Here is a 57,152-nt window from a genome sequence, read left to right as displayed (position 1 = left end):
TGGTGTCCGTATCGTCACCGGTGGCCGCTCCGGAGGCGCCGTAGGAGACGAGAGAGGTCAGCTTCAGGTGGTCGGTGCCACCGTTGCTGTCGCCGTTGTGCGGGCTGCCCAGCGGGACACCGATGCGCAGCTGCACGGCGCGGGACTGGCCCACGGCGAGCGGGAACTTCTCCGGTATCTCGCCGGAGAACTCTCCGTCCGCGTACCTCAGCGGCACCTTCTTCCACGCGGTGCCACCCAGCCGGTACTCCAGACTGACGGCATTCGAGGGCAGGCCCATCCCGCCGTCGATCCGGTAGATCAGCCGCGCCGAAGACGTGTCGTAGTGGCCGACGTTGGAGACCGTGGTGGTGAAGGCGACCGGCAGACCGGCCGCCCCGACCTCCGCGGGCGCGGCGGTGGCCACCGCCAGCGTCGGCGGGTTCTCATCGGCCGCCACGGCAGCCGGCGCGAGGGCTAAGCCCGCGGCGGCCAGCAGCAGAGCGGTCCCCGAGACCGCGACCGAACAACGAGCCTTGTGCGTAAGCGAGTTCAACGTACTTCCCCCATACTCTCCACGGTGCACGGCATCTGCCGCGTCCGGTCACGGCGGCCCCTGTGCCGCTGTTCCGTAAAGTTGGACCCGCTGGTGTGGCGGTCCGTTGTACTCGGTTGCGTAAGGGACCTGTCACGTATGTGGCAGGAGTGTCACGGCGTCCCGAACCCAGTCGGCCGGTCGGGCAGCACAGCGGTCCTGCCGGCAGGAGCCGTTTGGGGTACGCCACGCCGTGCCCTGTGGCAGAGCTCTTACCAGCACCCGCTTTCCTGCCGCTCCGGGGAGCAGTGGCGGATGGGATCGGACAGGATGGTCCCCATGAAGACCATCGCCTTCCCCCGCACGGAACTGCGCGCCTCCAACGTCGTCCTGGGGCTGATGCGCATCGCGGAGCTCGCGGACGAGGATATTCGCACCCTGTACGGGAGCGCGCGGGATGCCGGAGTCAACACCTTCGATCACGCCGACATCTATGGGCCCGCACGCCACGCCTGCGAAGACCGCTTCGGACAGGCCATCAGCCTGTCCGCCGCCGAACGCGAGTCGATCGTGATCCAGAGCAAGGTCGGCATCCGCCCAGGCTTCTTCGACTTCTCCAAGGAACACATCGTGCGCACCGTCGAGGAGTCACTCGCGGCCCTGCGCACCGACTACCTCGACGTGCTGCTGCTCCACCGCCCCGACACCCTCGTCGAACCGGAGGAGGTGGCTGCGGCCTTCGACGAGTTGCACGCGGCGGGGAAGGTCGTGAACTTCGGCGTCTCCAACCACACGCCCGGCCAGATCGAACTTCTCAAAGCTGCGGTACAGCAGCCCCTGGTGGCCAATCAGGTACAACTGAGCATCACGCACTGCCCGTTGATCGCCTCCGGGATCGCCGCCAACATGGGCGGACTCGACCAGTCCTTGGACCGCGACAACGGCCTGCTCGACTACGCGCGGCTGCACGGCATCACCCTGCAGGCCTGGTCACCCTTCCAGAAGGGCTTCTTCGACGGGGTCTTCATCGGCGACGTCGAGAACTACCCGGAACTGAACGCGGTCCTCGACGAACTGGCCGCCAAGTATGGAGTGACCCCGACAGGCATCGCGGTCGCGTGGATCACCCGTCATCCGGCGAACATGCAGGTCGTACTGGGCACCACGAATCCGGGCCGGGTCGCGGAGTCCGCGGCGGGCTCGGAACTCCCGCTGACCCGCGAAGAGTGGTACCGCCTCTTCAGCGCCGCGGGACACGTCATTCCCTGATACGGCAATACGGCGATACGGCATTACGGCAAGAGAGCCCGCTGCGGACGGTGCTGCCCGACGCAGCGGGCCGCTTCCGTCCGCGGCACCGGGCGTGGATCTGGCTGCACGTCGCTGTCAGCTCACATGGTGGGGCGTTTCCCGCTGGTGAGACGGGGGGCTCATTCGGCGGCACATCACGACCGCTCGCCCTGAACTTCGGCCACGGTGGGGGCAGAATTGCCGGGGTGGAAGCGTATCAGTCACCCGAGAGGACTGCCGACGGGCACTTTGTCGTGATCGGGGGAAGAAAATGGCGGGCTACCGATCCGTTGATCCCGCAGGACATCTCTGCTCGTCTTCGGCATCACCTCATGTCGGCTCGTCGCGCCGTGCGTTCCGCGAAGGCGTCCGGTAGTGCGTCGGACGAGCGGGCAGCGCGTGCTCGTGTGCATCAGGCGAAGGTCGCGCTGGGCGAACGGGGGACCAAGTGGTGGGAACAGACTGAGGACGAGCGCCGACGACGCTGGGAACAGGGCCTGGCAGACCTTGACGCGCAGGAACCCAGCTGAGAGCCCCTGCCTTGCGTGCATGAAGCACGCCGGTCGGCGAGCCCGCGACTACGGACGCCTTGTGGATTGCTGTATCCCCGTATCAGACAGTTTCGCAGCTCGCAGCTCGCAGCTCGCAGCTCGCGGTGTTGGGGCACGGAGCCTGGTCCTGGGCTGGAAGGGCTCTGATGAGGGGCAAACCTGGTGCCCTCCGTGCCGAGACCTGTCAGGATCCCCGCATGGAGATCCGCCGCATCACTCAGGTCGAGGCCGTCATGGATGCCGGGCATCTGTTCGACTCGCCTCCTCGGCCGGAGGCAACCGAGCGGTTCCTCGCAGACGAGCGCCACCACCTCCTGATCGCCTACGTGGACGACGTCCCGGCGGGTATGGTCACCGGTGTCGAAATGACACACCCGGACAAGGGCACCGAGATGTTCCTGTACGAGCTGGGCGTGGACGAGCCGTTTCGTGGGAGCGGCGTCGGCCGGGCGCTGGCCTCGGCGCTTGCGGACCTGGCACGCGAACGCGACTGCTACGGCATGTGGGTGATCACGGACGAGGACAACGCGGCGGCGCTGGCGACGTACAGCCGCGCCGGGGGTGCACGGGAAGACAAGCAAGTGGTGCTCGTCTGGACTTTCGACCAGACATAGATCCACAGGGCGCAGCCGCGCGCCGGATCAGGCAGTTGTGCCGCACGCCGCCCGGGTCCGCCCATGAGGCCGGCCGCACCCAGCGCCTGAGCCCCCTGCGCGGACACGAGTGCCATGACCTACCCGGTCACAGGCAGGCTCCCGGGCACGGATCTGACCTGCCGGAGGGTGTAGCCGACTGTCGTCAGCCGATCCAGTCATGGAACCGGGCATGCGAGGGTCCGCATGCCCCATCGGCCAGGGCCTTTTCATACGCCTTCCGCGCTGCGGCGTCTGCTTCCGCCGCCGATGCGGTGGCGGGCACGTAAGCCCCTGAGTAGACCGTGCATGCGGAATCGACCGGCTGGGCGGCGTACCAGCCCGTAGCGGCGATGGCGGCTATGGCGGCGGCCAGGATGGTCAGAGTGACAGGCCGACGCCGGGGTATGCGGAAGGGTTGCCTGGTCACCGGTGGATCATATAGAACGCGTCAACTCCGCCCAGGTGTTGGGCTTCCTTGCGATCGAACCCCGTCGCGTGCAGTGTGCGGCAGTGGCGCCGGGGCTAGCGAACAGCGGTCGACCATCTCGTCCGGGTGGGTGGGACAGGGCCACCCTGCCGACGGGGCCGGCCTCTACGGTGACAGGCATGGACAAGAACCGTCGGCTGAGCGAGTTCCTGCGGGCCCGGCGCGCGCTGGTGCGCCCCGAGGACCACGGGATGCCCGCCGGGACACGCCGCACCCCTGGACTGCGCCGCGAGGAGGTCGCCGTCCTCGCCGGAGTGACCACCGACTACTACGTGCGGTTGGAACAGGGACGCGAACGCAACCCCTCGCCCCAGGTCCAGCGGGCACTGGCGGCCGCGCTCCTGCTGGAGGACGAGGAAGCCGCCCACCTGCGCGCCCTCATCGATCCGCCACCGCACGGGCGGACCCTGGCCGCCGCCCGGGAACATGCTGGCCCCCACCTGGTGTCCTTGCTGGACACCTGGGCGGACACGCCGGCTCTGGTCTACGGCCGCTACCTCGACCTACTGGCCGTCAACGCCCTCGGCGAGGCGCTGTTCTCCAGGCTGGGCAATGAGACGAGCCTGATCACAGCAATGTTCCGCAACTCCGCCGCACAGGACTTCTACCGCGACTGGGCCGTTGTGGCGCAGGGCTGCGTGGCCGCACTACGGGCCGCCAACCCCGACCCGGACGACCAGCGGCTCCAGGACCTGGTGGGTGAACTCTCCGTGCACGAACCCGACTTCGCACGCATGTGGGCGCGCCACGAGGTGCGGGCCAAAACGGCCTCGGCCAAACGCTTTCGGCACCCATTGGTCGGCGACCTGACGCTGGACTTCGAGACCTTCTCCGTCAACAGCGCGCCCGGTCAGCATCTGGTGGTCTACCGGGCTCAGCCCGGCAGCGCTTCCGAACAGTCGCTGGCTCTTCTGGGCAGCCTCGCCCTCACCGACATCCCGGATACTCAAGACGAAAGGCACCACCCGCATGACCGCCACTGATTCCCCCGTCTGGTTCATCACCGGCTGCTCCTCCGGCCTGGGCCGGGAGCTGGCCCGTACCGTGCTGGAACACGGATGGCGGGCGGTGGTCACGGCCCGCGATCCCGGCAAGGCAGCCGAGGTGATCGCCGGGCACGAGGAACGCGCCATCGCCCTGGACGTCACCGACACCGAACAGGTCATGCACGCGGTCGCCCAGGCGCACGCTGCCTTCGGGCAGATCGACGTACTGGTCAACAACGCGGGATACGGCTACCTCGCCGCCGTGGAGGAGGGCGAGGGCGACGAGGTTCGCGCCTTGTTCGACACCAACGTCTTCGGCCTGGTGGACGCCACCAAGGCCGTCCTGCCCGGTATGCGGGCCCGCCGCACCGGCCACATCGTGAACGTGTCCTCCCTCGGCGGCCTGATCGGCTTCGGTGCCACCGGCTACTACCACGCCACCAAATTCGCCGTGGAAGGTCTCTCCGAGTCCCTCGCCGCCGAGGTCGCCCCACTCGGCATCAAGGTCACGATCGTCGAACCCGCCGCGTTCCGCACCAACTGGTCCGGGCCCTCCATGCGCCAGTCCGCCACCACCATCGCCGACTACGCCGCGACCGCGGGCACACGACGCGCGAGCACATTGGCCACCCACGGCCACCAGCCCGGGGACCCGGCACGCGCCGCCCAGGCCGTCATCGACGCCGTCACCGCCCAAGAACCCCCGCTGCGGCTGCTGTTGGGCAAGGCCGCATACGACATCGCCACCGCCAAGCTCGACTCCCTCAGGACCACCTTCGACGGCTGGCGGGAGGTGACTCTCAGCACCGACTTCCCCCCGGGGGATGGATGGTCTCCCCGCCCGCCGGCCGTCCGTGGAACCCCCCGAGCCTGGCTTGAGTAGACCGCGCCCCGGTGCAGTGAGATCCCTCCCTGATCCAGTCGCGTACCTCGGGAGAGTCGGACATCGGCCGGACATCGGCCTCACTGGCTCTCTGGCCGAGGTGGTGGCTCTCGCGATCGTGCCGTCGTTTCGGCCTGGTCACGACACCGGAGTGAGTGGGTGGTGTGCCTGCGGTACCTCAGTCGAGGGGCGCGCCCGTAGGTCGCAGGATCCAGCGGCGTGACGGGTGCGTGTCGCAGGTGAACTGGACGAGCCTGACGTTGTTTTCGGTCGAGACGCCCCCGGCGACGGTCATGCACTTGCGGGTCTGCGCGTTCACGAGCTGGTACGAGCTGCCGTTCCAATTGGTGACGAACCAGCGGCGGGAGGGGTGTGTGTCGCAGTTGTACTGGACGAGTTCGACGTTGTTCTCGGTGGAGACGCCACCTGCGACTGTCGCGCACTTGCGGGTCTCCCCATTGACGAACTGCCTGCCATTGCCGTTGTTGCGGCCGATGGACCAGCGGCGGGAGGGATGTGTGTCGCAGTTGTACTGGACCAGCCTGACGTTGTTCTCGGTGGAGACGCCGCCCGCGACCGTCGCGCACTTGCCGGTTTGCGCGTTGACGAGTTGGTAATCTCCCGAGATCCCTGCCACGGTGTCGGGAGAGACCGGGCGTGCGGCCGCGGCGTCGGGCCAGAGCATGATGCCCCCGGCGACAAGAGCTGTCGAGGCCGTCAGAAGACGGCGGGTCCGATTGTGCTTGCGCATGGTGGCGCTCCTCTCGTGACCTGCGAGGGAGGTGAGGAAGAGAATCGGCTCGTCGAGCAGGCCTGCTCCAGGCTCTGCGACGGTGGCGGCGGACTCCAGCTGACGGACTCCAGCCGACGGGCCCACCGATAGCGGTGCGGCAGTCCCTACCAGGGAAGCACGGCTGATCCGGATCAGCATCTGGTGCCGGACGGCGGTCGCGGCGATACCCTGCGCGCGCACAGGGTGGTGCGCCCCCGCCCCCGCTCCGCCCCGTTTGTGGGGGGACTGATCGTCGGGACATCGTCCCGGCTCTTGCGGTGTTCGTGCTGGCCGCTGAATACGCTGGACGGGCCGGACTGCACGAGGGGACGTGAAAACGTGGATGTGTATGAGGCCGTGGGCAGTCGCCGGGCCGTGCGGGCGTTCAGTGATGAGCCGGTGCCCCGGAAGGTGCTCGAACGCGTGCTGACTGCGGCGACGCGGGCTCCGTCCAGTGGGAACCTCCAACCGTGGCGTGTGTACGTCGTGACCGGTGAACCCTTGGCCGAGCTGAAGCAACACGCGACGTCCAGGGCACTGGCGGGCGAGGTGGGGGATGAGCGGGAGTATCCGATGTACCCGGACGAACTGACGTCGCCGTATCTGGACCGCTTCTCCGCTGCGGCGGCTCAGCGGTACGCAGCCCTGGGGATAGAGCGCGACGACCCCGACCGGCCCCGGAAGATCGCTGCCTTGAATTCGCAGGCGTTCGGGGCGCCGGTCGTCCTGTTCTGTTACCTCGACCGGGCGATGGGGCCCGGACAGTGGGGTGACGCGGGGATGTACTTGCAGACGGTCATGCTGTTGCTGAGGGCGGAAGGGCTGCACAGCTGCCCCCAGGTGATGTGGACCATGTTCCGCAAGACCGTCAGTCGGACAGTGGGCGCCGAGGATGAGCTCGTGCTGTTCTGCGGCATTTCCGTGGGATGTGAAAAGGAAGGCGTTCCACGGCTACGTACCGCGCGGGCGGACATGAGGGAAACGGTGAGCTTCGTCGGAGGGTGACCGCTGGTAGTCGAGATCGACAGGACACTGCCGAGTGGGTGACCGCGAACCGGAGCACCGGGGACCGTAGTTGGCCTGTGGACGCCGTACCCGTCGGCTACGTCCGGCAAGGCGTCGACAAGACCACTCGCCGCCGCCGCGCGTTCCGTCACGTCAGCGGGTGGCCGAGCCTGGACTGACCCGGTCCTCCGTCACGGGCAGGCACTCGGAGAGCAGGTCGACGACGTCGCGCCAGGCTCGCCGCGCGTGCTGCGGGTGGTAGCCGACGCCGGGGACCGTGGGGTGGTCGACCGGTGGGTGGTGGAAGGCGTGCAATGCGCCGCCATAGACCGTGAGGCGCCAGTCGACGCCTGCCGCCTGCATCTCGGCGGTGAACGCGTTCCGTTGCGCGGGCGCCATGATCGGGTCTTCCGACCCGACGCCGGCCCACACTGGGCAGCGGATGTGCGCCGCCTCGCCCGGTCGGCCCGTGGTAGTTGCGTTGACTGTCCCGATCGCGCGCAAGTTGACGCCGTCGCGCCCGAGTTCGAGCGCGATGGCGCCCCCGGTGCCGTAGCCGACGGCGGCGATCCGGTCGGGGTCGGTCCGCGGTTCGGTGCGCAACACGTCGAGCGCCGCGTGGCCGATGCCTCGCATTCGGTCGGGGTCGGCGAGCAGCGGCATGCAACGGGCAAGCATCTCCTCGGGCTCGCCCAAGTAGCGCCCGCCGTGGAGGTCGAAGGCCAGCGCTACGTATCCCATCTCGGCGAGAGCATCGGCCCGGCGGCGCTCGACGTCACTGAGTCCCATGCCTTCTGGCCCGAGCAGAGCCGCGGGCCGGCGGTCGACGCCTGCCGGAAGTGCGAGGTGCCCGATCATCGTCAGACCGTCGGCCGGGTACTCGACCGGGCGTGTAGTGATCGTCGTCATGGAACTGGACTGTAGTGATCGTCGAGCCCGGTCGGGCTGAGGTTCACCGCCGGCAGAACAGCGCGGATGTCCCACTGAAAGCCGGCGATGGCTCAAAAGGGCCGCAAACTTCCGTTCCCACGGCAGCGCTATCGGACCTCCTGTCCAGGCCAGGGCGGTGGAGGGCAGATCCCAGCGCCAGGATTGTGGCGTATACCGGCCCCGGCCTACTGAGAGGCGTCACCAACACCAGCCAGGAGCCTTACGGTTCAGGCGGCCGGCTCGAGGCCGACGGTGGTCCGGACCTGCTGCGCGAAGCGGGGGGGTGAAGTCGACGTCGCGCTTCGGGTCGTACGCCCGGGTGAGCAGGGCGAGCACGCGCCGCGCGTCGGCAGAATGCGGTCGGTTCGGTCCGTCGGGCGGGCGCTGATGCCATTCATGGTGCTGCCGCGTGGGGGCCGGGGCGGACCGTTGGTGTCAGCCCCGGCGGTCACGGGGGAGGGTCAGCAGGTGAGGGTCAGTTCGTGGGAGACCGGTCGCGCCGTCCAGGGGTAGCTGGCGACACCGAAGGTGGCGCGGATGGTGGAGCCGCAGGCCACGTTGGCGCTCAGGCCGGGGACGTCCAGATTGGTGTTGTTGAAGAGGGCGTACTTGGTGACCTTCGGCAGCGGGGCACCGTCGACTGTGGCGGTGAAGGTGGTGGTGAGTTCCTTCGGCGCCGGGGCGGGGCTGCCAGGGGAGGGCGGGCCGGCGAGGCCGACCTTGCCGACGAACGTGACGGTGTTGCCGGAGACCTCGGCGCAGAGACGGGTCGAAAGGCTGGACTGCAGGCCGGAGTTGCCGCAGGAGACCACGGTCTCGGTGGCGCTGGCGGGGGTAGGGGCGGCGGCAGCGATTGCCGGGGTCAGGGCGGTGAGGCTCAGGCTTGCGACTGCGGCAGTGAGGAACGACGAACGCTTCATGGTTGAACTCCCTGTAAGGAGGGGCCGTCGGGCGGATCCGAACGACTCACGTGACATGTGATATTGCACATGTCACGTGAAGATCAAGTGATCCTCACGTGAATGACTTGAAACCGTGCGGCAGCGGGCCGACAACGCCCCATTCAGGACACCGAGTTGACGGATCAGGCGGCGACAGGCGGGTGCGCCGCCCGGGGGGCCGCGGACGGCATCGGGCAGCAGGTGCAGGCGCAGGCTGTTGAGGCCCACGGTGACTGTCGAGTCCTCGTGGCGGTCGTGGCGGAGGATGCCCAGTGCCAGCACCGGCATGGTGTCCGCTGCACGCTTGATGGTTCAGCCGGAAACGTGGGGCAGGCCGAAGCCGACTACTCCGCCGATCCTGGCGACGATGCCGGAGTCGGTGTGTCTCGCGCTGGCGGAAATCGATGACGGTCTCCCCAGCGTGTCCCCCTGGTGGACTTCGATGTCACCGTTGCCGGATGTCTGTAGAAGGTGGGCCGCGAGACAGCCGACACTGTTGGCGTTCGCGATGTCCTCGGTGACGCCGATCGCCGGGGCGAACATGCGGGCTGCGGCCGTCTCTGCGGCCGTTTCCGCGGTCGGCGAGAGTGCGTAGGTGAAGCAGCCGAGATACCCGAGTCGGCGGCACTCGCTTGCCAGCCGATCGAAGTCGGGCTGCATGGATAGCAGCGTCAAGTGATCCCGGACAGGGACGAGAAGGCGTGGCGTGCCGGGCGAAGCGACCCGTACGCCGGTGGCGATGTCCGCTTGTTGCAGGCCGAGGGCCGCGATGATGCCGCCGCCGGTGGCGTCGGTAGGGTCCGCCAGGGTGATGATGCCTTGCTCGAACCAGACTTCGACGCCTTCGCGACGGCGGATGGCGGTCGTCGCGAAGGTGCGGCCTGCGGTGCGCTGGCGACCGTGGTGCTCGGTGGCCCCGCTGCGGTGCAGCAGGACGGCTTGCGCGGCGATGGTGCCATGGCCGCAGTTCGTGAGTTCTCCGGCGCGTGTGAAGAAGCGCACCATGGGGGTGTCCGCTGTGCTGGTGTCGACGAACGCGGTGTGGGAGGTGCCGGTCCTGCGGGCGGTGGCGTGCCGGTCCTCGTCGGTGAGGGTCGCGTCGTCGATCACGACTGCGGTGGGACTGCCGCCCTGCCCATCGCGGGTGCAGGCGTTGACCACTGCTACCGGCGGGCCGGTCATCAGGCAGCGGTGATGTCGGCGAAGCGGGGAGCGCCGGGCTCGAGGTCGACGCGAGCGGTACGCGCGGCGAAGCAGATCGCGTGGTACCACCCGCACAGCAGCAGCACGTCGAGCAGTTGCCGCTCGTCGAGCAACTCCCGCGCCGAGCGCCATAGTTCGTCGTCGACGTCGCACGAGTCGTGCAGGGCGTCCACCAACCGGATGAGCATGGCTTCGCGGTCGGCCGTCCAGCAGGGGTCGTCAGAGGAGCCGCAGGTGAGTGAGGTGACCTCGGCCGGTGAGAGTTCGGCACGCTGAGCGAAGACCATCACGTGGACGCCCCACTCGTACTCACAGCCGCAGCGCGCGCAGGTACGCAGGATGACGACCTCCCGCTCGCGGAGTGTCATGGACAGGTCGCGGCCGAGTTCATACCTGCCCCAGTGGCTCATCGCGACGGTCATCGGCATGTTCTTGGCGAACGTCCGGAACAGGCCGATAGGGGGCATTCCGGCGGGCATCATCGTGGCGAGTTGTGCCCCCACGTCCGGTGTGAACGGCGGTTCGAGCGCTGGGATACGAGCCATGGCTCCTCCAGGTGATTCGGATTCAGAAGCACGGTAGTGATTCTGTTTCCGAAGCGCCAGAGGTGGTGCCGAGGTGGTGCTTCACGGGACCGGTTTTTCGCCGTCCTCGTCCAGGGCCGTGGCCCACGCATCGGACCAACGGGCGAGCGGGCGTAGTGCTTGGCAGGCACTGATGCCCAGATCGGTGAGCGTGTAGCTCGTGTCCGGCTGCTGGGCGACGACATGGGCCTCAAGTAGCTCGGTCAGCCGTTGCCGCAGGACGCTGGAGGACATGTTGTCGCAGCGCTGCTGCAGCGCGCGGAACCCGACGGGCCCGTGCTGCAGCTCCCAGACGATGCGCAGGTTCCAGCGGCGGCCGAACAGGTCGAGGGCGGCCATGAGGGGACGCCCGGTACTCGATCCGCGTACCGGCCGACCCGGCCTGGGCATTGTCATCGCGCTGCGCCACCCCTCTTGATGCTTCGATATTCGATACACTACCGTCCCGTGTAGTGATTCTATTTCCGAAGCAACAGGGAGGGCGTCGTGAGGCGCTTACGCACTGCGCTGTACGCCAAAACGGGTATGGATCTGTCGATCGGGGACGGCACCAACCGGACGTCGTGCGCCGACGGCCGGCGCTCGGAGTGTGTTCGGCGCTGGAGTGCGCCTGCCCTGTCCGCGATGTCTACGACGTCTACGGCACCCGAGTCCGCCGCGCGCTGACCAAGCGCGAACCCACCCTTGAACCGCTGGACATCCCTGACGAAGAAGTCGTCGGCGCACACCACCGCGCCGACTCCCTCAGTGACGCCCATACCCTCATCACCGACTGGCGGGAAGGGGCGCACCGATGACGGCCCCGCCAGAGGCGTCTCCGGAATGTCTTGCTCGCCCCCTGCTCAACGGAGGTCTCTCATGCACAAGCTGTTGGTCCTGTATCCCGAGCCCGCCGATTGTGATCACTTCGGCGACTACTACGTGACCACTCACCTCCCGCTGGTGAAGCGCCTGCCGGGCCTGCTCGCGTGGCGTTACAGCTTCGACGTGTCAGCGACGCAGGGACAGGCGCCGTACTTCGCGGTCTTCGAAGCCGAGTTCGCTGACGCTGCCGCAATGACCGCGGCAAGATCGTCGCCGCAGGGCCTCAAGGTGGCCGCCGATGTCGCCAACTACGCCACCGGCGGCGCGGTCGTCATCGACTTTCCGGTGCAACACGGCGCCGGCTGAGCCCGCTGGGCGAAGGCTTCCGGGCGGCCCGCCGCCTGGCCCGTTCCGTTCTGCACGCATGTAGTTGTCGAACAACAATGACTCCGGTCCAGCAATGGGCCTGTTTTCCGAAGCCAGTCGTACGGAGACGGGCCCCTCGACGCGCCACATGCAACCGTGCCATGAGCTCCCTAGCACCTCTTCAGTGAGCTGATGTCGTTCGCGTGACCATACTGTGAGCTGTTGCCCTTCCAGTTGCCCACGGGCCAATTGGGGCCGCCCCACTCCTTGTCGACATACAGACACCATCGATCGCCGGTGCGGTTCCAGACGGAGCGGACCTTGTCGTTGAAGACGAAGCCATCGACCGGGTTCGCCAAGTTCTCCGAGCCGTAGTAGAAGCGCGCCCAATGCCCCCCGACCGCACCCCTGTTGGCGTTCCCGTACTCCCAAATGCAGAAGTAATACTCGGGGCACTGGTCGTAGGAGCTGATGCTCGTGTCTGTTGCCTGGGCCGTGGTGGGTGCCGTGACCGCAATTGCGGCGGCGAGCCCCAGGGTGATGTTCATGCCTTTCAACCAACGCATGCTGTTTGCTGCCTTCCGTCGATTCATCCGCATCGCTCGTCCCGACTTCCTCCGACCCTCTGTCGGCAGAGAGGTGCGAACTACCGTGTACCGTGGATAAGTGGTCCAGGCCCGACGGGGGAGTGGCTTGGCGAATTCGCGGTGCTATATGGCCGAAAGCCATAGCGCTGCTGAACTTGCTGTGTGCCGCAAATGCACACAAGGGACGCATGATGCGCACGATGTTCTGACGTGCCCAGGGGACGGCCCACGCCGCCACCCTCCCCACGCCAGAACCCTGACCAGCACAAATGAAGAAATGCTGAACACTGTGTTGTCGGAGCCGAGCGCGTCACTCACCTTCGCGCCAGTTGGCAAAACGGTTCGCCGGGGACCATGCCGATCGCTTCGCCGCGAATCGCGCGTCTCGGAGGCATGTTCGCACATCGCGATGTCGTACGACCATCCGTGCGATCTTGGCACCGGGACGTCTCTGCTTGAACAGCTCGGCCATGTATGTGCCCGATCTCGACCAACTGCGGTCGGATCAACGGTGAAATGGAGAGTTGAGACACAACGGAGGCAAGCTCCGAAGGCCCGCTGACGTCCTCACCCTCTCGACGCCGCTGCACCTACGGAACTAGCGAAATCCTTAGTGAGGACCGTCCCGTTAGTATGGTGTGGTGTTCATTGAGCATCCCCTTCTTGCTCAGGAGGCCCGGCTCTGCTTGCTCAGTTCCCCGCCGCCTTGAGGAGTGGATCAATGGGCGCCATGATGGAAGGGGGGTGTCGAAAAACAGGTGGAGCGCAGTGAGTCTGGGAACAGTGGCGGTAACAGGAGCGGCGGGCACCATCGGTTCCGTGGTGCGTGAGGCGCTACGACACGAGGCGGCACGCTTGGTCCTGCTCGACCGCGAACCGCTTCGCGCGGAGGCCGAGAACGAAGAGGTGCACACCGTGGACCTGCGGGACGCCGCCGCAGTGGAGTCGGCCCTCGCGGGAGCCGACCGCGTGCTCCACTTGGGCGGCGTACCCGACGAGGCTCCGCTCCCGGACCTGCTCGAAGCCAATGTGTTGGGCACGCACCACGTGCTGGAGGCGGCGCGGCGCACGGGAATCGAGCGGGTGGTACTGGCGAGCAGCAACCGCGTGACCGGCTTCTATCCCGCCGGACATCTCACCGGCCCCGAGGAGCCGGCACGCCCCGACGGCCTCTACGGGGTGAGCAAGGTGGCCGTGGAGGCCCTGGGGCAGTTGTACGCCGACAAGTTCGGTCTGTCGGTGATCTGCCTGCGCATCGGCAGCTTCGAGTCACTGCCTACCGAGCCCAGGCACCTGGCGACCTGGCTGAGCCCGCGCGATGCCGTCGGCTACATCCGGGCCGCCCTGACTGCACCGTCCTCCACCCGCTTCGTCACGGCGTACGCCGTCTCTGCCAACAGCCGCCGCTTCTGGAGACTCCCCGACGTGACGGAACTGGCTTACGTCCCCGTCGACAACGCCGAAGTGCACGCTGCGGACATTCCCGGAGATCTTTCAGCCGATCCGAGCGCAGCCCAGGCCGGCCTCTATGCCGAGCCCGAGTTCACCCTCAAACACCTTCGGCCCTGACGTATAGGGCCCTCGGAGGTGGGAGGGCCAACGGGACCGGGTCGGCGTCGGGAACTGAGATGATCTCTGGGGGGCTGTGATCACGGCGTCGGAGTCGTCCTTGAGAGGCCCGTTCACCGGTCTGAGCGTCGGCAGTTCGGCAGGCTCGCCGTCCCACTCTCGCCCCCACGCCGCCCGTCGGCGTGACCGCTAGGGTGTCCCAATGATTCTTCATCGGGGGAGGGTGCGCCTCGCGGCGCTCGTGGGAGTCACCGTACTGATGTTTTCGATGCCGGCCTGCGGCACGCAGGCGGCCGGCTCGCCGCCGGGAGTGGGTAGTACCGGAGCCGAGAAGCTGGGGTTCGAGCGCTACGCCGACAGTGTGCAATGGCCCGGAACCAAGGACGAGGACTACGTCGCGCCGGGCGAGGGACTGCAGCTCCTCGCTCGACAGGGGAACTGCGTTCTGGGTTTCGGCACGTATGCGAACGGCTACGGGTACGTTCCCGTCAACTGGTCGGGCAACGCGGGCTGTACCAAGCTCACCCTGCACCCTGACCCCGCCGATTCCCCCAAGGACGAATCCGGCGTGCCGAACTCGATGCGGCACGGAAATCCTGGCGGTGGAGTGCCGGCCCAGGCGGTAGTCGACTGGGGGGACGGTTCGCAGTTCTTCGTATCCAGCGTGATCCGTGCCCGCGAACGCGACGGACAGGTGCGGCAGTTGGCCGATCTCGAATTGCCCTGGGCCCTCAAAGAGTCGGACACCTCGGACCGCGGGACGGTCAGCTCGGCGGTTCGCAGCGGGAGCCGGCTCCTCATCGGAGGCAGCGAGACCGTCTCGGGCACCACAGGACCCTTCCTGTACGCCTCCGACGACCGCGGTGCGACCGTGCACCGGGTAACACTGCCGGCGGAGACGGACAGTGGGAGCCGGACACCGGTCGGTCCGATGGCGGCTGATGGCCGGGAGGTGATCGCTATCGGCAGCTACTCCTCGAACGCCTTCACCAAGGAAGCCACCGGCGCTCTGGTGGTCTGGCACTCGGCCGACAGCGGAGCGCACTGGACCCGAGCGATCGTGAACGGACTGCCGACGGGCACGCGCATGCACGGCGCGTTTCGGGTGGCCGGACGTTGGTTCGCCGTGGGGGACATCTCGGGAGCCCCCACGAAGCCCAACGTGCCCGTGCTTCTCACCAGTACCGATGGTGCCACCTGGACGAAGACCGACACCACAGCCATGGGTGTCGGTGGCGTCGTCGCGGCGACGATCGACGCCCAGGGACACCCGATCATGGTGGGCAGCCTGCGCGTGCCGGGAAAGTCCCCGCAGACCCCGGCGACGTACTGCGGCGCGGTCTGGACAGGGGACGGAACCCCGGCAGGATGGCGGCGCGGCGAACTGGGCTGCCACTCCCAGCCGCCGGCAGCCGTGACGACCTTGGCGAACGGAACGACCGTCATCGCCGGTAACAGCGACTTGTGGCTGCGGCACTGAAGGGGCTGCTGCGGCACTGACAGGGGCTGACGGCCTGGGGCACGCGGTCCGCCGGCATGGCCGGCGGCCTGAACAGGGCGAGCTGGCCAGCTGGTGATGGCCTCGCGTCACGCGGGACCTGGGCACATTCATCAGGGGACTGGCCCGCATGAGCCGTGGTGCTCCGGTCGTGCCGCGCAGGAGGGATGCCAGGGCGCGCCACACTTAAATTAGATCGCCTGTTCGGTTCGGGTCTCGCGAGGGGACTCGCCTGTACGGCCCTCGTGAACCGCGTGCCCGCCTTGCGGGCGAGCGCTCGGGTTGGCGCACGTGAGCGTCCCGGTCGGCGGCTCCGCGCACGCTCTGGTGTGCGAGGGGCCCTGCGGATGTTGTACTGTTTTTGAGTTCCTGTGCCGAGTTTTCGGTGACAGTGACCAGACTTCCTGTTCCTTCAGTGTCGATTTTGGGGTGACGTCTTATTAACCAGGCCATGTAGTCGTCCGTGTTCCCCGCGTGCTGTGTTGTCGCACGTGTCCGGGGGCGGACGTCGCGCTGGCCTGAGTTGCGTCACCCATCCCCGTAGTTTTTCTTCCCGGGTGCAGCTCTGCCGTCTGCCCCGGGTTTCGCGTTTTCCGGCCCCGGCGCGGCTGTCGGCAGGGCTCCCCGATTCCTTTGGATCAGGAGTTTTCCGTCGTGTCTTCCTCCGCGCTCGGCAACGAGCCGGCGCACACCACCGTCCAGACCCCGACCCACCCGTCATCTGGACCGTCGAAGATGGCCATGGGGGCCTGGATCGCCCTCCTGGTGCTGCTGACGGCCGAGCTGATGAACATGCTCGACCAGTCGGTCGTCCTGACAGCCCTGCCCGCGATCCAGGAGTTGACCGGCGCCGGGCCGGTCGCGGTGCAGTGGCTGACCACCGCCTACTCCCTGCCCGTCGCCGTTGGGCTGATCACCGGCGGACGGCTCGGCGATATCTTCGGCCGCCGCAGGATTCTGCTCATCGGCACCATCGTGTTCACCGCCGCCTCGCTGCTGTGCGGTCTGGCCACCGGTCCGGGCGTACTGATCGGCGCCCGCCTGCTCCAGGGCGTCGGCGTGGCCGTGATGATCCCGCAGGTCCTGGCGACCATGCACGTCACCTTCGAGGGCCAGAACCGCAGCAAGGCATTCGGCCTGTACGGGGCCGTCCTGGCCATCGCCAACGTCCTGGGCCCGGTCCTGGGCGGCGTGCTCACCCAGGCCGACCTGTTCGGGCTGTCCTGGCGGCCGATCTTCCTGGTCAACGTGCCCGTCGGCCTTGCCGTGCTCCTCTTCGGACGCACCTTCATCCCCGAATCGACCGTCCGCACAGCCGGCAGGCTCGACGTGGCAGGCATGCTGCTGTCCGGCCTGGCCATCGTCCTGGTCCTCTTCCCGCTCACCGAGGGCCACGCCCACGGGTGGCCGCTGTGGTGTTTCGTGATGCTTGCCGCCGGCGTTGTGGTCCTCGGTGTCTTCCTGCGCCGCCAGAGGCGCAGGCAGGACGAGGCTCCGCTGGTGACCCTGTCCCTCTTCCGGGTCAGGCAGTTCTCCGGGGGCATGGCCGCGGACCTGTTGCACGGCCTGCTGTGCGGCCTGTTCTTCATGACCTGGACGCTGTACCTGCAGCGCGGACTGGGGTTGAGCCCGCTTGAGGCGGCCGTGGCCTTCGTGTTGCTGTCCGTGGGAGAACTGGGCGGCGCGACGGTCGCGGCGAAGACCGCCGGGCGTTTCGCTCGCCGTCTGCCGCAGACCGGAACCCTTATCGCGGCCGCTGCGATGGTCACCTACGGGCTTCAGGTCGACAGCCGCCAGGCCGACCTGACCCTGTTGGCGATGACGGCTCCGGTGGTGCTGATCGGTTTCGGCCTGGGTATGGTCTCCGGCCCGCTCACCGATTTGTCGCTGGCCCGGGTTCCGCACGAGGACGCCGGCTCGGCGTCGGGCTTGTTCAACACGGCCATTCACCTGGGCATCGCGCTGGGCACGGCGCTGACCGCCGTGGTGTTCTTCGCCGTCACCGGTGGCTCGCGCGATGGCGCGGTCAACCGCGACGCGTTCGTCACCGTGCTGTGGTGGGCCAGCGGCCTCCTGGTCCTGATGTGGGCGCTGATGTTCTGTCTGCCCAAGCACGCGAACAGCCACGACGACTGAGCCACTTCCCACGGGCGGCGGTTCCTGCACCCGGGGCGCCGCCGCCCCTGGCCTCCATTGATTCCCGCGGCAGGCTTTCGTCGTGCCCCGTGCAGCACCGACCCAGCGCCACGGGTTCTTCCCCGGACCGCCACGCGGCACGGAACACCGAGGGCGGGGCCCGGCCGTCTACCGGCCGGGCCCCGCCCTCAGTGCTGTGGTGGTGCCGGGCGGCCGAGTCGTCACGCTCTCGGCCGCCCGGCACGGTGGGGAGGTGTCAGGGGCGCGTCCACTGCGCGTTGGTGCCGTTGCCGCACTGCCACAGGCCGACGATGGAGGCGTTGGCGGTGGCTTCGCCGAAGACGTTCACGCACTGGTCGGGCTTGATGGCGCTGCTGATCGTGGCGTTGTCGGTGTTGACGTTCCACTTCTGCTCGCCGCGGCCGTCGCAGTCGACGACCTTGAGGTGCGAGCCCTGGTTGGCGCCGGGCTCGGCGGTGAGGCACTTGCCGCCCGAACGCAGCTCCTTGGCGGCCGTGGTCACCCACTGCTGGTTGGCGCCGCCCCAGCAGTCCCAGATGACGGCGTCGTTGCCGTTGTAGCTGTCGAGGCAGCGGCCGGACTGCTGGCCGCGGAACGAGCTGCTGGCCCAGCGCTCGCCACCGGAGTCCCAGCGCACGACGAGCGAGCCGCTGGTCTCCAGGGAGGCGTACGAACCGGCGCCGCTCCAGGTCTGCGTGGACCACAGGACGCCGTCCCTGCCCTGGCCGCCGTCCTTCTTGTACAGGACCAGGTTGCCGTCGTCCTGCATGTGCAGGTACGCGTACCAGTCCCAGGTGGTCTTGTTCCACAGCTCACGGCCGGTTGCCAGCTCGCGGATGAGGACGTTGCCCTGGATGTCCATGATGAGGACGGTCTTGCCGTTGGTCAGCCACTGGCCCGGCAACAGCTTGGTGTCGGCGGCGAGCTTGTCGCCGCGCGGCCCGGTGCCGGTCTGCCACAGGAGCTTGCCCATGCCCGCGTTGCCGTTGGTGACGACCTCGGAGACCACCAGGTTGGCGTCTGCACCCAGCGCCAGGGTGGCGCCCGCGTGGCCCCAGGTGCCGCTCGACCACAGGGCGGAGTCCGCGACGGAGTCGCCGCCGCCCTTCTTGTAGACGACGAGGTTGCCGTCGGCCTGCATCCGGGCGAACGCGCCCGGGTTGCCGCCCGTGCCGGACGCCCACAGGGCGCCGCCGCGGCCTTCGCCGCCGGTGGCGTGGTAGATGACCAGGTTGCCGTCGGCCTGCATGACGAGCTTGCCGTATTCGGAGGTCAGCGTCGCGCCGGAGGCGAGCGTCGCCCCGGACCTGAGGACGACCGGGCGCTGCTTGGCGGTGGCGATCCAGTCGTTCAGGCCGTCGGTACGGGCCGCGACGGCGCCGGTGCGGGTCTCGGACGGGTTGGTGCCGACGCAACCGCCCATCCAGGAGCGGCTGTTGACGCCGACCAGTTCGCCCGCGGCGTTGAAGAGCGGGCCGCCGGTGTCGCCCTTGCAGATCGCGTCCGTGCCTTTGCCCGTGATGGCCAGGCTGGTCGGGTTGGCGGTGGTGACGGTGAAGGAGCCGGTGTGGACCTTGTCCGGCACCCACTCGGTGGCGGTGCGTCCGAAGCCGGCGGCCACCAGGTCGGTACCGGCGGCGGGGGCGGTGGCGGCGCGCGACGCGGCGGACACCGAGGTGACGGGCGCGGCGAGGCGGCCCAGGGCCACGTCCCGGTCGTCGCGGGCGACGACGTCGGTGACCTCGGCGGACGTGCCGTCGCTGAGGATTGCCGTGGTCGCCAGCGCGGGCCGGCCGGACGGCACGGACGAGCCGGGGGTCGAGGCGAAGCAGCTGGCGGCCGTCATGACCCAGGACGGGTCGACGAGCGTCGCGGTGCAGCTGCGGCCGCTCTCCACGTCGCCGATGCTCAGCTTGACGACGGAGGCGAGCTGACCGGCCGTGGCCTGCGGGCCGGTGACCGCCTGAGCGGTGCCTGCCGTGACCAGTCCGGCGGTGACGGCCGTGGTGGTCACCACCAGAGCGGCCGTCCGCGTCAGACGGGAATACAGGAGGGGCATGCGGAGTGATCCTTCGAACAGGAGCGGGCTTCGGCGCACACGGGCGCGAACCGCGCGGGGATGCGGGGGCGCGGGAGCGGCCGCCGCGGGTTTCGGGGGCGAGCCGCTCAGATCTTCCAGACCTGGTCGGCGTAGCGCGAGTCACAGCCGACCTGGGTCACCGGGGCGCCCCACTCGGGCGTGCGCCACGAGACGAACATGCACTTGTCGGTCACCGAGTTGCGCACCGAGTAACCGCCACCGGCGACCGGCTCCAGCTTCCACACCTGGTCGGCAAAGCCGGCGTTGCAGTCGTACTGGGTGACGGGTGCACCGTCCTCGGGGGTGCGCCAGGACACCACGAGGCAGCGGTTGCTGTTGTGGTTGCGGATCAGGTAGCCGCCCTTGACCGGCTCCAGCTTCCACACCTGGTCGGCGTACTGCGGGTCGCAGTCGACGGCCTGGGCCGCAGCGCCGTTGTCGGGGGTGCGCCAACCGACGTACGCGCAGCGGGTGCTGTGCGCGTTCTGGAGCGACGCGGTCGTGAAGCGGACCTGCTGGAGCCAGGGGGCGAGGTCGTCGGTGCGGCTGGAGACCGCGCCCGTACGGGTCTCCGTGGCCGGGGCGCCGAGACAGCCGCCCTGCCAGGAGCGGGAGTTGACTGCGGCGATATGGCCAGAGGCGTCCAGCAGGGGGCCGCCGGTGTCGCCCTTGCACAGCACGTCGGTGCCCTTGCCGGTGACGGCGAGGGTGGAGGACGTGAGGGCGTCGAGGGCGAAGGTGCCGGTGTGGGGCTTGTCCGGAACCCACTCGCTCTTGGTGCGCCCGAAGCCGACGGCCTTCAGCTCGGTGCCGCTCGCCGGGGCCGTGTCGGCCAGGGTCGCGGGGGTGATCGAGGTGACGGGGGTGGCCAGCCGCAGCAGGGCGGCGTCACGGTCGGTGCGCGGGGCGACCTCGGTGACGTCGAGGGTACGGCCGTCGCTGAGCGTCGCCCGGGTGGTGAGGGCGGGCTTGCCCGCCTCCACGGATGCGCCCGGAGTGGTGGCGACGCAGCTCGCTGCGGTCAGGACCCAGAAGCGGTCGACCAGAGCGCCGGTGCAGGCGCGGGAGGACTCGTCGGTGCCGATGGACAGCTTGACGGCGTAGGGGTGCGCCCCGATCGCGGCCTCGGGCCCGGTGACCGCGGCGGCGGGGGTGGCGGTGATCAGGCCCGTCGACAGCAGGGCCGAGGTGGCGAGCAGGCCGGAGATCCGCGCGGCGCGCGGACGGTGTGCAGACACGTGTGTCCTTCGAAGACAGGATGGGCGGGCTGGGCCGCGCGGACGTCGAGAGAGTGGGCCAGGGGCCGACGGGCTCACACGAGCGGCGGCGCGGGGCGTCGTCGGCCGGCCTTTACTTGCTGGTGCGGATTTCCAGGAGCATGAAATCGCGGCCCTTTTCGTCCGCGGTCTCGCCGACGGCGGTCCACGTGTTCCTGTCGACCGGGAACGTCTTCTGTTCGGTTCCGGTGGTCATCTCGACCTGAGCGGCGTAGCTGTTTCCCTTTACGCCGAATACGGCCGGGATCTCCAGGCTCAGGTATCCCTTGTCGCCGGTGACCTTGAAGCAGACCTTCTCGTTCTGGTGCGAGAAGACCTCCATCAGTTCCGGGGCCCCCGTGCAGGGGGCGAGAAGGATATGGCCGTCACCCCGCTTGAGCTTGATCTTCTGCTCGGCGAGGATTTTGTCGGCGTTCGGGTACGCGAAGTCCTCAATGGCGTAACCCGGTCCGTCCTCGGCGACCGCCTTGGTCGCGATGGCGTCGCCGTTGCCACCGCCGCTCGTCCCACCGGCGATGACTGCCCAGGCCAGAGCCCCAGCGGCCGCAGCCGTGGCGGTGATGCGCAGGACGGTGCTACGTACCTTCATTTTCGTCCTCAGAAGTCGTTCCAGAGTTTTCCCCGCATGCGGCGACGCCTCTGGAAGAACACGCGCGCATACATGGGCAAGGAGGTTCCACGATGTATTGCGCGTCCCCCCGGACAGCGCCGGACGACGCCGTCGGAGGGGATCTCCGAAGGCGTCGGCCGGTGGCTGACGATCCCCTGAATGAAAGCAGTCATATGGGATCCAGCCAAGAGAGTAAAAGGGTGCGTAAACCCACAAATCCACCACCAGGGCCGTGACTTGCGTCACGATCTTGAATGGTTGTAGCGGTTTTGCGAAAAGTTGAGGTCGAAATCCAGCCATCTTTGCGAGAGGTATCGGGTCAGGTTCCAGCCAGCTGTTCCCGGGCCGCTTTCCGCGCATAAAGTCAGGCGACCGCCGCCACGGTGAGATGTCCCGGGCGGGATACGTCCTCACCCCGAGGAATCGAGACCAGAAAGGTCTTTCTGTGCAGGAAACGTTTTGGAGCCGGCGCCGTTTCGCGACCGCCGTCGCGGCGGGCACGGCCGCACTCTCCACTCCCTGGCTCTTCACCACGCCCGTGCGGGCCGCCACCGGAACCCCGACGGCCGGAGACGCCCTGGCCCTTCCTGACACCGACCGCGCCAAGGCCGTCAAGGCCTGGATTCTCGGCGGCCGTTCGGTCAAGCAAGCGGCGGCGTACGCGCTCAGCGGCACCGACCAGGACATCACCACCTTCCTCACGGAGCAGCTGCCGCGCGCGACGCGCATCGACAACCGCGTCGCCGCCTTCACCTACCTCGGCAACGGCGGCCGGAGCGTCCGCCGCGACGCCACCGCGGCCCTGAGCGGTGGCGACGACGCGGTGGCCGCCTTCGTCAAGGACGGGTTCCACTCCTCGATCACCGAGGACATGCGGGTCACCACCCTCACCGTGATGGCCAACGGCGGGAAGAGCGTCAAGCGCGAGGGCAACGCCGCGCTGAGCGCGGGCACGGACCAGGCGCTGGAGCAGTTCCTGCTCACCACCCAGTACAACGCCCGCCTGGAAGACGCCCGGGTGGACATCCTGCGCAGCCTCGCCACCGCCGGACCCGAGGTCAAGAAGTACGCGAACCGGGCCCTGAGCGGGACCGCCGACGACGTGCAGTGGTACCTCGACACCGGCGTCCACATCGCCCGGGCCCGCGACCAGGAGGCCGCCACCATCGGCCAGCTGGTCGCCATCGTGGAGCGCGAGAGCGCCCGTGCGCGCGAGCAGACGGACCTCGCCGTCGAGGCCTCGGAGCGCGCCACGACGGCCGCCGAGCAGGCCAGGCAGAAGGCGGAGACGGCCGCGGCCGAGGCCGAGCGCGCCAAGGAGGACGTCCGCCTGTCCGCCGAGGCCGCCCGCCAGGCGGCCACCGCGGCGAGCGGCGCCGCGTCCGCGGCCCGCACCGCCATCCACGCCTCCACCGCCGCCGTCCAGGCCTCCCAGCGCGCCTCCTGGGCCGCCACCGCGGCCTCCCAGGCGGCAGCGGCCGCCGGTTCGGCCGCGACCCGCGCCTACAACGCGGCCATCGCCGCGTCGAAGGACGCGTCGCGGACCGAGGAGGCGAAGAACGCCGCCGTCGCCGCCCGCGACGCCGTGGCCAAGGCCAACAGCGCCGCCAAGGCGGCCGACGACGCGGCCACCGCCTCGGAGCAGTCGGCCAACGCCGGTCTCTCGGCCGCCTCCGCGGCGCGCAACGCCGCAGCGGCCGCCAACGCCTCCGCCCAGGCGGCGAACGCCTCCGGTGCCGCCCAGAGCGAAGCCGCCGAGGCCAAGCGCCAGGCCGCCATCGCCTCCTCCGCCGCCAACCAGGCGACCAACGCGGCCTCCACCGCCCAGGCGCTGGCCTCCACCGCCGCCCGTGCGGCGCGCGCCGCCAACGCCGCCGCCAAGTCCGCCGCGGCGCACGCGGAAAAGGCGGCGGACGCCGCGGAGGAGGCCGTCAAGTTCGCCGGGCAGGCCATCGACTTCGCCAACAAGTCCACGGCGTACGCCGACGAGGCCGTCAAGGCCGCCAACCTCGCCACGAAGGCCGTCGCCGACGCGCTGGACGTGGAGAAGAACGCCCGCGACGCCGAGGCCGCGATGCTCGCCACCGACCGTCTCCAGGGCATGAAGGAGGCCGCCCAGCTCGCCCTCCTCGACAAGAGCGAGCGCGCTGAGGCCCTCAACAAGCGCACCCAGGCCCAGCAGACCGCCCAGGCCACCAAGGACCTCATAGCCCGGGCCGAGCAGGCCCTCCAGAGCGACAACCTCGGTGTCGCCGCCACCCTCGGCCGCCAGGCCGCCACCGCGCTGCTGGACTCCCGCGGCACGTGGACCCGCCAGGCCGCCCGCTTCGCCCTCGCCGGCACCGACGACGACGTCTACTCCTGGATCGACCTCGACCGCCAGCTCGCCCAGGCCCAGGACGACCGCGAGACCATCCTCTTCATCGCGCAGGTCTCCGAACCGGCCGTCGCCCGCGCCGCGGTCCAGGCTCTCGCCGGGGGCGTGCCCGCCCAGGGGGACTTCAACACCGGCGGCGTCATCAAGTCCCGGGCGGAAGACAACCGGGTCAACATCCTGAAGATCCTCAACTCCAAGCCCGGCAAGACCGTCACCAAGGCCGCCAACGACGCGCTCAACGCCAACACCCCCGAAGCCCTGCAGAAGTTCTTCGACGAGGACCTGGCCCACGCCATCGCGGAGGACGACGCCGTCGCCACCATGAAGGTGATCGCCTCCGGCGACGCCTACGCCAAGGCCTACGGAGAAGTGGCGATGGAGGGCCCCGCCTGGATGCGACGGCGCTTCGTGGAGTCCGTCCAGTACCGGGCCGCCCAGCTCGACTTCGACTCCCTCAGCCACTCCGCCGCCATGCAGGCCACCATCGCGGCCGCCGCCAAGATCGCCCAGGAGGCACAGCGCGACGCCGCGCTCGCCTCCCAGGTCGCGGCCGAGGCACGGGACGCCGGAGCCAAGGCCCAGGAGTGGGCCCAGAAGGCGATCAACGCCTCCACCGCGGCGGACAGCTACGCCAAGCAGGCCCAGGACCACGCCACGGCTGCGGACAAGTCCGCCAACGACGCCCAGGCCTCGGCGAACAAAGCCAAGGACGCGGCCGCGACCGCGCAGGGAGCCTCCCGCGCGGCCAACTACTCCGCCAACCGCGCCATCGACGCGGCCCGCAGCGCCCTGGCCTCCTCCTACGCGGCCGCCGCCTCCGCCGCCGACGCCCACCAGGCCGAGCTCGCCGCCGGGCGGGACGCCAAGACGGCCGCCGCGGCCGCCGCCGAGGCCCGCCAGACGGCGGCCGACAAGCGCACGGCCGAGATCCAGGAGGCCGCGCGCGCCGCCGCCGAACAGGCCCAGAAGGACCGGGACGCCAACCGCAACCCCTCCAACTCCACCACCAACGACCAGGTCAACCCGAAGGGGACCCAGCCCGGGAGCGGAAGCCAGCCGGGCAACCAGCCCGGCAAGGACGAGTGGTGGAACGACGCCAAGTGGTGGGCCGACACCGCCGACAAGGTGAGTGTCGCCGCCGGCCTCCTGGCCACGGGCTTCGGCATCGCCTGCGTGTTCTGGCCCGCGGCGCCCGTCCTCGGCAGCATCGCCGCCGTCTGCCTCGGCGTGTCCGCCGTCGCCTCCGGCATTAGCGCGCTCGCCAACGGCATCGAATACGGCTTCGGCAGCGCCCAGTTCGCCGCCGCCGCGGGGCGCAGCGCCCTGCAGCTCGTCACCCGCGGCGGCGGGCGGGCCGCCTCGGTGGCCAAGCCGGTCGTCAAGAAGGTCGAGAAGGTCGCCGAGGACGTCGTCTCCGGCATCGTCAAGGTCTTCTCCTGACCCCCACCCCGCCCCCGCGCCCCTCCTCCCGCTGAGGACGGTCACGCACCAGGGCGGCGGGAGACCCCGGTGGTTCCCGGGCTCTCCCGCCGCCCCGCCTCCCCCTGCCCCGCTCCGGCGCGCCACGGGCGCCCCGGGCACGGGGGAGCGGTCTCCAGCACGGCCACGCGGGCCGTGCTCCTACCGAGAGAAACCATGCTTTCACCACGCGCAAGACGCATCCTTCCGGGCGTCCTCCTCGCCCTCACCCTCACCGCGACCGGCACGGCCGCGGCAGACGGCCACGCGGCACCGGCACGCACCGCCCCCCATGCCTCCACCGGCACGGCGCTGGGCTCCTCGTCCCACCCCAAGGTGGGCCGGATCGACCGGCGCCCACACTCCCCGGCCCCCGCCCCCACCAGGACGCTCCCCGTCAAGCCGGGCTCCGGCGAGCGGTGCGAGCCGACGCTCGCCGGCTCGCGCGAGCGCAGGGCCGGCGCCGTCGAGGCCTGCGTGACCACCAGCACCAAGCCGGCCGCACAGCCCCGGCGCCAGGCACGGGCCGCCGTCCAGCCGCAGGCCGCCGCCGCTGCCACCAACGAAGGCAGCTGCGCCATCGCGACCCGCGGCACGTGGAAGTACAGCCGGTTCGGCTACTGCGTGAACGGCCTGGACGTGCTGTACACGCTCAAGGACACCAACGGCAAAGTGGTCGGCACCGGCACGCTGAACGTGTCGAGCAGCGCCCTCCTGCCCGCCGCACGCACGACGTGGAACGAGAACGTGACCGTCGCCATGACCGGCGCCACCGGGGCGGTCACGACCCTGACCGCGAAGTTCCGGGCCGAGTGCTCGACAGGCTGCAAGGTCGTCAAGGCCGCCCCCTGGTACGGGGGCCAGCTGACCACGGGCCAGTCGGTCAGCGGCGACGTGTCGTACTCCTCCTCTCCCGCCCCGGGCACCAAGGTCGACTTCACCACGTCGTACAAGCTGTACGTCACCGCCCCCGGCGCCCAGGCCACGGACCCCAACGCCTCCTGGGACAACCCGGAGAAGGTCCGCTGCGACGACGACGTCCGGGACACCAGCGTCCCCGACACCACTCCCGGTGCCGGGTGCGTCGTGCCCAGCGTCATGCCGGTCGTGAGCATGAGCACTTCGACCTCGGGCGCGGCCGCCGCCGGATACCTGTGGGCGCAGCAGAACCTCACCGACGGCTGGGGCCGCGCCAAGCCCCTGACCCGCGCCCGCAGCGGGATCGCCGACCGCACCGCCCGCACCTGCGGGGGTTCACAGCCCTTCCAGGACAGGTCGGACCTCGTTCCGGACGACAGCTGCGGCGAGTTCCCCTTCGCGTCCACCCATGAAGGCGGCACCGACGGCGCCCAGTGCGCCGAGGTGATCCCCAACGCCAGCGGCGGCGGCTGGGACATCTACGACCTCGGCGGCGCCGACCCCGGCAAGCGGTGCGTTCGCGCCCACGTTCCGCAGAGCGACAACAAGGCCGCCCTGACGCAGCTCGCCGAGGGCTACGCCAACCAGCGGGTGCTGGAGGCCGACCAGTTCACCCTGGACATCGCCAGCACCACCTCGCAGCCGCAGGGCGCCTGCCTGCAGACCACGCCGTCCGGCGCGCTCCCCAACGGCGACGGGTGGATCAAGAACACCACCGAAGCGGTCGCCCACCGCAACAAGAACACCCCCACCCCCGACGTCGCGGGCACCAGGCCGACCGCTGCGGAGGCCTGCCTCGGCAAGCAGACCGGCAAGGGCACCTCTGCCTCGGGTGACATCACCGGCTGGCAGGACGCGCAGATCTACGCCCGCCCGCTCGCCGCACCGGGCACCAAGGCACCGTACGGACTGGCCCGCTGCCACCTGATCGCCAACATCCTCGGCGGAAAGGGGCGCACGCGCGACGGCGGCCAGGACAACCTCGTCCCCTGCTGGCAGGTGGGCATGAACACCGGCACCCCCAGCATGCGCACCTATGAGTACGAGGCGCAGACCCTGCTGAACGACAACAACTTCGGGGCGAACGACGCGATCTTCTACCAAGTGACGCCCACCTACCTGGACGCCACCAGCACCGTGCCGGTGGGAGTCACGATGAAGGCCACCGTGCAGCGGGCGGACGGCACCACGCAGCCGCTGTTCCCCGACGTCTACATCCCCAACACCAAGGCCGATACTGGCCAGCACAACCTCGGAAACTAGTCCCACCCGCTCACGCCATCGGGAGCCAGCATGAGTCGTACCACCCCCGCGCGGCCGCTCGACGTCACCGCGCTCTTCCCTCGGCTGGCCCCGCTGGCACGCACGGCGACCCGGCTGCACCCGCACCCCGGGACGCCGTCACCGCACGACAGCTCCGTCGGCGGGCCGCTGCTGTGGCCCGCCGACGAGCCCTGGCCCCACTGCGAGGGCCCGCACGTGTGGGACCGGGTCAACCCCGCGCTCTCGCCCCAGGACATACGGCAGCAGCGCCACATCAGGGCCGCCGTGGCGAACCGCCCCTCCGGCATCGCCGAGATGGAGCGCTACACCCCCGAAGAACGCGCCATCGACCAGCACATCACCGCGGGCCGCCCCTGGCCGGACGCCCCCGTCCCCCTGCTGCCCGTGGCCCAGCTGTACGTACGTGACGTCCCTCTGCTGCGGCCGCCCGGCGGGGTCGACGCCGACCTGCTCCAGGTGCTGTGGTGTCCCTTCGACCACCCGGCACACCCCAGGACCGCGCTGTACTGGCGGTCGGCCGCCAAGATCAACGATGTTCTCGCAGCGCCGCCCGAGCCTTCCGCGGTCCAGTTCCCCGGTTACCTTCCGCGACCGTGCCTGCTCGCGCCCGAGCAGGTCACCGAGTACCCCAACCTCCTCGAACTGGACGAGGAGGACCAGCAGGCGCTGAGCGACTGGCACGTCTGGCAGGCAGCCGGACCGGCGGTGGACAGCTCCTACCGTTCAGCCCCGGAGGAGTTCTACATGGACCAGGTCTCCCACGCGCCCGGCTGGAAGGTCGGTGGCTGGACCCGGTGGGGTCTGACCGACCCGGTTCCCCGGGTCTGCGAGGTGTGCGCCAGCGCGATGGACCCGCTGCTCACCATCGCCTCGGCGGAATGGGACCCGAGTTCGGAGAGCTGGATTCCCGACGAGGACCGGGCCCGGTCGGCGCAGACACCTGCCGACCCCCAGCCGTGGAACCCCACGATGCTCGACCTGGCCCGCGGCTACGACCTCCAGCTCCACGTCTGCCCGGTGTCGCCCGACCATCCCCACCTCGAACTCATCCAGTAGCGGCCTTTCTTGACGTGCCGTGAACCGCCGCGCCCTCGGTGCAGGCGGACACCGGTGCCGTCGGCGCGGCGGGGTAGTGGATCCCCGCCGCCGCCTGCACCCTCACCTACGCTCTCGCCCTGATCACGGGCGGCGCCCGGGCGCAGGGTGCGAGGTAGTCCGCCTGTCCCGCTATCGGGGTCGGTGGTGAACTGGTACCCGCCGGCGCGGGTGCAGATCACGGATGGCCATCTCCCTCTGCGTGGTGGCGTCGCGCCTCATGGCCGGCCCCGCACGGACCTGGCTGCGGGTTCGCAGTGTCCATGGCCCCGGTCCGAACGGCGGCTGCCGCCTCCAGCAGGGACCAACCGTCGATCTCCACCGCCCGTCGCCCCTCCGGCTGCCACCCCGCGCTCGACGCCGCGTCGAGCAGGGCTCGGACGGCGCCGGGTTCGTGCAGATTCAGGGAGGCGCCCCGGACGTACCCCACGTCTCCAGAGCCCAGAGGAGCCCCGCCCGGTACGTACCGGCCAGGGGTTTCGGTGAAGACGATGCGCAGGGGGCCTCCCGTGCCGGCCGGCTGCGGGTACAGCGTCAGTGTCTCGCAGCATGACCGGCCGCTGCCCGCCACGCTGTGGGTGTGACGGAGCGTCCACAGATACGCGCGCCCGTCGGCAATCAGTTGACGGGGCCTCTTCGGATGTCGGGGCACGGAGCCGAGAGTACGCGGCCTGATCCGGCGCCACGCTCACGAGGCCCCGGCTGCGCCGCACCCCCTCCCACCGCCGCCCCCACCTCCCGCGCGGCCGCCGCCAGATAGGCGAGGACCAGTGGACGTCTGTCGTCCTTGCGGGCGGCTACCGCCAGTCGGGACGGGGAGACGGCCCGCACCGGTACAGACGGGCACGCCCGAATCCCGGAGGTATCCCTGCACCGCAGAATGTGGGCATGGGGATGATCTGCTCCTGGCCATGGAAGTCATCCACAACCTTGCCGACCGCCTCCTACGAGCTGCCCCCGATCTCGGCTGCTCCATGGCGGTGTTGATGGGCTGCCCGGTGCTGGACATGTAGGTGTCGTCTTACGGTGGCGGTGTCTCGGTAGGGGTCGGCCCGGGCCGGGAAGTGGGGGGTTTTCCCCAGCGTAGGCGGGACTGTGGCCGCGTAGAGTCGCGGTGACTGATCACCGATGCAACTCGCTCCAGACGGGGGAACTTCATGCGACGTCGCCAGACGCGTCTCCTTGCAGCAGCGGCTTTGGCCGCTGTCACGGCCGGAGGCCTCTCCGGGTGTTCGGCCCTCAAGGATGAGAAGACCTTCGAGGACGATGCCGCGGTGCACCAGAAGATTTCCGCGATTCGCCTCGACACCGGGAACGGTGGGGTCAAGGTGGACGCCTCGGCGAGGGGCACAACGACCTCTGTGCACCGCAAGGTCAACTACCATGGTGACCGGCCAAGTGGTACCTCCTTCCGTGTCGAGAACGGCGTCCTGACGCTCTCTGGCTGCGGTAAGCGCTGCGGCGTCGACTACGTCGTCAAGGTGCCCGCCGGTCTTCCCGTGACGGGGGGCACCTCGAACGGCGGTGTCACACTCACCGATGTCGGCATGGTCGATGTGCACACGAGCAACGGCGAGATCGTGGTGAACAAGACGACGGGCCCGGTGAAGTTGCGTACGTCCAACGGTGACGTGAGTGTCAAGGACGCCAAGGGCGGTGGCATCGACACACAGACCTCGAACGGCGCGGTGACGATCCAGACAGCCACCCCGCAGAACATCAGGGCCCGCACGACCAGCGGCAGTCTCACGGTCACGGTCCCGCCCGCCGGCTACCAGATCGCGGCGAACGACTCCCATGGCGAGAAAAGGGTGGCTTTCAGGAACGACCCGTCGGGCAAGTACCGCTTGGATCTGTCGACGACGAACGGTGACTTGACTGTGGAGTCCGCAGGTCAGTGACCGACCTTCCGCGGAGACCCCACTGATCACAGCCCCGCTCAGGTGCGGGGTTGCTACGCCCCGGCCATGGGAAAGCTGAGGGTCACCTGACGTAGATCGGTACGCCCCTTGTCAGACGCTGCTGGCAACATCCCTGCCATGAACGCCATCTTCACCACCCCGCAGCGGCTGTTCGACGTCACCACGCTCTTTCCTCAACTGGCCCCGCTGGCGCGCACGGCGACCCGGCTGCACCCGCGGCCGGGTTCGCCGACCGTGTACGACAGTTCCGTCGGCGGGCCGCTCCTGTGGCCCGCCGACGAGCCGTGGCCCCGCTGCGTAGAGCCACACGACACTGAAGCGGCGGACGAGATGCACTCTCCGGACGAGATCCGGATCCTGCGTCGCATCCGTGCAACAGCGGCCGAGCGGCGCCTCCTCGACCCCCAGGCACCCGCGATCACGCCCGAGGAACGGGAGATCGAGCAGCGGCTCCGCGAGGGCCACCCATGGTTCGACGGCCCGATTCCCATGATCCCCGTAGCCCAGCTCTACGCCCGCGACGTCCCTCTTCCGGTCAGCCCTCCCGGAGCCGACCTTCTCCAGGTCCTGTGGTGCCCTTGCGACCACGAGGAGTTTGCACACCCCCGAACCGCCCTCTTCTGGCGTCGTTCCTCCTCCGTCGCCGACGTCCTCGAGGCCCCGCCCGAGCCGCCCGTGATCCAGTTCGACTGGTACCTGCCGCAACCGTGCTCGCTCGCACCGGAACAGATCACCGAATACCCCAGCCCCCTGGAGCTGAGCAGGGAATTGCAGCAGCAGTTGGGCGACGTGAACTTCTGGGAGACAGCCGGAATCGCGTGGGACAGCACCGGCGCGTTGGACCCGCAGGAGTTCTACTTCCGCAACCTGTGCCACGCCCCGGGGTGGAAGACCGGCGGCTGGACCCGCTGGGGCCTCACCGACCCCATGCCCCGCCCGTGCCCCGAATGCGGCACCGCCACGACCCCGCTCCTCACCATCGCGTCCTCGGAATGGGACTCCGGCAGCAAGAGCTGGATGCCCGATGAGGAACGGACGAACCCGACTCCGATCCTCTTTGGCACCCGACCCTCGAACTTCACTCTCCTCGACATCGCCGGCGCCTACAGCCTGCAACTCCACGTCTGCCCCGCGTCCCCGGAGCATCCCCACATCGAACTGGTCCAGTGAGCCCTCGCGGAGGTCCTCCGCGTTGACGCGTACGCCCCGATCGGCACGGCGATCGACTCGCCCGTCAGTTTCGTGTCGGCGTCTCACGGTCGATGTCGGTGGATGTCGGATCCGGCATCGCGGTGAGGCATCGCATGTACAGACGTACTTCAGTTGGCGCGTACGCGGTCCTCTGTGACCACAGTGGCCGATTCGCTCCCAGGGTATGGGTATGGGCTGAGCATGGTGTCGAAGTAGCCTTCTGGGTCTTCCTCCAGGAAGGTGGACAGATCCTCAAGGAAGGCGCGCAGTGGGGGTGTCGCGTTGTGCCGGTCCAGGTCTTCCTGGGAGCGCCAGACCTCGTACAGGAAGAAGCGGCCGTCCTCGTGCTCGTGGAGGTGGTACTGCATGTTGCCGGGCTCTCGCCGGGTGGGTTCCACGAAAGAGGAGAGGATGCGCCGGACCTCGTCCGCGCGCTCCGGCCTGGGGCGCAGGAAACCGTAGAGGGCTATGGGGCGTTCTGTGTTCGTCATGGCCCTCACGCTAAGATCTCACATCAATGTGAGGTTCAAGAGGCTGTGAGGAGCACCACATGAAGATCGGTGAGCTCGCGGCCTCAACGGGGACCTCCGTCCGGCTGTTGCGCTATTACGAGGAGCAGGGCCTCCTGGAGTCCCACCGCCTCGACAGCGGACACCGCCGCTACGACGAGAACGCCCCGGCCGTGGTCCAGCGCATTCGCGCCCTGCTGGATGCCGGCCTGCCGACCCGCGTCATACGCGACCTGCAACCGTGCATTCGCCAAGACGGCACGGTCGCCGAATGCAAGCTGGATACCCTCCAAGAACATCTCGACGGTCTGGACGCCCGAATCTCCGCGCTATCGGAAACCCGCGCATCCCTGGCGCGGCTCGTCTCCGACACCCGGTCCCGCGAACAAATCGGCACGTAGGGCGGCCCACCGTCGACTTCCGAGAAGGCCAACACGTGTGAGGGCGAACCCACGTGGCGCTCTCAACCTCGCACCCAACAGTCCCGCACCCCAGGGCTTCGTGTTGTGCCGCATCGAAAGGGTTAGGACGCGCACGTCTGGGTCGGCCCACCACGGCTCGGCCGGCCCCGACGTGGTGCGGCCCGCCACGCTGGCGTCACTCGTCCTCCCGATGTAGCCCCGGAACGGTGACCGTGAGGAGTCAGCGGACTTCGATGGTGATGTACGAGATGTTCTGCCGGTACGGCGCCGCGCACGAGGCCTTCGAGTTCTGGTACCACTGCACCCACGCGCCGTAGAACGTGTACCGGTCCCCGTTGACACCATCCAGGCACGTGATCACTATCCGCTGCTGACCAGGCCCGTAGTGGCAGGTGGAACTGGCAGTGGCATGGTCCAACGTCGTGGATTGGCAACCGTGCGGGGCGGCGCTCGCCGGAGTCGCCAGCGCGACAGGCACCGCGACAGCCGCGCTCGCCAGAAGCAGCGGCGCGGCGAGGAGCGAGGTCGTTTTCCTGCGGCGGCTCATGGCAGTCCCCCTTCGACGGTTTCCTCAGGGTGAGGGATACCGCTCCGGATGAGAAGAGAGCGGGCGGATGAGGCGAGATGACGTCCTCATGGCGCAAAAGTGCCTGCTTCCGGGTTCCCCTGTCCGCCCCGCCTTGCGTGATACGTGTCCCGGCGCACGCGGCTATCGCCAGCGCGAGAGCCTGTCGCCATCACCGCCCCGCTGCCCGACAAGCCCCGGCCGTTCGGGTTCCGCAACGTCACCCCCTCCCGGATCTCCGGTAAGGAGGGGGCGCGAGGGGGTGCAAGCCCCCTGACCAGCAAACAGTCGCGGCCGGCCGTCACCCTTGCTGAGGGCGGAGAGATGAATCGCCTACCCCGTTGGGGGCTGTTGCCGGCCGGTCGCCCCAGGAGCCCTGGGCGATGATGTCGTACCAGTCCGGGAGCGTGCCGTCCGGGAGATGACGGCGCACCAGCTGACCGGGGAAACTGAGCGGACCGGCCTTGGACGGGTTGGACAGGGCTTGTGCCACGATCAGGTCGGTCATGGCGTACGCCAGGTCGGCGCGGGGGAGAGCGGCATGGACGCGCTCCGCGAACCCCGCCGGGAGGCGCTCCTTGTCGCGCCCGAAGACGTCCATAGCGATCCCCGCCTGGGGGAGGGCGATCTCCGGGGCCTTGCGGGAGGCGATGCCGTCGGAGGTGTGCAGGGCGATCGCGTCCCACACCAGCGCGACGCGCTCCTTGCCGGTCCCGCGGTCCGACAGGAACCGCGCGGCCAGGTCGGCACCATCCACCTCGAACCGCTGGTCACCGTTGCCCTCTTCGCCCAGCCCCAGGTCGTGCAGCACGCAGCCGAGAAACACCAGCTCGTCGTCGTAGTCGGCGCCCGGCTGCCAACCGCGCTCATCGGCCAGCGCCCGGGCGAACAGATAACTGCGCACGCTGTGCCGGAAAATGAAATCCGGCACACGCTCTGCGGTGAAGCGCAACGCGTCTGCCGCAAGCACGCTGCCGGGCAGATCGAGGTCAGCGAGGTCAGCGAGGTCAGCGAAGGGGGCGGGCGGGGACGTACTCACAGCGGGGGCTCCTCACACGGTCCGGGGATGCCTCGATCCTGCTGACCGTTCCCACCCCAGACCAGTGGCAACAATGCCGGCATGCGTTAAATTCTGGCCATGATGGCTGTAGCAGTCCTCGCGCTCGACGGCGTGGTTCCCTTCGAGTTGTCCGTGCCGGGGCAGATCTTCGGTACCGCCAACCAGGCCGCGGGCACCTCTCATTACGACGTCCGCGTCTGCGCCCCCGACCGGACGGTCACGACCAGCGCGGATCACGGCGCGTTCCAGATACATGCCCCCGGGGACCTGGCCACCCTTGCGCGAGCCGATACTGTCGTCATCCCCGCCCACTCCGGGTTCCTGGAGCCACCCCCCGACTCCGTGGTGGAGGCACTGCGGGCCGCCGCCGCACGCGGGGCCCGTCTCACCTCGATCTGTGTCGGCGCCTTCTCTCTCGCCGCCACCGGCCTTCTCGACGGGCACCGGGCCACCACGCACTGGCAGTACGCGGATGAGCTCGCCCGGCGCTACCCAGAGGTCCACGTCGACCCTGCCGTCCTGTTCGTCGACCATGGCAACCTGGTCACCTCAGCCGGTGTCGCCGCAGCCCTCGACCTGTGTTTGCACCTGGTCCGCACCGACCTGGGCGCTCACCTGGCCGCCGCCACCGCCCGCCGCACCGTCATGCCCCTGCAACGTGACGGCGGACAAGCCCAGTTCATCGAGCACCCTCAGCCCACCGAACGCACCGCCACCCTGCAGCCCACCCTGTACTGGATACAGGCCAACCTCCACCAGAGCCTCACTCTGGACGTCATCGCCCAGCACGCCGCCATGAGCATCCGCAGCCTCAACCGTCACTTCCGCGCGCAGACCGGGACGACACCCCTGCAATGGCTGCTGCGGGCCCGTATCCGCCATGCCCAGCAACTCCTGGAAACCACCGACCTGACCGTCGATTGCATCGCCGACGAAAGCGGCTTCGGCTCCGCCGCGACGTTGCGCCACCACTTCACCCGCCAGACCGGAACGTCCCCGCAGGCCTATCGCACGGCGTTCCGTACCCATTGATACGGCCTTGTTGCCCCGAGGCGCGGCGGGGTGCGGCGAGGCGCGCTGCCCGTGTGCCCCGCCGCGCCGCTGCCTCTCTCCCCGGCCGCTCGCCCCCCAGCAGCGGGTGGCGGGACCACAGGGCCCCCGTGGGCCCTCTCGGTCTGGCGCGGTGCGGACGGCTCGGACGTGCCGCGGCAAAATGCCGGCGCCTGGGGCTCAGCGGCCGCGCCTCGGTCGACGGTTGCCTGGCCGAAGCCGAGCAGTCTTGCCGACTGTCGCGGGGCGGGTTCAGGCTGTCGGTGCGAACGTGGTGAGGGCGTCGGCGAGGGCGGCTGGGGCTTCCAGCGGGATCAGGTGACCTGTGTGGGGGAGCACTGCGAAGTCGATTGGTCGGAATCCTTTAGGCGACTTTCTGGGAGGCCGCTGCGTCGGGGTGCAGGTCGTCGAGGGTGAGTTGGTTTGTCGGAGGATCGGGAAGGGCGAGCTGGCGGCTGAGGCGGAGGTCGGGGCCGACGTGGAGCAGCTCGCCGGGTTCCATCGCCTGCCAGTGGGGGTTGTCGTCCATGCGCTCGCTGGCGACGACGACGGCGGGGTGCTCGGCAAGGGGCGAGGAGTGGATGCGCATCCGGCCGTGGCTGCCGCTGTGGTCGAGGTGCCGGCTGCCGTGCTGGCCGCCCGGACGGCGCTCGAGGACGTACAGCTCGTGGGTGTCGGGGTAGCGCAGTGCCCACAGTTCCTCGGGGGTGGTGAGGATCAGGTTGATGGCGTAGACGGGCAGGTTCTCGGCGATCCATCGGACGGCCTGCCGGATGCCCGCGGTGACGTCACCGTCGTGCCGCCGGGTCTCTCGGGTGATCAGGGCGAAGAACCGCTCGGAGTCCGTCTCACCCTTGACCAGCGAGCGGTCCTCGCCCAAGTGGTCGTCGAGCTTGTCCAGGCCTTCGATGACCCCGTTGTGCGCGAAGAGCCGCCCGTCCTGCTCGAAAGGATGAGTGTTGCGCATGTCGAGGCTGCCGGTGGAGGCGAAACGCACGTGGGCGACGAAGGTCGCCGACTCCACCTCCCGGGCTTCCTCGGCGAAGACGCGGTCGCGGTAGGCCGCGATGGGAGCCTTGTGGATGAGCGGGGTGCCGTCGGCGGTGAAGTGGCCGAGGCCGGTGCCGTCGGGGTCGCGGTGGCTCTGCCGACTCAGACTGTCGGGGGCGTCGAGAAGCCAGAAGGTGGCGTGCGTGCGTTGCGGAGCACTGCTGAGGCCGAAAAGACGGCACACGGTATTCCTCCAGAGGGATCGGCCGGCCCTTCGTGGCCCGTGCTAGGCCAACGGTTCGTGGCCGGGGTAAGTGGCGGCCGGACCGCTGGGGATTGGTGGTCCGCGCTCCAGGGCGAAGCCGCCGCCTTCTCGTCACGGTGAAATTCACGTTGCCTGCCCAGCCGGGGCCGGCGGATGCGGCGCAGGTCTTCGAGGACCAGACGGGCCAGGTGGTGGTCGAAACGGGGACCGGAAGCTCCCGCCAGCACAGCACAGGGGCCATGTCTTCGCACGTACCACGCGCAGCCTCCGCACGGGCGCGGGCGGGTCAGCAGGCGATTCCGGCTGTGTTCCACTCAGCCAGGATGTCACTGAATGCTGCCTGGGTCTGCGGGACGGCTGCCGGTTCGAGTACGAGGCGGGTCAGCAGGGCGCGGGCAGGGGGCAGGTCAAGGCTAAGGACGGCGAGGACGTATTCCAGGGCGTTGAGGAGTGTGGACAGCTTTGAGGGGCTGCAGGGGGTCGGGGGCTTCGATGACCGGCACTGGGCGCCGGGCCACTCAACTCCGTTCGTACGTGCGCACGTCAACACCACGCCGGGCCCTCCCCGCCCGCCTCGTTCCCGGCGGCGCTGCACTTCGCTTCGGACGGAGTGTCACTCGTTGGAGTGAGGCAAGCAGCAGGCGCTCCTGTTGCAGAGGGCGTCCTGGCAGCGTGGCACTGAAGCAAGGGGCGCGCGGACGAGGTGCGTGCAGGTGCGTGGGGACTCCCCGCAGCTGAGCCGTCGTCCACGCCGGGGCGTTGGGGGAGGGGCGCGTTGTCAGAGCGCGGCACGCTGGACAACTCCGCGTCCGAAGGCCCCGGCCCGGGCCCCGGCTACTACGCCGACCCGAGCATCCCCGGGTACGTCCGGTACTGGGACGGCCGTGCATGGGTGCCGGGGAGTAGCCGCCCCATGCCGGAGGGTGGCAGGGGGGCGCCTTTGCCGAAGCCCGCCTTCCTGACGTCCATGGTCGGTGCCGATCCGCGGGTGAGGGCATGGACGCTCCCCTATCAGAGCCCTTTCGCCGCCGTGGGCGACGGTCCCAGGTCAGCACCCCTTGTACGGCGGGTCGCCGCGCGGGGGGTGGACGCGCTGTTCAAGTTCCTTCTCGTCACCGGCGCATCCGCCCCCATCTGGCTCGACGGCATGACTGGGGTCCAGTGGGGAGCGATCCTCGCCATCGCTCTGATCACCGGGGTCCTCTACGAAGCGCTGCCCACGGCCAGGTGGGGGCGGACGCCCGGCAAGTGGCTGTTCGCGCTCGCCGTGGTCGATATCGAGACGCTGACGCCCCCTGGCATCAGACGGGCGACGCAGCGTTACCTGATGCGCTTTGCGGCAAACGTGATGATCATCGGATTCCTTGTGGCGCTTCGGCCCCTGGTCGACTACCCGAGACGCCAGGGCTGGCACGACAAATTTGCCCGTACCTGGGTGGTTCGGCAGAGTACGACGGTCCCTGATGGGAAGGCGTTGCGCACCCGGCTTCGGTACACGCTCAGCCGCCGCGCACGGTGGCTGTTCGAGCCGCGGGTGCTGATGGCACTCGTCCGCCTGTCGGGGCGGCCCCTTCCGGCGGCGGCTGCCCCAGGGGCCTCGGTCGAGCCTGAGCGGTCCCGAGAGGGGAGGAGGCCGCTGGACTTGCTGGGGCTGAGCGACCGGCCGGAAACCACTGCGGCGGTGGGCTCGGTCGAGGCTGTCCTGGAGCGCGTCTTCCAGGCTCTGGGCCCCCCTCCGGAAGGCCTCAGGCACGACAAGAAACCCGTGGTCCACGGCGGTGGAGGGAACACACAGTGAGCCAGGCACCTTCCCCGTCCACCGACCGTTCGACCGGCCTGGAAATCGTCCTGCAGTGGGCCCAATTGCCGCCCGAGCACCTGGAGATCGCCCTGAAGGCGATCGAGCCGGAGCTGGCCCGGGAACACGAATGGCGCATGGAACAGGTGAGACTGAAGGCGCAGGACGACAAGGACCGTCGCCTGCACGCCCTCTATCTCGGCGGTCTGGTCGCGGGATTCCTCCTCGCCGCCGGCATGCTGACCGGCGCAGTCTTCGTCGGCGTGCGCGGCGCTCCTTGGCTGGCCGCCCTGCTCTCCGGCCCGAGTCTGATCTCGCTGGCGGGCCTCTTCCTGCTGCGCCGTGTCGACTCCGCGCACACACGTGAATCGGGCCGCGCACACCGAGTGGCTCTGTCGGGCATGACCGCCCAGCAGCCCGCACCCGCTGACCCTGCGGCCAACACCGGGGTGGTTTGAAGGAGGAGTCTCCGGGAGCAGCACAACGATTTCTGTCGGTGCTGATGTGCCGCATCCGCGTACCTGATCGCCAACGCCGTCTCACTCCCTCCCGAACGACCCATCGGAACGGGCGCTTGGACCGGGAGCATCGGGCGTGGTGAACGGGTCGGCGGATGCAGCGATGGCGCACAAGCCTCGGGTAGATGTGTCCGGGGCGTCAAACCGGTGGCGAGCGGACGTGCTGGGAGTGCTGGGCATCCTGGGGGTCGCCACCACGGTCGGCAAATCCGTCGCTTGGCCGTACTGCGCGCAGGCGCGCGGTCACGGGATGGTCCTCGGACTGGTGAGCCTTGCCCGCCCCCGCGCTCCGTCACCGTATGAGCGCTGACGTTGTCGGGTGACGCGGGCGGGCTCGGCCTTCCGCCGAGTCCGCCCAGCCGGCCCCTACCAGAGCGGGACTCGTGTCACGCGGCAACGTCAGCGCTGCAGTGTCAGTAGACCCGGTCGGTAGGGCAGGAGGCCGTAGTCGACGCCGTCGGAGTTGGGGCTGCGTCCCTGGTAGAGGAACTGCAAGTGGCAGGGATCGACGGTCATGGTCTGATCGGGGCTGGTGCGGATCAGTTCGCCATGGCTGATGTCGTTGGTCCAGGTGGCGCCACTGTTGGCCTTGCCGGCGAAGGGATTGCTCTCGGTCGCGGCCTGGGGTGTCCATGAGCCGTTCAGACTGGTCGCCGTGAACGAGCGGAAATAGCGGCCCTGCGAGCCGATGGCTTCGACGATCATGAGGTAGCGGTTCTGGCCCTGCAGCTTGTAGACCTGCGGGGCTTCGAACAGGTTGTTCCGCGTATCGCTCATGATCTCGGTCGAGGTCGCGCCGAAGCTGCCCGGGAAGTTCCCGATCGGCATACTGGCCCGGTAGATCTTGCCGTTGTCACCGGCGAAGAACAGGTACATGTTGGTCCCGTCACCGATGAGCGTCTGGTCGATGGGTCCTGTTCCGGAGTCGGAGATGCCTCCGGAGAAGAGCACCTGCTCCGATGACCAGCCGTTCGGGTTGGTGGGGTCGCTCGAGGTCCGGTAGGAGAAGGCGCTCCTGCCCCACTGGTAGGTGAGCACCCAGATGTTCTTCGGCGCGAAGTAGAAGAGCGTGGGCGCGACGGTGGAGGCTGACATCGTGTTCTGGCCGGCCGAGGCCATGTCCGACCAGTTGGTGAACGGGCTGAAGTTCATTGACCCCCATCTCGTCCCCGTGTCGTGCGTCGTCGCATAGACGAGTTGCCTGCCGTTGTAGGGGACGACGGTGAAGTCCTTGAGTGAGACCCATCCCGGCTTCGGCTGCGCCAGGGCGCCCGTTGACGTCCACCGGTACGTCGACGGAAGAGCGCACGAGCCGGGGTTGTCGGCGCCGACCTTGACGAGCTGCCACTGCTGGTTGGTGCCGCCCCAGTCGTCGTACTGGACGATGTTCGCGTTGTCGGCGGCGGAGGCGCCCTGTACCTCGAGGGCCTTGTTGCTGTGGCGTGAGATGAGCCTTACGTACCCATCTGAGCTGTCGGCCAGCCGCCACTGCTGGTTGGTGGCGTTCTGGTCGGCCCATTGGACGATCGGGCCGCCGTTCGCGGTGGACCAGTTGTAGACGTCCAGCACTTTGCCGGAGTGGCGGGACTTGATGCGGTAGTAGCCGCCTCCGGAGTCGACGAACTGCCACTGCTGCTGGTTCTGATCGTTCCTGGTCCACTGGGTGATGCGGGCGCCATCGTTGGTTGCCAGGTTGTAGACGTCCAGGGCCTTGCCGCTGTTGCGGTTGACCAGCACATACGAGGCATTGGGGTCGGGGCCGACGGTCGCCGCTGCGGCCGGCTGGGCGCCGAGGAAGGTGGCCACGAGCAGCAAGGGCGCGAGGAGGGCGAGTAAGCGTCTTGGGCGGACCGAGGACGGGTGGCGAAACCACATCAGAGGGCCTCCTTTGGGGGCGGGGGCGAGGTGTGACCCGATGAACCACGGAGCGGACGTGCCGAGGGGACAGGGACAGGGGCACTCGCGAATGTTTCGAATAATTCTCCGGATGCTTCGACGTCACAAGCTAGGAACGCGGGGCCCTCTGGTCAAGGCCTGTTGCCGACCTGTCCGCAAAACAGCGCATCCCCTCTGGGCCTGACAAGCTGTCGCGCCGCCCGCACCACCCCGGGGAATTCGCTGATACAGCTCGTCAGTCCAACGCGGCATCCGCCGACGACGACGCTGAGGATTCGTCTCCCGGCTCGCCGCGCGTTCGAAATATTTCGGGAAAGCAGCCGAAACATCTTCTGTGAGGAGTATTGACGTTCCCTCGTCAATACCTCAATGATCCCTGTCTGAGAAACGGACCATAGTTCGAGATTTCGAACCACGTCAGCCCTGAAATCTGTGCCGTTCGGGCAGACCCGCGATCTCAACCGGCACGGAGGGCACCCGGTCGGCCGTCGGGTTCCGCCCCGCCGCACCCGTCCGCCGCGGGGGAGCGGACGACGCATTCGCCTGCGCTTCAGTCCTTGCGCGATGTCTACCCTGGAGGTACTGCCATGGGTTCATATGCCCTTCCCAGACCGGTTATCCACCGCAAGATCCGCGGTCTGCTGCTGGCGCTGGTCGTCGGCGTCCTCTGCGCGGCCGCCGCACTGGTCGCGCCGCCGACCGCACAAGCCGCCGAGAGCACGCTCGGCGCCGCGGCGGCGCAGAGCGGCCGCTACTTCGGCACGGCCATCGCCTCGGGCCGGCTGGGCGACTCGGCGTACACGACGATCGCCAGCCGTGAGTTCAACATGGTGACGCCCGAGAACGAGATGAAGATCGACGCCACCGAACCGCAGCGGGGCCAGTTCAACTTCGCCGCCGGTGACCGCGTCTACAACTGGGCGGTGCAGAACGGCAAGAAGGTGCGCGGCCATACCCTGGCCTGGCACTCCCAGCAGCCCGGCTGGATGCAGAGCCTCAGCGGCAGCTCGCTGCGCCAGGCGATGATCGACCACATCAACGGCGTGATGGCCCACTACAAGGGCAAGATCGCCCAGTGGGACGTCGTGAACGAGGCCTTCGCCGACGGCAGCTCGGGAGCCCGGCGCGACTCCAACCTGCAGCGCACCGGCAACGACTGGATCGAGGTCGCCTTCCGCACCGCGCGCGCCGCCGACCCGGCCGCCAAGCTCTGCTACAACGACTACAACATCGAGAACTGGACCTGGGCCAAAACCCAGGGCGTGTACGCCATGGTCCGGGACTTCAAGCAGCGTGGCGTGCCGATCGACTGCGTCGGTTTCCAGTCGCACTTCAACAACGACAGCCCGTACAACAGCAACTTCCGCACCACGCTGCAGAGTTTCGCGGCCCTCGGCGTCGACGTGGCCATCACCGAACTCGACATCCAGGGCGCCTCGGCCACGACCTACGCCAACGTGACCAACGACTGCCTTGCCGTCCCGCGCTGCCTCGGCATGACCGTCTGGGGTGTGCGCGACACCGACTCCTGGCGCGCGGAGCAGACGCCGCTGCTGTTCAACGGCAACGGCAGCAAGAAGCCCGCCTACACCGCCGTCCTCAACGCGCTCAACGGAGGCTCCACGACGCCCCCGTCGGATTCGGGACAGCTCAAGGGCGTCGGGTCGGGCCGCTGCCTGGACGTGCCCGGCGCCGGCACCGCCGACGGCACCCAGCTCCAGTTGTGGGACTGCCACAACGGCACCAACCAGCAGTGGACGTACACCACCGCCGGCGAGCTCAGGGTCTACGGGAACAAGTGCCTGGACGCGGCCGGCACCGGCAACGGCACCAAGGTCCAGATCTACAGCTGCTGGGGCGGCGACAACCAGAAGTGGCGCCTCAACTCCGACGGATCCATCGTCGGCGTCCAGTCCGGTCTCTGCCTCGACGCCGTCGCGGGCGGCACGGCCAACGGCACCCTGATCCAGCTCTACTCCTGCTCGAACGGCAGCAACCAACACTGGACCCGCACCTGAGGGGACCCGCCACAAACGAAAGGGTGAATCGATGAAGACCTACGGTGAGGTGTCTCCCGCCCTTCCACGATTACATCGCTGGTGGTCCCGGGTCGCCGCCCTGGTGGCGCTGACCCTCGCGATCGGCATGCTCGCCGCGGTGAAGCCGGCGCCCGCCCAGGCGGCGACGGTGGACACCAACGCCTGGTACGTCATGGTCAATCGCAACAGTGGCAAGGCGCTGGACGTCTCCGGCGCCTCCACCGCCGACGGCGCGCGGGTCAGCCAGTGGACACGCAACGACGGAGCCAACCAGCAGTGGCAGTTCGTGGACTCCGGCGATGGCTTCTACCGCCTCAAGGCCCGGCATTCGGGCAAGGTCCTCGACGTGGCCGGCTCCTCGACCGCGGACGGTGGCGCGATCCAGCAGTGGGCCGACCACAACGGGGCCAACCAGCAGTTCCGCCTGGCCGACTCGGACGCGGGCCACGTCCGGTTGATCAACCGCACCAGCGGCAAGGCGGTGGAGGTACAGGGGGCCTCCACCGCCGACGGCGGCAACGTCGTCCAGTACACCGACTGGGGCGGCGCCAACCAGCAATGGCAGATGATCAAGCTGTCGTCCGGTGGCGGCGGCGGATGCGGCAGCGCCCCGACCCTGGCGAGCGGGACGCACACGATCCAGAGCGGCGGCAAGAGCCGCAGCTTCATCCTCAGGGTTCCCGCCAACTACGACAACAGCCACCGCTACCGGCTGATCTTCGCCTTCCACTGGCGGGGCGGAACAGCGGGCGACGTCGCCTCGGGCGGCACGAGCGGGACCGCCTGGTCCTACTACGGCCAACAGGAACAGTCGAACAACAGCGCGATCCTCGTCGCCCCCCAGGGCCTCGGCAACGGCTGGGCCAATACGGGCGGTGAGGACGTCACCTTCGTCGACGACATGATCCGGCGCATCGAGGGCGGCCTCTGTGTCAACCCGGCACAGCGTTTCGCCACGGGATTCAGCTGGGGCGGCGGAATGAGCTACGCACTCGCATGCAGCCGGGCGGACGTCTTCAGGGCTGTCGCGGTCATGTCCGGTGCTGAGATCAGCGGGTGCGGTGGCGGCGCCCAGCCGATCGCCTACTTCGGAATCCACGGGGTCAGCGACTCCGTCCTCAACATCGCGCAAGGACGGTCCCTGCGCGACAGATTCGTCCGCAACAACGGCTGCGCCTCCCAGAGCCCGCGTGAGCCCGCGCCGGGCAGCCGAACGCACATCACCACCACTTACTCGGGCTGCCGTGCCGGATACCCGGTCCAATGGGCCGCGTTCGACGGAGGCCACATGCCCGGTCCGGTCGACGGCTCCACCGGCGAAAGCGGCGTCACCACCTGGACCAAAGCAGAGATCTGGAGGTTCTTCGCACAGTTTTAATGACACGCCCGCACCACGGAGTGGAGCCCGGATCGATCCTGGCTCCACTCCGTCGTTGACACATGACCCGGGCACAACTCCGACTCGTCGACGCCATGGCCTCGGCCTTCGCCGGCGAGCGCTGGGCCTCCCGCAGCCGCGGCGAAATCCCCCACCTCGCGGAGGCAACTTCGCCGCCTACACCTACGACGGCCCCGTTGCGCACCGCTGGGGACATCAGTGGTCACGCTGTGCGGTGGGGGTTCCAGCCACTCGGCGGGGGTGCAGCCGACGATCGTCGGATGGCCGACGGAGGGCATGGGCTTCCAGGCTGGTCGCATGACAGAGCGTGCGCAGGCGCTGGAGCCCAACGCGTCCCATCGGCCGCCGGCCGGAGCACAAGACCGTGGGAACGTTGGGCGGCGCAGGGGCGCGGGGCATTTTGGGAGTTCCTCGGCATGGCGCCCATGGCGAGCGGCCGCTGCCTGACTGTCGTCAGCGCTGACCTCCGCGCTGCTGTTGTACACACGATCGCCGCGCCGGCGTCGAGCCGGCGCCCTGAACCGAGCACCACGGCCCGGTTCGGACCGATGCCCGCCGCTGCTGACGCGCTGCGCGGGAGAGCACGTACGAAAGGAATCTTGTGAACACCGCATCCGCCCCCGAGGCGACGGGTGCCGAGTCCCTGCGCGTCCGCGAGACGCTCAAGGCGCTGTACGGATACGTCCGCCCGCACCGGTGGACCGTCGTACTCGGTCTGCTGCTGGCGCTGGCGGGGTCCGCCGGCGGGCTGCTGCAGCCGCTGGCCACGAAGACGCTCGTCGACCGGCTCTCGTCCGGTGGCACGCTCACCACCGTCCTGCTGTCGCTGACCGTGCTGGTGCTGTTGAGCACGGTGGCCGAGGCGTTCGGCGCCTATGTGCTGGAGCGGACGGCCGAGTCGGTCGTGCTGGCCGCACGCCGCAGCCTGATCGGCCGGCTGCTGCGGCTGCGGCTCACGGCGGTGGACCGGATGCAGCCGGGCGACCTGATGTCCCGCGTGACTTCCGACACCACGCTGCTGCGGGCCGTCAGCACCCAGGCCGTGGTCAACGCCGCGACCGGGGCGCTGACGCTGATCGCGGTGGTCGTGGTGATGGCCTTCCTCGATGTCGTCCTGCTCGGCGTCACGCTCGGTGTGGTCGCGGTCGTCGGCGCGGGTGCCGCCCTGGTGATGCCGAGGATCGGGCAGGCGGCCGAGCGCTCCCAGGCCGCGGTCGGTGAGATGTCCACCGGCCTGGAGCGGGTCTTCGGCGCGTTCCGCACGGTGAAGGCGTCCGGCGCCGAGGAGCGGGAGACCGCCCGCGTCGAGGCGTCGGCCCGGCGGGCGTGGCGGCACGGGGTGCGCGGCGCGAAGTGGGAAGCCCTGCTGCGAACGGCGGACAACCTCGCCGTCGAGCTGGCGTTCCTCGCGGTGCTCGCGGTAGGCGGGGCGCGGGTGGCCGCCGGGGACATCCCTGTCTCCACGCTCGTCGCCTTCCTGCTGTACCTGTTCTACCTGATGGAGCCGGTGTACAAGCTGGTCGAGGCCGCCTCCGCATACCAGGAGGGCGCGGCCGCGATCTCCCGGATCAAGGAGGTGGACCGCCTGGCGGCGGAGCTGCCGGCCACACCCGGGCCGCTGCGGACCGAGGTGGGTCCGGCATCAGTCCGCTTCGAGGAGGTGTCCTTCCGCTACGGGCCCGGGCTGCCGTACATCCACCAGCGGGTGGACTTCGAGGTGCCGGGCGCCGGGACGACGGCCTTCGTCGGGCCTTCGGGCGCGGGCAAGTCGACGGTCTTCTCGCTCGTCGAGCGGTTCTACGAGACGACCGGCGGACGCATCCTGGTCGACGGCCGGGACATACGGCAGTGGCCGCTGTCCGAACTGCGGTCCAGCATCGGGTACGTCGAGCAGGACGCGCCGGTGCTGGCCGGCACGCTTCGGGAGAACCTGGTCTTCAGCGCGCCCCGCGCGACGGACGAGGACATCCGCGCCGTCCTTGCCCGGACCAGGCTCGACACCCTCGTCGAGCGTCTCCCGCACGGCCTGGACACCCTGGTCGGGCACCGCGGCTCGAAGCTGTCCGGCGGCGAGCGCCAGCGGGTCGCGATCGCCCGCGCCCTGCTGCGCAAGCCCCGGATGCTGCTCCTGGACGAGGCGACCTCGCAGCTCGACGCGGTCAACGAGCTGGCGCTGCGGGACGTCATCGCCGAGACGGCACGCGAGACCACCGTCCTGGTGGTGGCGCACCGCCTGTCCACGGTGACGGACGCCGACCGCATCGTCGTCATGGACGCCGGCAGGGTCCGCGCGATCGGCACCCACGAGGAACTCGTGGACCGGGACGAGCTGTACGCACAGCTCGCCGCGACCCAGTTCCTGACCCCGGCGGGACGCCCCGGCGGGTGAGAGGAGTGGCCCGAGAGCTGCCCCCGCCGCATGGCGGGGACAGCTCTGCTGGGTGGCGGAGTGGCACCTCACAGCCGTCGGATACCGGCGGACTGTACGAAGCGTGAGGCTCAGATCAGCACCGCATCACTGTGCGGTTCGCTCCTCCGTGCTCCGTCCACCACCTCACCTGGAGTCCCCATGTCGGCCCTCGTGACCGAGGGCGGAGCGTGCACTGCCGGATGGTCGACGAGAGCCCGGGTCATGAGCCGGCACGGTACGCGTTTGCCGCTCACGGCCTCCACACGGCGCTGATGATGGCGGAAGTGACCCGTGTCGCCGGTGCCTGGACCATGAAGGCCCTCGGCGAGCCGGTGGTGTGCACGACCTTCGCCGACCTCCTTCGGGCAGGCCAGGCGTGACCCGGTCGGCCCACGTGCTCACCGGACCTTCTCCGGGCTGGCCGGTGAGGCGGGGACGGGGGCGGTGAGCAGGCGGGCGAGGGGTGTCGAGCCGAGGCCGTGGAGCAGGACGCTGCCGAGCACGGTGATGGTCATGGCGTACAGGGCGGTGTCCGCGAAGGGGCCGTCGGGGAGCACGTTGAAGGCGAGCAGGCCGAACACGATCGAGGTGGTGCCGCGTGGGCCGAGGGCTCCGATCATGAGCCGTTCACGCCGCGTGAAGTCCGAGCCGAGGAAGGCGAACAGGACCGGACCGACGCGTACGACGGTGAGCGCGGCGAGGCAGAGCAGCAGGGTCGGCACGTCGACGCCCTCGCTCAGGGCGAGAACGGTGGCGTTGCCGAAGAAGAACCACATGCACATGGTCATGATCGAGCTGGTGTCCTCGACGAGGCGGAAGTCCGAGGCGTCGGGGACGGAGGACTCGTGCCGCCGGGCCGCGGTCTGCCGGACGTACCGGAAGGCGATGCCGTACACGAACGCGGCGACGAAGCCGTTGCCGCCGGCCGCCACCGTCACCGTGTAGGCGAGCAGCGGTGTGACCAGGACGAGGATGCGGCGGGATTGTCCGGTCATCCACTGCCTGCGGTCGGCCGTGGTCATCAGCCGTGCGAGCAGCGAGCCGAGGGCGCCGCCCACGGCCAGTGCCTTCACGGCGAAGGGCACGGCCGTGCCCAGCGCCTGCGCGGGGGTCTGTGCCTGCGCTGTCGAACCCGCCAGGATGAGGGCGAAGAGGAAGACGGGCGAGATGATGCCGTCGTTGTAGCCGCTCTCCACGTTGAGGACGTCGCGGACGCGTGCCGCGATGCGGTGGTCCCGTACGAGGGTCTCGGCCGGGGCGAAGTCGGTCGGGACGACGATGCACGCGATGATCAGGAGGATCACCACGGGCAGGTCGGGGAGCATCAGTGAGCCGAGCAGGACGACGGCGGCCAGGCTCAGGGGCAACGCCACCAGGAGGGTGCGGACGGCCGCGCCGGGATCATTGCCGAACAGCCGGCCGCCCGGCAGTTCCGTCGCGTCGACGAACAGCAGGACCGCCAGGATGACCTCGGCCACGTGCTGGGCGATCTCGGAGTTGAGCGTGACCGCGATCTGGCTGTGCGTGAACACCCCGGTGAAGACGCCCGCGAGGACCAGCACCACAGGGGCTCTGACATGCCCCCGCTCAAGCCCTCGGGCGAAGAGCGCCCACCCGGCTGTCACTGCGGTGATCACGATCAGGACGAAGGTCATGGGGATTCCGGTTCCGGGCGATAACACGTACGAAGCAAGAAGGGCCGGCCGGCCCTGCCATGGAAGAAGCACACTCCCCGGGGCCTCGTGGCCCGGCCGGCGCGCCGCCGTGGCGTCAACGGACGTACTTCGCCGGTTTGGTGGCGGTGTTGAGCAGCGCCTCCAGCGGTCCGCGGCGGAAGAAGCGGGACCAGAGCGCGGCGAACACGATCGCTCCGAGGATGAACGTGAGCACGGGGATCCAGGAGGTCTGGGTGCTTTCGCCGGCCGATACGCCGAGCATGGACTGGGCGAGGAAGTGGCCGACGTAGGCCGTCAGGGACATGGTGCCCACGGCGATGACGGGTTTCGCCAGGCTGCGCAGGCGCGGCAGGCGGTCCATGAGCACCGTCGCACCGACGATCACGAGGATGGCGACGCCGACGCTGCCGATGATGTCGAAGGTGGTGCCGCTGTGCGGTCCGGCGGACAGCAGTTCCGAGGCCGCCCGCTGGGGCGCGTCGAACGATCCGCCGTCGAAGGACGACGCCTTCTCGACCCCGGTGGACGACTTCCCGTCCTCCGCCATGCTGCGCAGCGCGTTCGGGCCGGCCAGCAGCAGCGACAGGCCGTACGCACCCACGGTCAGGGCGGCGCCGAGGGTGGCCAGGCGCCGCTGGACGGAGACGGCCGACAGGTCGAGGCGGGCCAGCGCCATGCCGGCGACGACGAACGACATCCAGGTGATCGTCGGGTAGAAGCCGGTGAGCAGCAGGTCGAGGACGCCGACCTCGCTGATCTTCTTGAGCGGGTCGTAGGCGTTGATGGTCTGCTGGACGGACTCGTTGAGCCGCGAGTTCAGGTAGAACGCCAGCTGGGGTGTGACGAGCGCGAGTCCGGCTGCGGTGATCGCCAGGGTCTTGGCCGACAACCGCAGCAGGGGCAGGGCGAGGAGGAAGTAGACACCGTAGAAGCCGAGGATGATCACACCCCCGTACTCCATCGCCAGCACCGTGCCCAGGGCCAGCAGGACCACGGCGCGGATCGCGATCCGGACCTTCGCCTGCCGGCCCGCCAAGCCGGTCTTCGGCTCACGGCGCCCGGCGATCAGCATCAGCGAGAACCCGGCGAGGGTGGCGAACAGGACCGATGAGTGACCGTCGGCCAGATACCGGACCCAGGTGCCGGCGCCGTGCGTGGAGGGCAGGACGGGTCCGATGTGGACGATGTACATGCCGAACACCGCGAGCGCGCGGGCCAGGTCCACGCCGACCAGGCGTCCCATCGAGGGGCCGCCCGAAGGTTTCCCGGCGGAGTCGGGCGAGGCTGCGGGCACGGGAGAGGCGTTCTCCCGCGGGGCCGGCGTCGCCTGCGGCGGCTGTGTCTGCGTCATACGAGGAATCTCCCGGTGAGGTGGGGAGGCGGACCATCCGGCAGGTTTCGGTGGCATCCCCGCCGACCGGCCGGGACCACCCCGCCGACCGGCGGGCGGGGCGGACGGATCAGAGGTGGCGGTCGATGGCGGGAAGGAGGTCCTGGAAGGTGGCCCCGGAGGCCGGTTCGCCGATCGCGGTCAGCTGCCACGCCCCATTGACCCGGGAGATCTTGGCCATGATCCGGGCGGTGTGGGAGCCGCCGCCGGACAGGGTGTAGCGGGCGAGTTCGGCCCCCGTCGATTCGTCCACCAGGCGGCAGTAGGCGTTCTCGACCTCGTCGAAGGTCGCGCCGGTGAAGGAGTTCACGGTGAAGACGATCTGGTCCACTTCCCCCAGCATCCGCGTGAAGTCAACCGTGATGGCCTCGTCGTCCCCCGGCCCGTCCCCGCCGACGCGGTTGTCGCCGGAGTGCTTCACGGCACCGAAGATGCCGGTCAGGTGCTGGAAGTAGACGACCTCCACGACCCGCCGGCCCGCGTACAGGACGGCGGAAGCGTCGAGGTCGATCGCCGCGGGGCCCATCAGTCTGCCGAGGAGGCCCGTGCGCGTCCTCGCCTGCCAGCCCAGCCCCATCCGTACGTGGCTGAGGGGCGTCGTGTCGGACTTGGACAGGTTGATCCTTTGGCCCTTGGTGAGGTTGAGGGACATGGAGAACTCCCGGGGTGGGTCGAGGCGAAGGATGTGGCGGGGCCCGAACGGCGGCCGGCGGGGAGGAACGCGCCGCCCGCACGCGGAGGAGACGGTCGCCGCGAGGGCAGGCGGGTGGCTGGACCGGTGTCCTGGGGGTCAGAGGCTGACGCCGAAGTCCTGGGCGATACCGGCGAGCCCGGAGGCGTAGCCTTGGCCGACTGCCCGGAACTTCCACTCGGCACCGTTGCGGTAGAGCTCGCCGAAGACCATCGCGGTCTCGGTGGCGGCGTCCTCGCTGAGGTCGTAGCGGGCGATCTCGACCCGGTCGGCCTGGTTCACGATCCGGATGTACGCGTCGCATACCTGGCCGAAGTTGTGGGCGCGGGCGGCGGCATCGTGGATGGAGACCGGAAAGACGATCTTCGCCACGTCGGCGGGTACGGTGGCGAGGTTCACCTTGATGACCTCGTCGTCGCCGTCGCCTTCACCGGTGAGGTTGTCGCTGGTGTGCTGGACCGAACCGTCCGGGCTCGTGAGGTTGTGGTAGAAGACGAAGGACGCGTTGGAGGCGACCCTGCCGCTCTCGCCGCACAACAGTGCGCTCGCGTCCAGGTCGTAGTCGGCGCCCGTGGTGGTGCGTACGTCCCAGCCCAGGCCGACCTGGACCGCGGTGAGGACCGGAGCCTCCTTGCTCAGCGAGACGTTGCCGCCCTTGGACAGCGAAACACTCATGGCGTTCTCTCCTGACGTGGATGCACTGGAAGAAGGACCGCACGGTCCTATCGGGACCGGATGCGAGGAGGCGTGGCAGGGGTCCAGTTGTCGGCGGGTGTGGCCAGAACAGTGATCAGTACGGCGACGACCGTTGCGACGGCACCGGCGGGCAGGGTCCGGCGGCCGGTGGCCGACAGGGGGTGCTCCTTGCTTGTGCTCCTGGCCGACGCACGGCCACGGCGAGCGGACAGGGGACCATCCGTCCGTCGGACAGGGCCGACGTTCACGGCGTCCCGGCTTGCGTGTCCCCAACCTCGTCGATGCCTCGGCCTGGTGCCATCCGACGGGTGACCGGTCGCCCCCCGCCGTGCGGCGGGAGGAGCACCCTCCGCACGGCGGGGGCCACAGACCGGGACCGCCCCCCGCTCCGCCACCCCGCCTGGCGGGGTACGTGTGGCCGGTTGCCGGGTGGTGCATCCTCCGGGTCCTCACGAATGTCGTAGACGTGATTGCATCAACGACTCCGCCGACCGCCGCCGTGAAGCCTCACCCGACCGTGGTGACACCACGGTGCCGTCGCGCGGCGGCCACAGCGAGCGTCTGGTACCTGCGTGTCATGGCTCTGCTCAATGTGCTGGCGGTGCTGTCCGTTTCCCTGCGCAACGGGGTGCGGGAACACAACGAGGGCGAGCACTTCACCCCGTACCTGCTCACCGCCGGCCTGGTGTCCGCGATCCTCGCCCTGGGCCTGGCCGTCGCCATGCGCAGGCGCAAGCGCGCGGCGTGGATCTTCAACACGGTCCTCGCCGCACTGACCCTGTCGGTCATGATCGTCTGGCTGTTCGTGCCCGGCGAGGAACCCGGTTTCCGTCAGCACTGGATCAACTGGGCCTCCGCCGCGCTCACCGCCCTCTTCCTGCTGGCCCTGCTCGTGGGGCGTAGCGAGTTCACCTCGAAGGGCGACCGATCCAACCCGCGGACCGCGCTCGCCACCCTGGCCGGCGGTACGGTCCTCGGCAGCACGCTGGGGGTGGCACTGCTGCAGGTGACCGCCACCGGTGCGGGAGCGGGCCTGTCCGATCGCCTCGGCTACGTCCTGTCCCGCTTCGTCACGCTGGACCCGTCCGACAAGGCCGCCCGCCTCATCCAGGTGCCGGGCTGGGTCGACGGGACGCTCAACGTGACGGCGGCGCTCGTGTTCCTGAGCGTGCTGTACGTGGCGTTCCGCAGCCCCCGGGGCCGGGTGATGCTGACCGAGGACGACGAGGCCCGGCTGCGCGCCCTCCTCGGCCGGCACGGCGAGCGGGACTCCCTGGGCTACTTCGCCCTGCGCCGCGACAAGGCGGCCGTCTTCTCCCCGAGCGGAAAGGCGGCCGTGACCTACCGCGTGTTCAACGGTGTCTCGCTGGCCTCCGGCGACCCCCTCGGAGACCCCGAGGCATGGCCGGGCGCCATCGACGCCTGGCTCTCCGAGGCACAGGCGCACGCCTGGGTCCCGGCCGTGATGGGGGCGTCCGAGGAAGCGGGAGTGATCTACGGACGCCACGGTCTGAGCGCCCTCGAACTGGGCGACGAAGCCGTCGTGGAGATCGCGGACTTCACTCTGGAGGGACGCGCTGTGCGCGGGGTCCGGCAGGCGCACAACCGGGTCCGGCGCGCCGGCTACAGCGTGCGGGTACGCCGCCACGAGGACATACCCGAGCCGGAGATGGCCCGTCTGGTGGCCGATGCCGACCGCTGGCGCGACGGGGCGACCGAACGCGGCTTCTCGATGGCGCTCGGCAGGCTCGGTTCGCCGGAGGACGGGCGCTGCGTGATGGTCGAGTGCCACGACGCCCACGGCGAACTGCGCGCGCTGCTCAGCTTCGTTCCCTGGGGGAGCAAGGGGCTCTCGCTCGACCTGATGCGCCGGGACCGCGCCAGCGACAACGGCCTGGTGGAGTTCATGGTGATCGAGCTGCTGCGGCAGGCGGACGACGTGGGACTGGCCCGGGTCTCGCTGAACTTCGCGATGTTCCGGTCGGTCTTCGAGCGCGGAGACCGCCTGGGCGCCGGACCCGTCCTGCGGGTGTGGCGCACCACCCTGGGGTTCCTCTCCCGCTGGTGGCAGATCGAATCGCTGTACCGGGCGAACGCCAAGTACCGACCGGTCTGGGAGCCCCGCTTCGTCCTCTTCCAAAAGAGCGGAGAACTGCCGCGGATCGCGCTGGCGGCCGGCCGGGCGGAAAGCTTCGTCACGACACCGGGCCTGCCCGCCCTCTTCCGCCGGCGATCGCGGACCGCGTGACGTGCGGCGTCTCGCTCTCGGGCGGCCCCCTCACATCCCCTCGTCTCCGCGAGGATCCACCCGAGAAGGTCTCGGCCCACGGGTCTCACCAGCAACAAGGTTCTGGCGCTCGCCGTTCTGACGGCAGTGGCGCTGTTCGTCGTCACGATCGTGCTTCGGAGGCCCGCCCGGTGGCAACGGGACGCCGCCCCCGCCCTGGAGCGGATCAGCGGCCGGCTTGACGCAAGCTGAGACCGCGCGGGACGGACACGGTCCTACTTGATGAGGGCGTTGGCCACGACGACCACGAGTCCGAGCAGCGCGTCCGCCGCGCCGATCCGCAGCGCGGACGCCCAGGTGCGGCCGGCGGCGCGGGCCGCGAGCAGGCCCCAGACGAACAGCAGGACCACGTTCACGGCGAAGACCACGTACTCGACGCCCTCCGAGGGCCACCATCCCCAGGCCGCGCCGAGCAGCAGGAGCAGCGTTGGTGCCGTCGCCGCCACCAGCGGCCACTCGGACAGCAGCATCCGCACCCCGGCGCGTACGCCGTGGTGGGTCCGGTCGCCGCGCAGGGCGATCAAATGGGCGTACCCGTGGGCCAGGGCCGAGGCGACGGCCGTGACCAGGAGCCACTGGGCGCTGGTGAACCGATCGGCCGCCGCCGTCTCCCCCTGCTCCGACAGGGCGGCCACCATCGAGCTGGCCAGCACCGCCCCGTATACACCCCCGAACAGCACGTGGGGGCGCGCGGCCAGGCGGCGCAGGGCACGGACGGACTGACGCGGGTATGAGTCGGGCATGGCGGGACGGTCCTCGAAACGGTACGGACATCGGCTGCGGCCCTCGGACTCGGCGCGGGGCCACAGACCGATCCCACCGTACGAGCCCGGGGGCGCCATCCGCCGAGCCTCGCCCGCCGGCCTGCCGACCGGCCGGAGCGCACCCCCCGAACGGCTGGAGCCGACCCGCCGGGTGTCCACAGTCATTGGATGATCACGTCACCGCGTACCCTGCCCGGCGTACGGTCGACGTCAGGCGAACCCGTACGAGCCCGTGGGACCCCCGAATGCACGGGTCGCCAGCAGCGGGACAGCGCAGACGAGAGTGTGAGGCGGACGCCGGTGATCCGGGTGGTAGTGGTGGACGACGAGGCCCTGGTGCGGTCCGGTTTCCGGATGATCCTGAACGTGTCTGACGGCATCGAGGTCGTGGCGACCGCCGAAGGCGCGCAGGCGGCCGACGTGATCCGGCGCGAGCGGCCGGACGTCGTGCTCCTCGACATCCGCATGCCGGATGTGGACGGCCTGACCGTCCTACGACAGGTCCAGGAACTGCCCGAACCGCCGTACGTGGCCATGCTGACCACCTTCGACACCGACGAGTACATCCTCACCGCACTGCGCTCGGGAGCCGCCGGCTTCCTGCTGAAGGACACCGAGCCCGAGCAGCTCGCCCAGCTGGTCCGCACCCTGGCCGCGGGCGGCGTCGTGATGTCGCCGAAGGCATCACGCGCGCTGCTCCGCAGCCACCCGGGGGCCGGAGCAGCCCAGGACGCGGACGTCGCGCGCGTCGGCCTGCTCAGCGACCGGGAACGCGACGTCCTCGTCCTGGTCGCGGAAGGACTCTCCAACGCCGACATCGGCGCCCGCATCCATCTGAGCGCTGGCACCGTCAAGGACCACGTCAGCTCGATCCTGACCAAGCTGCGGGTCACCAGCCGTGTCCAGGCCGCGCTCCTCGCCGAGCGCGCCGGACTGCTCACCCGCAACGACGACACGGCGCGGGACAACGGGCGATGAGCACGGGCCGGGCAGTGTGGCGGCGGCTGCCGCCCTGGGTCGTCGACACGGGGCTCGTGGTGCTGGCCGCGCTCGATGCCTGGATCAATCTCCTGGGCGAAGGCACCCCCGCGAAGTGGGTCTGCGCTGCCGCGGGCTCCGCCAGCCTGCTCCTGCGCAGGCGCTTCCCGCTGGCCGTCTTCCTCCTGACCCTGCCCATGACCCTGTTCATGGACGTGGCGGTCGGGCCGATCGCCGCCCTGTACACACTCGCCGCGTCCTCCCGCAACCGCCCGCTGCTCGCCGGCTGCGCCCTCCTGAACGCCACTGCGGCCACCCTCCTGTGGCCGTTGTCCGACGCGTTCGACGGCGACCGGACCTGGACGCTTGTCCAATTCGTCTACACGCTGGCCACGGCCTTCGCCCCCGTACTGTTCGGCCAGCTCGTGCAGGCCAGGCACGACGTGGCCCGCCGGCTCGTCGAGGTCAAGGAGGCCCGGGAGCACGAACGCGCCCTGTACGCCCAGACCGTCCTCGCCCGCGAACGTGCCCAGCTGGCCCGGGAGATGCACGACGTCGTCTCCCACCAGGTCAGTCTGATCGCCGTCCAGGCCGGAGCCCTGCAGATGGCCGCGAAGGACCCCGACGCCCGCGAGGCCGCCCGCACCATCCGCACCTTGAGCGCGAACACCCTCGACGAACTCCGCCATATGGTCACTCTGCTCCGCGCCTCCGGCGGCAGGACAACCGAACTCACCCCCCAGCCCACCCTCGCCGACCTCCGGCAGCTCATCGCCAACAGCGGCATCGAGACCACCCTGACCGGAGAGCTTCCTCCCGGCATCAGCACCACCGCCCAGCGCACCATCTACCGCACGGTCCAGGAAGCCCTCACCAATGTGCGCAAACACGCCGGCGGAGCCCGCGCCGACGTCCACCTCTGGCACGACGCACACCACTTCGGCGTCACCGTCACCAACACCGCCCCCACCCGCCCGACCATCGCCCTCCCCAGCGCCCGCCACGGCCTCATCGGCCTGAAAGAACGCGCCGAACTGCTCGACGGCACCCTCACCGCCGAACCCACCCCAGAAGGCGGTTACAAGATCGAACTACGAGCCCCCGGCCGACCCGCCTGACCACGAACCGGCGCATACGGCCCCGGAGCCGCGCGCGGTGACCCCGGCCCCCATCTCCCGCACATCTGCCACGACCTGGGCGAACGACAGGAAATACGCCTCGAACCGGCGATGCGGTCGTGACTTTCCTGTGCCTGGCCAGTCCCGCAATTGTCCGCGGACAACCCCACTTGTCCGGCCTCAGCTCCCTCGCTGACCTGCGCGGATCCCCTCGCGGTCACAAGGCCAACTCCTCGGGCGTGCAGGGTCGGACTGCGGGCCGCCGCCCCAGCCCTCTATCGCTTGCGGGTGGAACAGCGGCCGGCCGGGTTCTCGGCAGCATCCGGACAGGGGCAACGACTTCCCGGCTTCCCGCAGCAAGAAATGACCGGTTCCAGAAAACAGACTCAAGACAGAAGAGGGACCCATGAAGATGCGAGTCAAAGCCTGGCTGGGCGTGGCATTCGCTGCCGGGGCGCTGGTGCTTGGCGGCACCGGCACCGCGAATGCCTCGGTGAACTGGGACTTCAAGTTCATCCAGAGCAATCACGACGGCTACGGCCTCTACAACAACTACGGCAGTTACCTCCTGCAGTCAGCGCCGACCCAGAAGCCGACCTCGCCCTCCATCAACACCTGGCGGATCGTGTCCGTCGCACCCGACACCGGCTACCCCAA

At 69.4% G+C, this 57,152-nt stretch carries 49 protein-coding genes and 2 pseudogenes (1 of these 51 running past the window's edge); 26 read left to right on the top strand and 25 right to left on the bottom strand.

Going from position 1 to position 57,152, the window contains the following annotated elements; translation table 11 throughout:
- A protein-coding gene (locus tag ABZ404_RS25360; protein ID WP_358831191.1) for a hypothetical protein crosses the window boundary here: on the bottom strand, positions 1-535 show its beginning. The gene continues 695 nt to the left of window position 1, outside the view; 535 of the gene's 1,230 nt are visible here — the first part of the coding sequence; the start codon lies at positions 533-535; its stop codon lies off the left edge, out of view.
- A gap of 318 nt (positions 536-853) precedes the next feature.
- On the opposite strand from ABZ404_RS25360, the gene ABZ404_RS25355 reads away from it, so the two are divergent.
- The 4 genes from ABZ404_RS25355 (at position 854) to ABZ404_RS25340 (ending at position 5,346) form a co-directional block, all read left to right on the top strand.
- Complete coding sequence (locus tag ABZ404_RS25355; RefSeq protein ID WP_358831190.1) at positions 854-1,783, top strand: aldo/keto reductase; 930 nt, start codon at positions 854-856, stop codon at positions 1,781-1,783.
- A 769-nt stretch (positions 1,784-2,552) separates the two neighbouring features.
- Positions 2,553-2,969 carry a GNAT family N-acetyltransferase gene (locus tag ABZ404_RS25350; protein ID WP_358831189.1) on the top strand — a complete coding sequence of 139 codons (417 nt, stop codon included), beginning with the start codon at positions 2,553-2,555 and terminating at the stop codon, positions 2,967-2,969.
- A 627-nt stretch (positions 2,970-3,596) separates the two neighbouring features.
- Positions 3,597-4,460, top strand: coding sequence for a helix-turn-helix transcriptional regulator (locus tag ABZ404_RS25345; protein ID WP_358831188.1), 864 nt, complete (start codon positions 3,597-3,599; stop codon positions 4,458-4,460).
- Positions 4,447-5,346, top strand: a complete 900-nt coding sequence (locus ABZ404_RS25340) for an oxidoreductase (RefSeq protein WP_358831187.1) — start codon at positions 4,447-4,449, stop codon at positions 5,344-5,346. The genes ABZ404_RS25345 and ABZ404_RS25340 overlap by 14 nt, the downstream gene beginning before the upstream one ends.
- Before the next feature lie 178 nt (positions 5,347-5,524).
- Here the strand turns inward: ABZ404_RS25340 and ABZ404_RS25335 are convergent, their stop codons facing one another.
- The gene (locus ABZ404_RS25335; protein ID WP_358831186.1) at positions 5,525-6,097 is read right to left on the bottom strand and encodes an RICIN domain-containing protein; all 573 of its coding nucleotides are present in this window, start codon (positions 6,095-6,097) and stop codon (positions 5,525-5,527) included.
- Positions 6,098-6,457: 360 nt separating this feature from the next.
- Here ABZ404_RS25335 and ABZ404_RS25330 point away from each other — a divergent pair, with 360 nt between their 5' ends.
- Entirely contained in the window at positions 6,458-7,123 is a 666-nt protein-coding gene (locus ABZ404_RS25330; RefSeq protein WP_358831185.1) for a nitroreductase, read from the top strand.
- 153 nt (positions 7,124-7,276) lie between these two features.
- Here ABZ404_RS25330 and ABZ404_RS25325 read toward each other — a convergent pair whose 3' ends face one another.
- From ABZ404_RS25325 to ABZ404_RS25295, 7 genes are all read right to left on the bottom strand, one after another.
- A complete protein-coding gene (locus tag ABZ404_RS25325; protein ID WP_358831184.1) occupies positions 7,277-8,032 on the bottom strand; it encodes a dienelactone hydrolase family protein in 756 nt (251 codons plus the stop codon).
- A gap of 482 nt (positions 8,033-8,514) precedes the next feature.
- Positions 8,515-8,973 carry a hypothetical protein gene (locus ABZ404_RS25320; protein ID WP_358831183.1) on the bottom strand — a complete coding sequence of 153 codons (459 nt, stop codon included), beginning with the start codon at positions 8,971-8,973 and terminating at the stop codon, positions 8,515-8,517.
- 72 nt (positions 8,974-9,045) lie between these two features.
- The gene (locus ABZ404_RS25315) at positions 9,046-9,282 is read right to left on the bottom strand and encodes a hypothetical protein (protein ID WP_358831182.1); all 237 of its coding nucleotides are present in this window, start codon (positions 9,280-9,282) and stop codon (positions 9,046-9,048) included.
- Between the two features lie 24 nt (positions 9,283-9,306).
- Positions 9,307-10,176, bottom strand: coding sequence for a PhzF family phenazine biosynthesis protein (locus ABZ404_RS25310; protein ID WP_358831181.1), 870 nt, complete (start codon positions 10,174-10,176; stop codon positions 9,307-9,309).
- Positions 10,176-10,742 carry a carboxymuconolactone decarboxylase family protein gene (locus tag ABZ404_RS25305; RefSeq protein ID WP_358831180.1) on the bottom strand — a complete coding sequence of 189 codons (567 nt, stop codon included), beginning with the start codon at positions 10,740-10,742 and terminating at the stop codon, positions 10,176-10,178. Before ABZ404_RS25305 ends, ABZ404_RS25310 begins: the two co-directional genes overlap by 1 nt.
- A gap of 81 nt (positions 10,743-10,823) precedes the next feature.
- Positions 10,824-11,120: a helix-turn-helix domain-containing protein gene (locus tag ABZ404_RS25300; RefSeq protein ID WP_358831179.1), complete on the bottom strand. Its 297-nt coding sequence runs from the start codon at positions 11,118-11,120 to the stop codon at positions 10,824-10,826.
- A 119-nt stretch (positions 11,121-11,239) separates the two neighbouring features.
- Positions 11,240-11,539, bottom strand: a complete 300-nt coding sequence (locus tag ABZ404_RS25295; RefSeq protein WP_358831178.1) for a hypothetical protein — start codon at positions 11,537-11,539, stop codon at positions 11,240-11,242.
- A gap of 100 nt (positions 11,540-11,639) precedes the next feature.
- Between ABZ404_RS25295 and ABZ404_RS25290 the strand changes: the two genes are divergently transcribed.
- On the top strand, positions 11,640-11,951 hold the full coding sequence (locus tag ABZ404_RS25290; RefSeq protein ID WP_358831177.1) for an EthD family reductase: 312 nt from the start codon (positions 11,640-11,642) through the stop codon (positions 11,949-11,951).
- A 170-nt stretch (positions 11,952-12,121) separates the two neighbouring features.
- Here ABZ404_RS25290 and ABZ404_RS25285 read toward each other — a convergent pair whose 3' ends face one another.
- Positions 12,122-12,499 (bottom strand): peptidase inhibitor family I36 protein, encoded by a 378-nt coding sequence (locus ABZ404_RS25285; protein WP_358831176.1) that lies wholly within the window; start codon positions 12,497-12,499, stop codon positions 12,122-12,124.
- An 858-nt stretch (positions 12,500-13,357) separates the two neighbouring features.
- Here ABZ404_RS25285 and ABZ404_RS25280 point away from each other — a divergent pair.
- The 3 genes from ABZ404_RS25280 to ABZ404_RS25270 all read left to right on the top strand — a co-directional run bounded on the left by ABZ404_RS25280 (position 13,358) and on the right by ABZ404_RS25270 (position 17,741).
- Positions 13,358-14,107: an NAD(P)-dependent oxidoreductase gene (locus ABZ404_RS25280; RefSeq protein WP_358831175.1), complete on the top strand. Its 750-nt coding sequence runs from the start codon at positions 13,358-13,360 to the stop codon at positions 14,105-14,107.
- A 202-nt stretch (positions 14,108-14,309) separates the two neighbouring features.
- Complete coding sequence (locus tag ABZ404_RS25275) at positions 14,310-15,587, top strand: hypothetical protein (RefSeq protein WP_358831174.1); 1,278 nt, start codon at positions 14,310-14,312, stop codon at positions 15,585-15,587.
- A gap of 672 nt (positions 15,588-16,259) precedes the next feature.
- Positions 16,260-17,741: an MFS transporter gene (locus ABZ404_RS25270; protein ID WP_358831173.1), complete on the top strand. Its 1,482-nt coding sequence runs from the start codon at positions 16,260-16,262 to the stop codon at positions 17,739-17,741.
- A 256-nt stretch (positions 17,742-17,997) separates the two neighbouring features.
- Here ABZ404_RS25270 and ABZ404_RS25265 read toward each other — a convergent pair whose 3' ends face one another.
- From ABZ404_RS25265 to ABZ404_RS25255, 3 genes are all read right to left on the bottom strand, one after another.
- On the bottom strand, positions 17,998-19,821 hold the full coding sequence (locus ABZ404_RS25265) for a trypsin-like serine protease (protein WP_358837325.1): 1,824 nt from the start codon (positions 19,819-19,821) through the stop codon (positions 17,998-18,000).
- A 107-nt stretch (positions 19,822-19,928) separates the two neighbouring features.
- Positions 19,929-21,080, bottom strand: coding sequence for an RICIN domain-containing protein (locus ABZ404_RS25260; RefSeq protein ID WP_358837324.1), 1,152 nt, complete (start codon positions 21,078-21,080; stop codon positions 19,929-19,931).
- 112 nt (positions 21,081-21,192) lie between these two features.
- Positions 21,193-21,708, bottom strand: a complete 516-nt coding sequence (locus ABZ404_RS25255) for a hypothetical protein (RefSeq protein WP_358837323.1) — start codon at positions 21,706-21,708, stop codon at positions 21,193-21,195.
- A 466-nt stretch (positions 21,709-22,174) separates the two neighbouring features.
- Between ABZ404_RS25255 and ABZ404_RS25250 the strand changes: the two genes are divergently transcribed.
- From ABZ404_RS25250 to ABZ404_RS25240, 3 genes are all read left to right on the top strand, one after another.
- Positions 22,175-25,546 (top strand): hypothetical protein, encoded by a 3,372-nt coding sequence (locus tag ABZ404_RS25250; RefSeq protein ID WP_358990909.1) that lies wholly within the window; start codon positions 22,175-22,177, stop codon positions 25,544-25,546.
- A gap of 195 nt (positions 25,547-25,741) precedes the next feature.
- Positions 25,742-27,745, top strand: a complete 2,004-nt coding sequence (locus tag ABZ404_RS25245) for a DNA/RNA non-specific endonuclease (RefSeq protein ID WP_358832129.1) — start codon at positions 25,742-25,744, stop codon at positions 27,743-27,745.
- Positions 27,746-27,775: 30 nt separating this feature from the next.
- On the top strand, positions 27,776-28,822 hold the full coding sequence (locus ABZ404_RS25240; protein WP_358832130.1) for a hypothetical protein: 1,047 nt from the start codon (positions 27,776-27,778) through the stop codon (positions 28,820-28,822).
- A gap of 307 nt (positions 28,823-29,129) precedes the next feature.
- Here ABZ404_RS25240 and ABZ404_RS25235 read toward each other — a convergent pair.
- Positions 29,130-29,513 (bottom strand): annotated as a pseudogene (locus ABZ404_RS25235) (hypothetical protein); the annotation flags it as partial.
- Positions 29,514-30,018: 505 nt separating this feature from the next.
- Here ABZ404_RS25235 and ABZ404_RS25230 point away from each other — a divergent pair.
- Complete coding sequence (locus ABZ404_RS25230; RefSeq protein WP_358832131.1) at positions 30,019-30,762, top strand: DUF4097 family beta strand repeat-containing protein; 744 nt, start codon at positions 30,019-30,021, stop codon at positions 30,760-30,762.
- A gap of 138 nt (positions 30,763-30,900) precedes the next feature.
- Positions 30,901-31,953 carry a hypothetical protein gene (locus ABZ404_RS25225; protein ID WP_358832132.1) on the top strand — a complete coding sequence of 351 codons (1,053 nt, stop codon included), beginning with the start codon at positions 30,901-30,903 and terminating at the stop codon, positions 31,951-31,953.
- A 149-nt stretch (positions 31,954-32,102) separates the two neighbouring features.
- Here ABZ404_RS25225 and ABZ404_RS25220 read toward each other — a convergent pair whose 3' ends face one another.
- Positions 32,103-32,465, bottom strand: coding sequence for a putative quinol monooxygenase (locus ABZ404_RS25220; RefSeq protein ID WP_358832133.1), 363 nt, complete (start codon positions 32,463-32,465; stop codon positions 32,103-32,105).
- 59 nt (positions 32,466-32,524) lie between these two features.
- On the opposite strand from ABZ404_RS25220, the gene ABZ404_RS25215 reads away from it, so the two are divergent.
- A complete protein-coding gene (locus ABZ404_RS25215) occupies positions 32,525-32,884 on the top strand; it encodes a MerR family transcriptional regulator (RefSeq protein ID WP_358832134.1) in 360 nt (119 codons plus the stop codon).
- Between the two features lie 241 nt (positions 32,885-33,125).
- Here ABZ404_RS25215 and ABZ404_RS25210 read toward each other — a convergent pair whose 3' ends face one another.
- Positions 33,126-33,452: a hypothetical protein gene (locus tag ABZ404_RS25210; RefSeq protein ID WP_358832135.1), complete on the bottom strand. Its 327-nt coding sequence runs from the start codon at positions 33,450-33,452 to the stop codon at positions 33,126-33,128.
- A gap of 319 nt (positions 33,453-33,771) precedes the next feature.
- Positions 33,772-34,509 carry an HD domain-containing protein gene (locus ABZ404_RS25205; protein WP_358832136.1) on the bottom strand — a complete coding sequence of 246 codons (738 nt, stop codon included), beginning with the start codon at positions 34,507-34,509 and terminating at the stop codon, positions 33,772-33,774.
- Positions 34,510-34,608: 99 nt separating this feature from the next.
- Here ABZ404_RS25205 and ABZ404_RS25200 point away from each other — a divergent pair, with 99 nt between their 5' ends.
- A complete protein-coding gene (locus ABZ404_RS25200; protein ID WP_358832137.1) occupies positions 34,609-35,562 on the top strand; it encodes a helix-turn-helix domain-containing protein in 954 nt (317 codons plus the stop codon).
- A 270-nt stretch (positions 35,563-35,832) separates the two neighbouring features.
- On the opposite strand, the pseudogene ABZ404_RS25195 reads toward ABZ404_RS25200, so the two are convergent.
- Both ABZ404_RS25195 and ABZ404_RS25190 read right to left on the bottom strand, forming a co-directional pair.
- Positions 35,833-35,928 (bottom strand): annotated as a pseudogene (locus ABZ404_RS25195) (alpha/beta hydrolase); the annotation flags it as partial.
- Positions 35,929-35,944: 16 nt separating this feature from the next.
- Positions 35,945-36,814 (bottom strand): class II glutamine amidotransferase, encoded by an 870-nt coding sequence (locus tag ABZ404_RS25190; protein WP_358832138.1) that lies wholly within the window; start codon positions 36,812-36,814, stop codon positions 35,945-35,947.
- 724 nt (positions 36,815-37,538) lie between these two features.
- On the opposite strand from ABZ404_RS25190, the gene ABZ404_RS25185 reads away from it, so the two are divergent.
- Both ABZ404_RS25185 and ABZ404_RS25180 read left to right on the top strand, forming a co-directional pair.
- Positions 37,539-38,633, top strand: coding sequence for an RDD family protein (locus ABZ404_RS25185; RefSeq protein WP_358990906.1), 1,095 nt, complete (start codon positions 37,539-37,541; stop codon positions 38,631-38,633).
- On the top strand, positions 38,630-39,091 hold the full coding sequence (locus ABZ404_RS25180) for a hypothetical protein (RefSeq protein WP_358832140.1): 462 nt from the start codon (positions 38,630-38,632) through the stop codon (positions 39,089-39,091). Before ABZ404_RS25185 ends, ABZ404_RS25180 begins: the two co-directional genes overlap by 4 nt.
- Before the next feature lie 459 nt (positions 39,092-39,550).
- On the opposite strand, the gene ABZ404_RS25175 is transcribed toward ABZ404_RS25180, so the two are convergent.
- Positions 39,551-41,026 carry a non-reducing end alpha-L-arabinofuranosidase family hydrolase gene (locus ABZ404_RS25175; RefSeq protein WP_358832141.1) on the bottom strand — a complete coding sequence of 492 codons (1,476 nt, stop codon included), beginning with the start codon at positions 41,024-41,026 and terminating at the stop codon, positions 39,551-39,553.
- A 608-nt stretch (positions 41,027-41,634) separates the two neighbouring features.
- Between ABZ404_RS25175 and ABZ404_RS25170 the strand changes: the two genes are divergently transcribed.
- The 4 genes from ABZ404_RS25170 (at position 41,635) to ABZ404_RS25155 (ending at position 47,275) form a co-directional block, all read left to right on the top strand.
- Entirely contained in the window at positions 41,635-43,065 is a 1,431-nt protein-coding gene (locus ABZ404_RS25170; RefSeq protein WP_358832142.1) for an endo-1,4-beta-xylanase, read from the top strand.
- Between the two features lie 100 nt (positions 43,066-43,165).
- Complete coding sequence (locus tag ABZ404_RS25165) at positions 43,166-44,464, top strand: RICIN domain-containing protein (RefSeq protein WP_358832166.1); 1,299 nt, start codon at positions 43,166-43,168, stop codon at positions 44,462-44,464.
- A 622-nt stretch (positions 44,465-45,086) separates the two neighbouring features.
- A complete protein-coding gene (locus tag ABZ404_RS25160) occupies positions 45,087-46,874 on the top strand; it encodes an ABC transporter ATP-binding protein (protein ID WP_358832143.1) in 1,788 nt (595 codons plus the stop codon).
- Between the two features lie 131 nt (positions 46,875-47,005).
- A complete protein-coding gene (locus ABZ404_RS25155) occupies positions 47,006-47,275 on the top strand; it encodes a TerD family protein (protein ID WP_358990903.1) in 270 nt (89 codons plus the stop codon).
- Positions 47,276-47,293: 18 nt separating this feature from the next.
- Here the strand turns inward: ABZ404_RS25155 and ABZ404_RS25150 are convergent, their stop codons facing one another.
- The 4 genes from ABZ404_RS25150 to ABZ404_RS25135 all read right to left on the bottom strand — a co-directional run bounded on the left by ABZ404_RS25150 (position 47,294) and on the right by ABZ404_RS25135 (position 51,327).
- Positions 47,294-48,550 (bottom strand): cation:proton antiporter, encoded by a 1,257-nt coding sequence (locus tag ABZ404_RS25150; protein ID WP_358832145.1) that lies wholly within the window; start codon positions 48,548-48,550, stop codon positions 47,294-47,296.
- Between the two features lie 115 nt (positions 48,551-48,665).
- Positions 48,666-49,922, bottom strand: a complete 1,257-nt coding sequence (locus ABZ404_RS25145; protein ID WP_358832146.1) for a DUF418 domain-containing protein — start codon at positions 49,920-49,922, stop codon at positions 48,666-48,668.
- A gap of 109 nt (positions 49,923-50,031) precedes the next feature.
- Positions 50,032-50,613, bottom strand: a complete 582-nt coding sequence (locus ABZ404_RS25140; protein WP_358832147.1) for a TerD family protein — start codon at positions 50,611-50,613, stop codon at positions 50,032-50,034.
- Positions 50,614-50,751: 138 nt separating this feature from the next.
- Positions 50,752-51,327, bottom strand: a complete 576-nt coding sequence (locus ABZ404_RS25135; protein ID WP_358832148.1) for a TerD family protein — start codon at positions 51,325-51,327, stop codon at positions 50,752-50,754.
- A gap of 520 nt (positions 51,328-51,847) precedes the next feature.
- On the opposite strand from ABZ404_RS25135, the gene ABZ404_RS25130 reads away from it, so the two are divergent.
- A complete protein-coding gene (locus ABZ404_RS25130; RefSeq protein WP_358832167.1) occupies positions 51,848-53,596 on the top strand; it encodes a phosphatidylglycerol lysyltransferase domain-containing protein in 1,749 nt (582 codons plus the stop codon).
- Positions 53,597-53,850: 254 nt separating this feature from the next.
- Here ABZ404_RS25130 and ABZ404_RS25125 read toward each other — a convergent pair whose 3' ends face one another.
- A complete protein-coding gene (locus tag ABZ404_RS25125; RefSeq protein ID WP_358832149.1) occupies positions 53,851-54,378 on the bottom strand; it encodes a hypothetical protein in 528 nt (175 codons plus the stop codon).
- A 321-nt stretch (positions 54,379-54,699) separates the two neighbouring features.
- Between ABZ404_RS25125 and ABZ404_RS25120 the strand changes: the two genes are divergently transcribed.
- From ABZ404_RS25120 to ABZ404_RS25110, 3 genes are all read left to right on the top strand, one after another.
- Positions 54,700-55,377 (top strand): response regulator transcription factor, encoded by a 678-nt coding sequence (locus tag ABZ404_RS25120; RefSeq protein WP_358832150.1) that lies wholly within the window; start codon positions 54,700-54,702, stop codon positions 55,375-55,377.
- Positions 55,374-56,495 carry a histidine kinase gene (locus ABZ404_RS25115; RefSeq protein WP_358832151.1) on the top strand — a complete coding sequence of 374 codons (1,122 nt, stop codon included), beginning with the start codon at positions 55,374-55,376 and terminating at the stop codon, positions 56,493-56,495. The genes ABZ404_RS25120 and ABZ404_RS25115 overlap by 4 nt, the downstream gene beginning before the upstream one ends.
- Positions 56,496-56,901: 406 nt before the next feature.
- Positions 56,902-57,152, top strand: a 251-nt coding sequence (locus tag ABZ404_RS25110) for a hypothetical protein (protein WP_358990900.1), incomplete at its 3' end; no start/stop codon positions are given.

The organism is Streptomyces sp. NPDC005878 (assembly GCF_040629815.1).
In the GTDB taxonomy this organism is placed as follows: domain Bacteria; phylum Actinomycetota; class Actinomycetes; order Streptomycetales; family Streptomycetaceae; genus Streptomyces.
Note: the sequence above shows the minus strand (reverse complement) of the source record. Positions and strands in the feature narration are given on the sequence as shown.

What these genes read in the sequence shown, in the direction of transcription:
- ABZ404_RS25285 (WP_358831176.1), bottom strand. Translation starts at nt 12,499, where the DNA reads ATGAACATCACCCTGGGGCTCGCCGCCGCAATTGCGGTCACGGCACCC.
- ABZ404_RS25295 (WP_358831178.1), bottom strand. Translation starts at nt 11,539, where the DNA reads ATGGGCGTCACTGAGGGAGTCGGCGCGGTGGTGTGCGCCGACGACTTC.
- ABZ404_RS25240 (WP_358832130.1), top strand. Translation starts at nt 27,776, where the DNA reads ATGAGTCGTACCACCCCCGCGCGGCCGCTCGACGTCACCGCGCTCTTC.
- ABZ404_RS25245 (WP_358832129.1), top strand. Translation starts at nt 25,742, where the DNA reads ATGCTTTCACCACGCGCAAGACGCATCCTTCCGGGCGTCCTCCTCGCC.
- ABZ404_RS25315 (WP_358831182.1), bottom strand. Translation starts at nt 9,282, where the DNA reads ATGCCGGTGCTGGCACTGGGCATCCTCCGCCACGACCGCCACGAGGAC.
- ABZ404_RS25305 (WP_358831180.1), bottom strand. Translation starts at nt 10,742, where the DNA reads ATGGCTCGTATCCCAGCGCTCGAACCGCCGTTCACACCGGACGTGGGG.
- ABZ404_RS25350 (WP_358831189.1), top strand. Translation starts at nt 2,553, where the DNA reads ATGGAGATCCGCCGCATCACTCAGGTCGAGGCCGTCATGGATGCCGGG.
- ABZ404_RS25345 (WP_358831188.1), top strand. Translation starts at nt 3,597, where the DNA reads ATGGACAAGAACCGTCGGCTGAGCGAGTTCCTGCGGGCCCGGCGCGCG.
- ABZ404_RS25115 (WP_358832151.1), top strand. Translation starts at nt 55,374, where the DNA reads ATGAGCACGGGCCGGGCAGTGTGGCGGCGGCTGCCGCCCTGGGTCGTC.
- ABZ404_RS25335 (WP_358831186.1), bottom strand. Translation starts at nt 6,097, where the DNA reads ATGCGCAAGCACAATCGGACCCGCCGTCTTCTGACGGCCTCGACAGCT.
- ABZ404_RS25230 (WP_358832131.1), top strand. Translation starts at nt 30,019, where the DNA reads ATGCGACGTCGCCAGACGCGTCTCCTTGCAGCAGCGGCTTTGGCCGCT.
- ABZ404_RS25275 (WP_358831174.1), top strand. Translation starts at nt 14,310, where the DNA reads ATGATTCTTCATCGGGGGAGGGTGCGCCTCGCGGCGCTCGTGGGAGTC.
- ABZ404_RS25140 (WP_358832147.1), bottom strand. Translation starts at nt 50,613, where the DNA reads ATGTCCCTCAACCTCACCAAGGGCCAAAGGATCAACCTGTCCAAGTCC.
- ABZ404_RS25170 (WP_358832142.1), top strand. Translation starts at nt 41,635, where the DNA reads ATGGGTTCATATGCCCTTCCCAGACCGGTTATCCACCGCAAGATCCGC.
- ABZ404_RS25355 (WP_358831190.1), top strand. Translation starts at nt 854, where the DNA reads ATGAAGACCATCGCCTTCCCCCGCACGGAACTGCGCGCCTCCAACGTC.
- ABZ404_RS25135 (WP_358832148.1), bottom strand. Translation starts at nt 51,327, where the DNA reads ATGAGTGTTTCGCTGTCCAAGGGCGGCAACGTCTCGCTGAGCAAGGAG.
- ABZ404_RS25290 (WP_358831177.1), top strand. Translation starts at nt 11,640, where the DNA reads ATGCACAAGCTGTTGGTCCTGTATCCCGAGCCCGCCGATTGTGATCAC.
- ABZ404_RS25125 (WP_358832149.1), bottom strand. Translation starts at nt 54,378, where the DNA reads ATGCCCGACTCATACCCGCGTCAGTCCGTCCGTGCCCTGCGCCGCCTG.
- ABZ404_RS25175 (WP_358832141.1), bottom strand. Translation starts at nt 41,026, where the DNA reads ATGTGGTTTCGCCACCCGTCCTCGGTCCGCCCAAGACGCTTACTCGCC.
- ABZ404_RS25150 (WP_358832145.1), bottom strand. Translation starts at nt 48,550, where the DNA reads ATGACCTTCGTCCTGATCGTGATCACCGCAGTGACAGCCGGGTGGGCG.
- ABZ404_RS25210 (WP_358832135.1), bottom strand. Translation starts at nt 33,452, where the DNA reads ATGAGCCGCCGCAGGAAAACGACCTCGCTCCTCGCCGCGCCGCTGCTT.
- ABZ404_RS25225 (WP_358832132.1), top strand. Translation starts at nt 30,901, where the DNA reads ATGAACGCCATCTTCACCACCCCGCAGCGGCTGTTCGACGTCACCACG.
- ABZ404_RS25215 (WP_358832134.1), top strand. Translation starts at nt 32,525, where the DNA reads ATGAAGATCGGTGAGCTCGCGGCCTCAACGGGGACCTCCGTCCGGCTG.
- ABZ404_RS25255 (WP_358837323.1), bottom strand. Translation starts at nt 21,708, where the DNA reads ATGAAGGTACGTAGCACCGTCCTGCGCATCACCGCCACGGCTGCGGCC.
- ABZ404_RS25265 (WP_358837325.1), bottom strand. Translation starts at nt 19,821, where the DNA reads ATGCCCCTCCTGTATTCCCGTCTGACGCGGACGGCCGCTCTGGTGGTG.
- ABZ404_RS25340 (WP_358831187.1), top strand. Translation starts at nt 4,447, where the DNA reads ATGACCGCCACTGATTCCCCCGTCTGGTTCATCACCGGCTGCTCCTCC.
- ABZ404_RS25320 (WP_358831183.1), bottom strand. Translation starts at nt 8,973, where the DNA reads ATGAAGCGTTCGTCGTTCCTCACTGCCGCAGTCGCAAGCCTGAGCCTC.
- ABZ404_RS25145 (WP_358832146.1), bottom strand. Translation starts at nt 49,922, where the DNA reads ATGACGCAGACACAGCCGCCGCAGGCGACGCCGGCCCCGCGGGAGAAC.
- ABZ404_RS25325 (WP_358831184.1), bottom strand. Translation starts at nt 8,032, where the DNA reads ATGACGACGATCACTACACGCCCGGTCGAGTACCCGGCCGACGGTCTG.
- ABZ404_RS25200 (WP_358832137.1), top strand. Translation starts at nt 34,609, where the DNA reads ATGATGGCTGTAGCAGTCCTCGCGCTCGACGGCGTGGTTCCCTTCGAG.
- ABZ404_RS25310 (WP_358831181.1), bottom strand. Translation starts at nt 10,176, where the DNA reads ATGACCGGCCCGCCGGTAGCAGTGGTCAACGCCTGCACCCGCGATGGG.
- ABZ404_RS25220 (WP_358832133.1), bottom strand. Translation starts at nt 32,465, where the DNA reads ATGACGAACACAGAACGCCCCATAGCCCTCTACGGTTTCCTGCGCCCC.
- ABZ404_RS25300 (WP_358831179.1), bottom strand. Translation starts at nt 11,120, where the DNA reads ATGGCCGCCCTCGACCTGTTCGGCCGCCGCTGGAACCTGCGCATCGTC.